This window comes from Pelagicoccus mobilis (genome assembly GCF_016595505.1).
Lineage (GTDB): Bacteria > Verrucomicrobiota > Verrucomicrobiia > Opitutales > Opitutaceae > Pelagicoccus > Pelagicoccus mobilis.
Genome location: NZ_JAENIL010000011.1, coordinates 57,672 through 115,342, shown reverse-complemented (window position 1 = coordinate 115,342; position 57,671 = coordinate 57,672). Strand labels below are relative to the sequence as shown.

General features: G+C 55.5%; 48 protein-coding genes and 2 tRNA genes (2 of these 50 cut by a window edge). 26 read left to right on the top strand and 24 right to left on the bottom strand.

The window, feature by feature from the left end; all coding sequences use genetic code 11:
• From rplJ to JIN87_RS07580, 13 genes are all read right to left on the bottom strand, one after another.
• A protein-coding gene (rplJ, locus tag JIN87_RS07640; RefSeq protein WP_200354950.1) for a 50S ribosomal protein L10 crosses the window boundary here: on the bottom strand, positions 1-149 show its 5' end (the start). It extends 370 nt beyond the left edge of the window; only the first 149 of its 519 coding nucleotides appear in the window; its start codon is at positions 147-149; its stop codon lies beyond the left edge, outside the window.
• 20 nt (positions 150-169) lie between these two features.
• Positions 170-862 (bottom strand): 50S ribosomal protein L1, encoded by a 693-nt coding sequence (gene rplA / locus JIN87_RS07635; protein ID WP_200354949.1) that lies wholly within the window; start codon positions 860-862, stop codon positions 170-172.
• Between the two features lie 66 nt (positions 863-928).
• A complete protein-coding gene (gene rplK, locus JIN87_RS07630; RefSeq protein ID WP_200354948.1) occupies positions 929-1,354 on the bottom strand; it encodes a 50S ribosomal protein L11 in 426 nt (141 codons plus the stop codon).
• A 4-nt stretch (positions 1,355-1,358) separates the two neighbouring features.
• Entirely contained in the window at positions 1,359-1,934 is a 576-nt protein-coding gene (nusG, locus tag JIN87_RS07625; RefSeq protein ID WP_200354947.1) for a transcription termination/antitermination protein NusG, read from the bottom strand.
• Positions 1,935-1,957: 23 nt separating this feature from the next.
• Positions 1,958-2,161 (bottom strand): preprotein translocase subunit SecE, encoded by a 204-nt coding sequence (secE, locus tag JIN87_RS07620; RefSeq protein WP_200354946.1) that lies wholly within the window; start codon positions 2,159-2,161, stop codon positions 1,958-1,960.
• Positions 2,162-2,174: 13 nt separating this feature from the next.
• A tRNA-Trp gene (locus JIN87_RS07615) sits at positions 2,175-2,250 on the bottom strand.
• Positions 2,251-2,326: 76 nt separating this feature from the next.
• Positions 2,327-3,517: an elongation factor Tu gene (gene tuf, locus JIN87_RS07610; protein WP_200354945.1), complete on the bottom strand. Its 1,191-nt coding sequence runs from the start codon at positions 3,515-3,517 to the stop codon at positions 2,327-2,329.
• Positions 3,518-3,596: 79 nt separating this feature from the next.
• Positions 3,597-3,672 (bottom strand) — tRNA-Thr (locus tag JIN87_RS07605).
• A 93-nt stretch (positions 3,673-3,765) separates the two neighbouring features.
• Complete coding sequence (locus JIN87_RS07600) at positions 3,766-4,491, bottom strand: hypothetical protein (protein ID WP_234033286.1); 726 nt, start codon at positions 4,489-4,491, stop codon at positions 3,766-3,768.
• Positions 4,492-4,523: 32 nt separating this feature from the next.
• On the bottom strand, positions 4,524-4,964 hold the full coding sequence (locus JIN87_RS07595) for an ExbD/TolR family protein (RefSeq protein ID WP_200354943.1): 441 nt from the start codon (positions 4,962-4,964) through the stop codon (positions 4,524-4,526).
• Positions 4,927-5,640: a MotA/TolQ/ExbB proton channel family protein gene (locus JIN87_RS07590; RefSeq protein ID WP_200354942.1), complete on the bottom strand. Its 714-nt coding sequence runs from the start codon at positions 5,638-5,640 to the stop codon at positions 4,927-4,929. Before JIN87_RS07590 ends, JIN87_RS07595 begins: the two co-directional genes overlap by 38 nt.
• 48 nt (positions 5,641-5,688) lie before the next feature.
• Positions 5,689-8,364: a tetratricopeptide repeat protein gene (locus JIN87_RS07585; protein ID WP_200354941.1), complete on the bottom strand. Its 2,676-nt coding sequence runs from the start codon at positions 8,362-8,364 to the stop codon at positions 5,689-5,691.
• Between the two features lie 64 nt (positions 8,365-8,428).
• Entirely contained in the window at positions 8,429-8,800 is a 372-nt protein-coding gene (locus JIN87_RS07580; protein ID WP_200354940.1) for a dUTPase, read from the bottom strand.
• A 202-nt stretch (positions 8,801-9,002) separates the two neighbouring features.
• Between JIN87_RS07580 and JIN87_RS07575 the strand changes: the two genes are divergently transcribed.
• The 5 genes from JIN87_RS07575 to JIN87_RS07555 all read left to right on the top strand — a co-directional run bounded on the left by JIN87_RS07575 (position 9,003) and on the right by JIN87_RS07555 (position 15,699).
• The gene (locus JIN87_RS07575; RefSeq protein ID WP_234033285.1) at positions 9,003-9,965 is read left to right on the top strand and encodes a hypothetical protein; all 963 of its coding nucleotides are present in this window, start codon (positions 9,003-9,005) and stop codon (positions 9,963-9,965) included.
• A gap of 304 nt (positions 9,966-10,269) precedes the next feature.
• Positions 10,270-10,860, top strand: coding sequence for a hypothetical protein (locus JIN87_RS07570; RefSeq protein ID WP_200354938.1), 591 nt, complete (start codon positions 10,270-10,272; stop codon positions 10,858-10,860).
• Between the two features lie 59 nt (positions 10,861-10,919).
• Positions 10,920-12,035, top strand: a complete 1,116-nt coding sequence (beeR, locus tag JIN87_RS07565; protein ID WP_200354937.1) for a BeeR family actin-like protein — start codon at positions 10,920-10,922, stop codon at positions 12,033-12,035.
• A gap of 464 nt (positions 12,036-12,499) precedes the next feature.
• Positions 12,500-13,138, top strand: coding sequence for a LuxR C-terminal-related transcriptional regulator (locus JIN87_RS07560; protein ID WP_200354936.1), 639 nt, complete (start codon positions 12,500-12,502; stop codon positions 13,136-13,138).
• A 176-nt stretch (positions 13,139-13,314) separates the two neighbouring features.
• Positions 13,315-15,699, top strand: a complete 2,385-nt coding sequence (locus JIN87_RS07555; protein ID WP_200354935.1) for a hybrid sensor histidine kinase/response regulator — start codon at positions 13,315-13,317, stop codon at positions 15,697-15,699.
• A 34-nt stretch (positions 15,700-15,733) separates the two neighbouring features.
• On the opposite strand, the gene JIN87_RS07550 is transcribed toward JIN87_RS07555, so the two are convergent.
• Both JIN87_RS07550 and JIN87_RS07545 read right to left on the bottom strand, forming a co-directional pair.
• On the bottom strand, positions 15,734-16,654 hold the full coding sequence (locus tag JIN87_RS07550) for a uracil-DNA glycosylase (RefSeq protein WP_200354934.1): 921 nt from the start codon (positions 16,652-16,654) through the stop codon (positions 15,734-15,736).
• A gap of 45 nt (positions 16,655-16,699) precedes the next feature.
• Positions 16,700-17,296 carry a riboflavin synthase gene (locus JIN87_RS07545; protein WP_200354933.1) on the bottom strand — a complete coding sequence of 199 codons (597 nt, stop codon included), beginning with the start codon at positions 17,294-17,296 and terminating at the stop codon, positions 16,700-16,702.
• Positions 17,297-17,460: 164 nt separating this feature from the next.
• Here JIN87_RS07545 and JIN87_RS07540 point away from each other — a divergent pair, with 164 nt between their 5' ends.
• Both JIN87_RS07540 and JIN87_RS07535 read left to right on the top strand, forming a co-directional pair.
• Positions 17,461-18,102: a hypothetical protein gene (locus tag JIN87_RS07540; protein WP_200354932.1), complete on the top strand. Its 642-nt coding sequence runs from the start codon at positions 17,461-17,463 to the stop codon at positions 18,100-18,102.
• Positions 18,103-18,135: 33 nt separating this feature from the next.
• The gene (locus tag JIN87_RS07535; protein WP_200354931.1) at positions 18,136-18,870 is read left to right on the top strand and encodes a DUF3307 domain-containing protein; all 735 of its coding nucleotides are present in this window, start codon (positions 18,136-18,138) and stop codon (positions 18,868-18,870) included.
• 62 nt (positions 18,871-18,932) lie between these two features.
• On the opposite strand, the gene JIN87_RS07530 is transcribed toward JIN87_RS07535, so the two are convergent.
• Entirely contained in the window at positions 18,933-20,144 is a 1,212-nt protein-coding gene (locus tag JIN87_RS07530) for an ROK family transcriptional regulator (protein ID WP_200354930.1), read from the bottom strand.
• 125 nt (positions 20,145-20,269) lie between these two features.
• On the opposite strand from JIN87_RS07530, the gene JIN87_RS07525 reads away from it, so the two are divergent.
• From JIN87_RS07525 to JIN87_RS07515, 3 genes are all read left to right on the top strand, one after another.
• A complete protein-coding gene (locus JIN87_RS07525) occupies positions 20,270-21,667 on the top strand; it encodes a Gfo/Idh/MocA family oxidoreductase (protein ID WP_378924075.1) in 1,398 nt (465 codons plus the stop codon).
• A 46-nt stretch (positions 21,668-21,713) separates the two neighbouring features.
• Complete coding sequence (locus JIN87_RS07520) at positions 21,714-23,036, top strand: 3-keto-disaccharide hydrolase (RefSeq protein ID WP_200354929.1); 1,323 nt, start codon at positions 21,714-21,716, stop codon at positions 23,034-23,036.
• A gap of 195 nt (positions 23,037-23,231) precedes the next feature.
• Positions 23,232-23,741 carry a hypothetical protein gene (locus JIN87_RS07515; RefSeq protein WP_200354928.1) on the top strand — a complete coding sequence of 170 codons (510 nt, stop codon included), beginning with the start codon at positions 23,232-23,234 and terminating at the stop codon, positions 23,739-23,741.
• A gap of 16 nt (positions 23,742-23,757) precedes the next feature.
• Here the strand turns inward: JIN87_RS07515 and JIN87_RS07510 are convergent, their stop codons facing one another.
• On the bottom strand, positions 23,758-24,306 hold the full coding sequence (locus JIN87_RS07510; RefSeq protein WP_200354927.1) for a pyridoxamine 5'-phosphate oxidase family protein: 549 nt from the start codon (positions 24,304-24,306) through the stop codon (positions 23,758-23,760).
• A gap of 5 nt (positions 24,307-24,311) precedes the next feature.
• Positions 24,312-24,686, bottom strand: a complete 375-nt coding sequence (locus JIN87_RS07505; protein ID WP_200354926.1) for a hypothetical protein — start codon at positions 24,684-24,686, stop codon at positions 24,312-24,314.
• 123 nt (positions 24,687-24,809) lie between these two features.
• Between JIN87_RS07505 and JIN87_RS07500 the strand changes: the two genes are divergently transcribed.
• From JIN87_RS07500 to JIN87_RS07435, 14 genes are all read left to right on the top strand, one after another.
• Positions 24,810-25,403, top strand: a complete 594-nt coding sequence (locus JIN87_RS07500) for a TetR/AcrR family transcriptional regulator (protein WP_200354925.1) — start codon at positions 24,810-24,812, stop codon at positions 25,401-25,403.
• A gap of 235 nt (positions 25,404-25,638) precedes the next feature.
• The gene (gene leuS, locus JIN87_RS07495) at positions 25,639-28,209 is read left to right on the top strand and encodes a leucine--tRNA ligase (protein WP_200354924.1); all 2,571 of its coding nucleotides are present in this window, start codon (positions 25,639-25,641) and stop codon (positions 28,207-28,209) included.
• A gap of 121 nt (positions 28,210-28,330) precedes the next feature.
• Entirely contained in the window at positions 28,331-29,167 is an 837-nt protein-coding gene (locus JIN87_RS07490; RefSeq protein WP_200354923.1) for an LpxI family protein, read from the top strand.
• Between the two features lie 41 nt (positions 29,168-29,208).
• Positions 29,209-29,667, top strand: a complete 459-nt coding sequence (locus JIN87_RS07485; RefSeq protein WP_200354922.1) for a GNAT family N-acetyltransferase — start codon at positions 29,209-29,211, stop codon at positions 29,665-29,667.
• A gap of 41 nt (positions 29,668-29,708) precedes the next feature.
• Entirely contained in the window at positions 29,709-30,623 is a 915-nt protein-coding gene (locus JIN87_RS07480; protein ID WP_200354921.1) for an AEC family transporter, read from the top strand.
• A gap of 185 nt (positions 30,624-30,808) precedes the next feature.
• On the top strand, positions 30,809-31,018 hold the full coding sequence (locus JIN87_RS07475; RefSeq protein WP_200354920.1) for an addiction module protein: 210 nt from the start codon (positions 30,809-30,811) through the stop codon (positions 31,016-31,018).
• Complete coding sequence (locus JIN87_RS07470; RefSeq protein WP_200354919.1) at positions 31,015-31,359, top strand: hypothetical protein; 345 nt, start codon at positions 31,015-31,017, stop codon at positions 31,357-31,359. The genes JIN87_RS07475 and JIN87_RS07470 overlap by 4 nt, the downstream gene beginning before the upstream one ends.
• 380 nt (positions 31,360-31,739) lie before the next feature.
• The gene (locus tag JIN87_RS07465; protein ID WP_200354918.1) at positions 31,740-32,255 is read left to right on the top strand and encodes a fasciclin domain-containing protein; all 516 of its coding nucleotides are present in this window, start codon (positions 31,740-31,742) and stop codon (positions 32,253-32,255) included.
• A 270-nt stretch (positions 32,256-32,525) separates the two neighbouring features.
• Positions 32,526-33,914, top strand: a complete 1,389-nt coding sequence (locus JIN87_RS07460) for an alpha-amylase family glycosyl hydrolase (RefSeq protein WP_200354917.1) — start codon at positions 32,526-32,528, stop codon at positions 33,912-33,914.
• A gap of 234 nt (positions 33,915-34,148) precedes the next feature.
• A complete protein-coding gene (locus JIN87_RS07455; RefSeq protein WP_200354916.1) occupies positions 34,149-36,002 on the top strand; it encodes a glycoside hydrolase family 13 protein in 1,854 nt (617 codons plus the stop codon).
• 479 nt (positions 36,003-36,481) lie between these two features.
• On the top strand, positions 36,482-39,217 hold the full coding sequence (locus tag JIN87_RS07450; RefSeq protein ID WP_200354915.1) for a TonB-dependent receptor: 2,736 nt from the start codon (positions 36,482-36,484) through the stop codon (positions 39,215-39,217).
• 261 nt (positions 39,218-39,478) lie between these two features.
• Positions 39,479-41,092: a 4-alpha-glucanotransferase gene (gene malQ / locus JIN87_RS07445; RefSeq protein ID WP_200354914.1), complete on the top strand. Its 1,614-nt coding sequence runs from the start codon at positions 39,479-39,481 to the stop codon at positions 41,090-41,092.
• A 20-nt stretch (positions 41,093-41,112) separates the two neighbouring features.
• A complete protein-coding gene (locus tag JIN87_RS07440) occupies positions 41,113-42,411 on the top strand; it encodes an MFS transporter (RefSeq protein WP_200354913.1) in 1,299 nt (432 codons plus the stop codon).
• A gap of 68 nt (positions 42,412-42,479) precedes the next feature.
• Positions 42,480-43,667: a XylR family transcriptional regulator gene (locus JIN87_RS07435; protein WP_200354912.1), complete on the top strand. Its 1,188-nt coding sequence runs from the start codon at positions 42,480-42,482 to the stop codon at positions 43,665-43,667.
• 135 nt (positions 43,668-43,802) lie between these two features.
• Here the strand turns inward: JIN87_RS07435 and JIN87_RS07430 are convergent, their stop codons facing one another.
• From JIN87_RS07430 to JIN87_RS28730, 6 genes are all read right to left on the bottom strand, one after another.
• Positions 43,803-45,347 carry a sulfatase gene (locus tag JIN87_RS07430; protein ID WP_200354911.1) on the bottom strand — a complete coding sequence of 515 codons (1,545 nt, stop codon included), beginning with the start codon at positions 45,345-45,347 and terminating at the stop codon, positions 43,803-43,805.
• 11 nt (positions 45,348-45,358) lie between these two features.
• On the bottom strand, positions 45,359-46,951 hold the full coding sequence (locus JIN87_RS07425; protein WP_200354910.1) for a sulfatase family protein: 1,593 nt from the start codon (positions 46,949-46,951) through the stop codon (positions 45,359-45,361).
• Between the two features lie 41 nt (positions 46,952-46,992).
• The gene (locus tag JIN87_RS07420; protein WP_200354909.1) at positions 46,993-49,227 is read right to left on the bottom strand and encodes an endo-1,4-beta-xylanase; all 2,235 of its coding nucleotides are present in this window, start codon (positions 49,225-49,227) and stop codon (positions 46,993-46,995) included.
• Positions 49,228-49,363: 136 nt separating this feature from the next.
• Positions 49,364-52,597 (bottom strand): VCBS repeat-containing protein, encoded by a 3,234-nt coding sequence (locus JIN87_RS07415; RefSeq protein ID WP_200354908.1) that lies wholly within the window; start codon positions 52,595-52,597, stop codon positions 49,364-49,366.
• Between the two features lie 86 nt (positions 52,598-52,683).
• Positions 52,684-54,672, bottom strand: coding sequence for an alpha-amylase family glycosyl hydrolase (locus tag JIN87_RS07410; RefSeq protein WP_200354907.1), 1,989 nt, complete (start codon positions 54,670-54,672; stop codon positions 52,684-52,686).
• Between the two features lie 109 nt (positions 54,673-54,781).
• A complete protein-coding gene (locus tag JIN87_RS28730; protein ID WP_200354906.1) occupies positions 54,782-55,783 on the bottom strand; it encodes a helix-turn-helix domain-containing protein in 1,002 nt (333 codons plus the stop codon).
• 255 nt (positions 55,784-56,038) lie between these two features.
• Between JIN87_RS28730 and nrfH the strand changes: the two genes are divergently transcribed.
• Positions 56,039-56,680, top strand: a complete 642-nt coding sequence (nrfH, locus tag JIN87_RS07400; protein ID WP_200354905.1) for a cytochrome c nitrite reductase small subunit — start codon at positions 56,039-56,041, stop codon at positions 56,678-56,680.
• A protein-coding gene (nrfA, locus tag JIN87_RS07395; protein WP_200354904.1) for an ammonia-forming cytochrome c nitrite reductase crosses the window boundary here: on the top strand, positions 56,664-57,671 show its 5' portion. 504 nt of this gene lie beyond the right edge of the window; 1,008 of the gene's 1,512 nt are visible here — the first part of the coding sequence; it begins with the start codon at positions 56,664-56,666; the stop codon falls past the right edge of the window. The genes nrfH and nrfA overlap by 17 nt, the downstream gene beginning before the upstream one ends.

The following is a 57,671-nucleotide window of genomic DNA, read 5'->3' as shown; positions in this document are numbered from 1 at the left end:
TGGAACTCTGCTTCTTCCTTGGTCAGCTCAGCGCGAAGCTCAGCGATGTCGATTACGGTCGAACGCTCGTAATCAGCGAGGAAGAGGTAGTCGGACTTGTCGAGGTGCGTGTTTACCTCGTCTACGAGAAATTTCTTTTCAGGTCTCATGGTATGTAAACCTCCTTAGTTTAGTACTTAGCGTACTCCGTGCTCGCGAGCTTGATACCCGGAGTTTGAGTTGCGGAGATGGATGCGCTCTTGATGTAGCGGCCCTTGAATACGGAAGGACGAGCCTTGCCGATCGCTTCCATGATAGCGGTGAGGTTTTCTACAACCTGCTCGCCAGTGAAGGAGCGCTTGCCAACGCCAACTCCGAGAGAAGCGTTCTTGTCGACCTTGTACTCAACACGACCCGCCATAACTTCAGTAATCGCCTTCGCGATGTCTGGAGAAACGGTACCAGCCTTCGGGTTTGGCATGAGGCCCTTTGGACCGAGAACGCGAGCGATCTTACGAACGTCCTTCATCGCGTCTGGAGTCGCAACCGCTACGTCGAAGTCGAACCAACCGCCTTGAACCTTGGCGATCATGTCCTCGAGACCAGCTTCTGTCGCACCCGCAGCCTTCGCAGCTTCAGGATCGTTTGTGAACGCGAGAACGCGAACAGTCTTACCACTACCGTGTGGCAGCATAACAGTTCCACGAACCATTTCGTCACCCTTACGAGGATCAACTCCAAGCTTGAGGGAGATTTCGATTGTTTCGTCGAAGTTCGCCTTTGGCAACTTGCCAAGGACCTCTACCGCTTCCGCGATAGTATATTCTTTGCTAAGATCGGCAGCTTCAGCAGCAGCACGAAACTTTTTGGATAGTTTTACCATTTAGCACTCCTTGCGGTACAGACGCCTCCCGGCTCCCGCGTTGAGGTTAGTTTGTTAGCTATTATATTAGCCTTCTACTTCGATACCCATGGAGCGAGCTGTACCCTCGATGATACGAGAAGCCGCTTCTGGGTCCGTAGCGTTGAGATCGGCCTTTTTCATTTCGACGATCTCGAGAATCTGAGCCTTAGTTACCTTACCAACCTTGTCGCGGTTAGGTACGCCTGAACCCTTAGCCAAGCCAGCTGCCTTCTTGAGAAGAACAGATGCCGGTGGGGACTTCAGTACGAAGGTGAAAGACTTGTCTTGGTAGACAGTGATTACGACTGGAAGGATGAGACCCGCCTTGTCCTGTGTCTTCGCGTTGTACTCCTTACAGAAGGCCATGATGTTGACGCCAGCTGCACCGAGAGCTGGACCAACAGGAGGCGCTGGATTTGCGCCGCCGGCAGGGAGTTGTAGGCGAATGGTTCCTGTAACTTTCTTTGCCATTTGTTTAGCTTGTTAAGCGTTCGACTTGCCAATACTCCAGCTCGACTGGAGTGAATCGTCCAAAGATAGATACCGACACCTTGAGCTTGCCCTTTTCCGGGTCGATCTCGTCGATGCGGCCATTGAGATTGAGGAATGGGCCATCCGTAATTTTGACCTCTTCTCCGATCTCGAACTGTACCTTTGGTGTTTCCTTGCCCGTGGCGGCTTCCACTTGGCTGAGGATCGTGTCGATCTCAGCTTTTTTGAGAGGCGTTGGACGGTCTCCGCCTACGAAATTGATTACGCCCGCAGTCTCGCGAACGAAGTACCAAGGCTTGTTGAGAAGCTTTCCATTCTCGTCGTAGAGACGCATATGAATGAAAGCGTAGCCTGGATAAAATTTACGCACGATCTGAGACTTCTTGCCGTTCTTAACTTCAGTAACGGTCTCAGTCGGCACGAGGACTTCGAAAACGAACTCCTCCATCTCCTCTTCCTTAATGAACTTGTCCAGATAGCGCTTAACCTTACCCTCTTGATTGGAGAGAGTTTGGATAACGTACCATGCGGCGCCTGTCTTTGCGCTGGTTTCAGACATTCGAATACGGGAAGAAGTTGGGTTTAGCGCATCCAGCTCGTGAACAGATTCACGACGTTCGCTATAGAAAAGTCCGCCACAGCCACGAAGAGACCCATGATTGCAATCGCGATGAGCACAACAAAGGTCGACTCGCGAAGCTCAGACAAGGAAGGCCAAGTCGCCTTCTTGAGCTCCGTGATCGTTTCACTGGTAAAGATGCGAATACTGCGGAACGGATTTTTCATTTTATAAAAAGAATGGCAGGGCAGGAGGGACTCGAACCCCCAACCCTCGGTTTTGGAGACCGATGCTCTACCAATTGAGCCACTACCCTATGCCAAAAAAGAGAAATACAATCGCCGGAACCCGAGGGACGGGCTCCGGCAAAGGATAAAAAGTTAAGTCAGAACTTACTCGACGATCGCAGTGATACGACCAGCACCGATCGTGCGGCCACCTTCACGGATCGCGAAACGCTGACCAGCTTCCATCGCGATTGGCTTAGTGAGGGAAACTTCGATAGAAACGTTGTCACCTGGCATAACCATTTCAACACCTTCTGGAAGTTCACATACACCAGTCACGTCAGTTGTACGGAAGTAGAACTGTGGACGGTAGCCATTGAAGAATGGAGTGTGACGTCCGCCTTCGTCCTTAGAGAGAACGTAGATTTCAGCCTTACCCTTCTTATGAGGAGTGATAGAACCTGGCTTCGCGAGAACTTGACCACGCTCGATAGCGTCCTTGTCGATACCGCGGAGAAGGATACCTACATTGTCACCAGCTTGACCTTGGTCGAGCATCTTGCGGAACATCTCAACACCAGTAACTGTAGACTTCTGAGTGTCCTTGAGACCAACGATTTCAATTTCTTCACCAACCTTGATCACACCACGCTCGATACGACCAGTAGCAACTGTACCACGACCAGTGATGGAGAACACGTCTTCTACAGACATGAGGAAAGGCTTGTCGATTTCGCGCTCTGGCTCAGCGATATCTGTGTCGATCGCGTCCATAAGCTCCTGGATGCACTGCTTGCCGAAGTCAGTACCTTCGAGAGCTTGAAGAGCAGAACCACGAACAACTGTTGCGTCGTCACCTGGGAACTCGTACTTGTCGAGAAGTTCGCGAACTTCCATTTCAACGAGCTCGAGAAGCTCTTCGTCGTCGATGAGGTCGCACTTGTTGAGGAATACAACGATTGTTGGAACACCTACCTGACGAGCGAGGAGGATGTGCTCGCGAGTCTGTGGCATAGGGCCATCAGAAGCAGAACATACGAGGATCGCGCCGTCCATCTGAGCAGCACCAGTGATCATGTTCTTAACGAAGTCCGCGTGACCTGGGCAGTCAACGTGAGCGTAGTGACGCTTGTCAGACTCGTACTCAACGTGAGCAACAGAGATTGTTACAACCTTAGTTTCGTCACGAACGGTACCACCCTTGGCGATGTCAGAGTAAGACTTGAGCTCTGCCAATCCCTTGCCCGCCTGTACGGCCAAGATAGAAGTTGTCAGCGTAGTCTTACCGTGGTCAACGTGTCCGATGGTGCCAACGTTTACGTGTGGTTTCGTTCTTTCGAAGGTTCCTTTAGCCATTTTTGATTCTGAGTTAGGTGTGTATTAAAGTGGTTTCTGGAAATTTTCGACCCATCGACGAAACCGATCGACCTCGAAATGGAGCCCTCGAGCGGACTTGAACCGCCGACCTCATCCTTACCAAGGATGCGCTCTACCGGCTGAGCTACAAGGGCCTTTCGAGAAGTGGATCTGGAAAAAAAGAAGTGAGAACATGCGCAGGCCATTTTTGGCCGTCAACTACAATATCAACAAATTTTCGGGGCATCTCACGGCACGATTTCCAGCAAGTAAATCCCATCATCCAAGGCCCCCAAACGAGCGAAATTCGCGTAGGCTATCCGACCGATATCGCGATCAGCCTCGTCGAAGCCTGAGCTAGCCAAAACCGCCAATCCCCCCACATGAAAACTATCCTCAACCGTCGCCATAAAAGTCGACGGTCCCCGCTCGGGCCAAGCCTCCTCCAAAGCCATCACCGCTTCATTATATATATAGGTGCGCGAAAGCTCGGATCCGGACAGCGGGTCGACCAATACGATCGACATCCCTTGCTCGTCCTCGAAGCCTACGCTCGACTCTCGTCTGCCCAACTCCCGAAACGGAGGAAACACAAACTCCACCTGAGCCGACGATAATCGGTCGTATTCAGCCGGCACATTCCCAAAATCGTCCACATAATTCCCGTCCTTCAACTCGAACATCTGCGGAAACGGAGGGAAAATCTCAGCCTCCTCCTGCCACGTCCCAAGCAAGTTCGCCACATTGGAAGCGTTCCACTCCGTCGGCAGCAACAACGGCCGCGGGTCAAATAGCGTCATCTGCTGTCCCAAAGCGATCGATCGCTCCGCAGTCTTCGCGTCAAAATACTGGATCTCAGTAAACTGCCTAGCCTGGCGCTTCAAAGCCTGGTCGCTACTACGAGTCAACGCCACCCCCCAATACAAAGAGATGTGTACCAGCACCGCCACAACCAGCGCCCAGGTCCAACGCATGGTTCGACCAAACCTGCGTTTCCCGCTCTTCATCAGTTCGCAAACGCCCCCTCGCCAGGCCGTCGATCATCCGTAGCAAGCTGCACCTTCAAATACCCCGCATCGATCGCCAGCTGACTAAGCGAACTCAAAGTCTTCATCGAGACCGCAATATCCGCCTTCACCAAAAGCGTAGCGCCCTCGGGAGCCCCGCCTCGCTTGACCAGCAACTTCTCCAACGAGTCGAGATTCAAAACGCTGTCCTGAAAGAAGATCATCTCCTCCCCCTTCACCTCAGTCACGGTCACGATCTCGTAGATCGGAGCGATCGCCACCTGCGAAGACTCCACCTTCGGCAAAGCCAGAGTCAGTCCAGGCGCCATCACGAACTTCGAGCTGAAAAGCACAAAGAACATCCCGATCACGCAAAGATCGAGAAACGGCCAAAAGCTCAGCCTAGCCCTCTTCGGTAGTTCCGCTTCCAGCTTCAACATCGCTCAAATCGCTCGCAAACGCGTCCGTCATCTCTGAGTCCGGACCATTTTTGACCCGTGTAAAAATTACGACCAACTCTTGAGCCAGCCATTCCATCTCCAGCACCACCGTACGAATACGCCCCACCAAAAAATGATGAGCCATGATCGCGACCGCCGCCAAAGCCAACCCCGTGGCCGTGCTGATCAAAGCCTGCCAACCTCCCGCCGCCAAGTGGCCGGCATGCACATACACGCCCTGCTGCTCGTACTGCATAAAACTATCTATCATCCCGATCACCGTTCCGAGCAGCCCAAAGATCGGGGCGACCTGGGCCACCGCATAAAGCACCCCCACCCGACGCTTCACAGGAGCAAGCTCGACCACCGCCGCCTCGCGAACCACCTCTCGAATCTCCGCATTGCTCTCGCGAAAACTCATCAAGCCCGCCTTCACCATCGAAGCCGCCGGACCCGGCGTGTCCTGACAAATCGTCAACGCCTCGATCAAGCGCCCCTTGCTCAGCGAATTCTCGATTCCAGAAAGAAACTCCTTCGAACGAATCTGGTTGCGGTGCAAAAACAGCAAACGCTCCACAAACACCACCAAAGCCACCAAACTCAAGGCGAACAGCGGCCACATAACCAGACCGCCTTGGCGGAAGGTATCAAACAACTCTATCTGCAGCGATTCCATCTAAATACAGGTACCTAAAAAACGAGCCAAGCCCCAAGGCTTAGCAACCTAATTCGCGACCGGATCCCCCTCCTCCGATCCACGGAACTCCAAACGCCTGCGAGCGAGCTCCACTCCATTGAGACGATGCTCGATCACCTTCTCGTAAAACAAATTCGCCTGGTCCACCTTCCCCTCTTCCTTCGAGATTTCCGCCAAGCCAAACAAACAACGAGAAATCCAATAGCGCCCCTTCGGCCCCAACTCACGAATCCGGAGCTCCTCGCTAAACATCCGATCGTAGAGCTGCCAAAACAAACGCTTCGCCCTCATACTCTCGCCTCGCGAACGCCAAGCCTGCGCGAGCTTATACCCCGCCTCCACTTGCAAATCCAACTCGTTCACCAACGGACCCAACGTCGTTTCCGGCAGATCCATGAGCAGCTCCAGGCGAGACACCGCGCCATCGAACTTGCTCTCATCCTCGTTCGCCTGCGCCAACAACGTATCCGCCATCGACATCTGCGCCAGAAAACGATCCGGCCGATCAGCGTACTCGTTCTCCAACAAATAATAGATCTGCTCCGCCGAGCCAAACTTGTTCAGGCGACGCAACAAGTCCGCCTGCATCAGACGAGCCTGAAACACGATCTCCGAATCCGGATAGTCCGTCGCGATCCGCTGCAACAGCTTCGTCGCCTCATCCAGATACGTATCCTGACCGCGACGCACCGCATTGAGAGCCGCCTCCAAAAGAGCAGATGGAGCCAAGCGATGATCACTGTATTCATCCGCTAACGACACCAGCAACTGCTGAGCCTCCACCGTACGATTCTCTCGCGACAGATAACGAGCATGCGAGATATACGACAACAAAGCCGACTCGTATCCAGGATACTCCTCACGCAAACGCTCGAGCAAAGCGACCGCCTCCTCCGGCTCTTCGAGAGCGAAATGCGACTCGGACAAGGACAGCAAACTACTCGCCAAAACCTTATTCAACAAATCAGGATCCGCATCCGACAAACTCTCCCGCTGCACGAAATCCTCAATCTCACGCACCCAATCGTAAGTGTATTCAGAATCGCCAGACACCACCGAAAGACGAGCAGTCAACCACAGCAAACGCAGCTTCAAGAGCGGGTCCTCCGACTCCCCCAACACCGCCTCCTGCGCCCTGTCATAAGCTTCATCAGCCCGGCCCACCCGGCGAAGCTCCTTCAAAACCAGCCACTGGGTCCGCCAAACCATCTCCGCCCCCGCCAAGCTCTGAAGATCCGAGTCGTCGATAGCCTCCAGAGCGAGATCAAGCTGCCCTGCCTGCAAACGAGCATCCACCATCTGGAAATACAAAGGAGCGCCTTGGGACTCGTCCGACACATTCGAGATCGCAGTCGCATACCCTTCCGCCGCATTCGCGAAATCCTCCCGCGTGTTCGACTGCAATCCAGCTCGCAAATAACAGTCCGCGATCAAAGCCGATAGCCGATAGTCCCTCTCCAAATCCGCAAACTCGGAACGCATCGTCTGCAAACGACTCGCCGCCGTCCGATACCGCTTGCGGTTCCAAGCCGACGAAGCCTGCAACGCAAGCATCCCGCGGCGGTAGGAAGAATTCGGAAACCTTCTCTGCAACTCAGAGGCATCCTCCTCCGCGCCCACGAAGTCTCCTTCGAGAAATTTAAAAACCGACCTGTAATAAAGCGCTTGGTCGAGCAAGAGATGCTCCGGCTCCCCTTCGATCATCCCATCCAATTGCGTCCACACAACCAGCTCCGCAGCTTCGTCTCCCGCGCGAGCCCTACGAAACGCCTGCTGCAAGGCGATGCTCATCAAATCAGGATATTGGTTAGCCTCCAGCAACTCCGCCAAAGCCTGGCGACCTTCCACCCGACCCAATCCGCCAGCCATCGAAGCCAGCAATTGAAACTGCGCCCGCACACGCCCCATTCCGTCAGGCAGCTCCGCCAAGCTCCGCCCTATCAGGCCAATCGCAGCATCCGCATTCCCCGCATCAAAAAGCAAAGCCGCCAACTGCTGGGCGTAAACGAATCGCACCTCTCGCCCCGCGTTCTCCAGCAAAGCGTTCTGCAACTGCGGGATCGTCGAGGCATTCGCCGTATTCGACTCCAGCAAACTACGAAAGATCAGATAATTGATCTGGGCCGCCAACGCCGGAGACGCATCCCCAGCCGCACTCCTCGCCGACTCGAACGAAGCAGCCGCACCGTCCCGATCGCCTAACCTCAATACAGTCCACCCACGCAAAAACCAAAACCACGCCAGATCGTCGCCCCCTAAAGCCCCGATCGAAAGGCCCAACAACCTCTCATCCACGGCATCCACATCCCCTTCCGCATACTCGACCATAGCCTCCCGCAAATCAAGCCGGGCAAGCGGCGCCCCATCCAAACTCGCCAACTCCCCTAAACGAGACCTAGCCTCCACCCACTCGGTCATCGCCAGCAACGAATCCACGATCACCAAAGCATTGTCGAAATCCACCCCGTCGGAGTCAGTCAAAGCAGCCGCATCGACCCCAAGCGAATAGCTCAAATCGTAGATTCCCGCCTCCAACGCTCGGCGAGCCTGCCCAGCAAGCAGATAGGCATCCCCCACATCACGCAGCTCGACCGCGTCAACCACCTCCGTCAAGGGAATCGCAGGCTGCTCCTCTTGAGCCTCCAAACTCCACCCGCACACGCACAGCAGTATAGAAAGCGATCTCCAAATCCTACCACGCATGCTACTGCTTCGTCCGCCTCTCGCCGCTAGGGTTCCTCAATCAAACCGACACCTCGCCGCCACCTCAGATGTGACGCGAATCGGCCTCGTCCTTCTCGGTGTAGCCACTCTCCTGACGCTGGTGGTTCACCTTGTTCTTAGCCACATAGGCATCGTAGACGTCGTCCGCCGACATGCCAAGTGTCTGAGCCAAGGAAATTAGGAAGTGGAAAAGGTCGATCACCTCCACCCGAGCGTTCTGCTTGTCAAAATCCTGATACTTCGCCCACCACTTCCAAGGTACCGAATCGATCAGCTCCGCCATCTCCTGCTGCATCGCGCGCGAATAGTTGAGCACCCATTTCGCCTGCTCCTCCTCGTCGATGTCCTTGAGGTTCACGCCGATACGCGCGTTGAGCTCTTCCTGCATTTCGAAAATCCGCTGAAGCTTATCCATAAGATCCGCTAGCTAGCCCGCTTCCCCCAACCCACGCAAGGCCCAAGGCGTTTAAGTTTGAACTTTTCAATCCAATCGTAAAGTACCTCTCCCGCGGTATCAAAAGGACCCCTCACGACGGCTCGCCCGGTCCACCGCGATTCTCACTGCGAGCCGCACGCTCAGTCGATGTCTAAATCCCGACTGACCAATGAGTAACAACATGTCACAAACTGAAGAAACACCCACTCCGTCCGAGCAGCCGGAGGCAAAAAACGATCCCGTCGCGGAATTCGCAGACGAACTCGAGATCGTTGACGCCATGAAGCCCGCCCCCGCTCCGACGTCGAACAACAAGCCGCTCAAGTACGGCAACCGAAAGAAAAAGGCCGGCGAATCCGCCCCAGCCATCCAAAACCTCAGCTCCATCAGTAGCTTCGAAGAAGAAGAGGAGATCGAAATGGACGACCTCCCGATCCGAGCCAACGTCTCGGAAGAACTGATCGACACGAGAAGCAACCCGAGCGAAAGACGCGAAGAGTCCGGCGAACGCCGTCCTCGCCGCGGAGATCGCTCGCGCGGAGAACGTCGCGAACGCAAACCTCGCGAACGCGCTCCGAAATCCGAAGAAGCAAGCGAATCGACCGAAACCGAAACAGAATCGGAAGAACGCCCAGAACGCTTCGGCACCGTCAACCGCGAACAAGGCAGCAACGTGCAAGAATTCCGTCCATCACGCGACGGCCGCACCGCTCCAAAACGCGAACGCAAGCCACGCTCCGAATCCAGCTCCCCTCGCTCCAAACCAGCACCGGTTAAGAAAAAGGGACTCCTCGCCAAAATCATCGCCTTCTTCACCGGCGGCGACAAGGAAGAGGAAAAGCAGCAGCAAGAACGCAGCAACCGAGGCGGACAACGCCGACGTGGCGGACGCGGACGCCGTGGTCCAAACAATCGCCAAAACCGTGAAGACGGTGAAGGCAACGGAGAAGGAGGCGAAAATCGCCGCCGTCGTCGCCGCCCACGCAATCGCAACCGCAAGCCACGCCCCGAGGGCGAAGAAGGCCAAAGCGGAGAGCGCCAAAACCGCGAAGGTGGACAACGCCGCCGCCGTCGTCCACGTCGCCCACGCCGTGACGGCGAAGGAGGCCAACGACGCGAGCGCCAAGAAAGCGCTTCCGAATAGAGCCTCCTCCAAACCAAAATCTCAATCCAAGCCCTGCAGCTCCCAAGCCGCAGGGCTTTTTCTTGCCCCAACCCGCAGCAGCCAGCCTCTTGCCCATAGCTCGTTCTCCAAAACCCCTCTAAGATCCGCTAGCGAACAAACCCTAGGCAAAAAGGGTTCGGCTTGCGGAAAAAACGGTCCCTTTCTGCCGACTTTCCACAGGTAGAAATTTACCTAGGAACAACTCATCGTTGCCAAACAACGACTTACATAAGTTGGCACGCACGAAGCTAAGTTGTGCGCCGTAAATCTTATGATCGCATCGATGAAAGTGACAGAACGTGCGCAAGAGCGCTGGGACGCCATCGTAGAGCGCTTCCGCTTCGCCTGCATCCTCCACCGTGACGGCAAGGAGTGGGAATCACGTCGCATCATCAAAGAGGAGCTCCCTCCACTCATCAAGCAGTGGATGCAAATGCTCCCCACCGGCCTCAAAGAGGATGCCAAGGCCGACCTGCGCGACATGTTCACACGCGAACAAAGCATCGTGGACCAAGGCCACAAGCTGCAGAGACTTTTCAAGGAGACCCTCGTCAAACGCATCATACCGCAAGTCGAGGAACGCATCGCCGCCAAGTACCGCTCCCTCTACGTCACCAAGATGGAGCAAAACAAAGCGAAACGCCAAGCCGAGCTCGAAGGCTCATGGGTCCGCCCCACTTATAGTGAAGAGGCCCCTAAAGCTCCCGAAGGCTTCAACACCGGCAACCGCAAAGTACGCATCGGCGACGTGAGCGACATGATCGACGCTCTCCAAGAAGTCGACAGCGAGGCCCTCGCCGACTCCATCCTCTCACTCGACGACATCGTGCAAGGCATGAACGACGCCAACATTGATCCTATTCTCAAAGGCTAGTTCACCACGATCCGTCATCCCTGCATCAACAAAAACAGAAATCTAACCGACCACAAAAAATGAGTACCACAACATCCAAGACCGCACCCAGAAAAACAAAGGCGAAGCAAACCAACGAAATGCTTCTTGTCGGGCTCGACCTCGGCACCAACACCACCTGCATCCAAGTCGCAAAACCAACCACAGGAAAGGTAGTCACCTCAGAGCTGATCCCTTCCATCGTCGGTTACACGACCGAAGGCATTCTCCCAGGCATCATCCCTGGCGACGCAACCACTCTCTACGGTCAGCTAGCCCTCAAGTACAAGCTGCACCTCAACCTAGTCCAACCGCTCCGTGATGGCATCATCGCCGACATGGACGCAGCCCGCGACTTCCTCGTACACCTCAAGGAAACCGCAGGCATCTCACCTGACGCGGAAGTACGCGCCGTCATCGGTATGCCAGCCAACGCTGACTCCGAAGCACGCGAAAACACCCGTCTCGCCGTTACAGGCATCTTCGACAAGGTCATCCTCATCCCCGAGCCATTCCTCGCTGCTCTCGGCAGCCGCCAGGAAGACCAGCTCGTCAAAGCCGACTACGTCGATCCGGTTTGCAACTCTCTCTTTGTGGACATCGGTGCTGGATCCACCGATGTCTGCTTGATCCAAGGCTACTATCCATCTGCCGAGGACCAAATCTCCTTCGCCTTCGCAGGCGACGCTGTCGACGAGTCCATCCAGGAGTCTCTCCTCAACAAGTACCCAGACAGCCAGATCTCCATCGCCAAGTGCCGCGAGATCAAGGAAAAGCACTCTTTCGTACAAGGAGCGACCTCTGAAGCCTCTCACTCCGTGATGATCAGCGGCAAGATCAAGCAACTCGAAGTGTCCGACGCTGTCGGCACCGCGTGCGACACTCTGCTCAACAAGATCTACGAAGCCGTTCGTGCTCTGATCGTAAAGGCAGACCCAGACAGCATCCCTGATCTCTTGCAAAACATCATCATCACCGGCGGCGGCAGCATGATCAAAGGCCTCGACGGAGCGCTCCAGAAGCTTCTCTCCGAAGAAGGCTTCGAAGGCTGCCAAGTCACCAGCGTTGGCGAGGACTACAAGACTCGCGTAGCCAGCGGCGCCATCAAGGCAGCCTTCCAGGCTAAGGAACGCCAGTGGCAGACCCTGCTCCGCTAACACAATTTAGGTAGTCAGTTCAGTATAGGTACAACACGTACCGTCACCCTCACTTTTTTGTGGTGCAGGAATAGGATGGCGGGCTCCGGGAAACCGGGGCCCGTCTTTTTGTTATCCCAGTCCCAATCTTCCCCTTAATCCTAATCTTCCTCTTAATCCCACTCCTCCATCGATCGGCCCATGATTCCCCTAATAAAAACCAGCCCACAGCCCCAAAACCGCAGACCCTTCCTAGACTCCACACCCCACCAAAACTTTTCAGGCAAAATTTACGGCGCGTTTTACCAATGGCGGAGAAATACACAAACTTGGGTAAATCAGAGGGGAAACAGCCAATTACCCTGCTGCTAGATCCGCAAATACCCACCGCAAATCAACCTACTAGACCAAGGATACTGCGCATTGCCGCTTAAGAAAAGTTTCCCCAGTCCGTAACTCAAGGGAGCAAAAGGAAATCTCTTATAATGAAAAGCGTCGTAATAATCGAAGATCAAACCGCAATCCGAGAAATGGTCTCAGAGTTCATCTCAATGCTACCCGGCTACGAGATCGTGGGCTCCTTCGGGACCGGAGAAGAAGGATTGCAAGGGTGTATTAAGCTAAAACCCGAAACCGTTATTCTCGACGTCGGCCTCCCCGAACTAAGCGGAACGGAAGTTCTGCGCGGCCTTACCCTGCATGTACCTGGTGTTAAAGTACTCGTCTTCTCCGGAAGAGCGAGCTCCGCGAACATCCGCGAACTGCTGTCGGCCGGAGCTCAGGGATACGTCGACAAGATGGACGGATTCGACGAGTTCAAGAAGGCTCTCGATATCATTTCAGGTGGCGGCACATTCATCGGACCGAAGATGGCAAGCGTCATGCGCTCTCTCATCCTCAACCCAGATGCCGCATCCAGCGAAATCCCCCTTTCCGACCGCGAGAAGCAAATCCTGCAACTCGTAGCCGAGTCGTTCTCCACCAAGGAGATCGCAGCCCGCTTGAACATCTCCGTTCGCACAGTGGACAACCACCGCACGAACATCATGCGCAAGCTCAACCTGCACGACGTAGCCGCCCTCACACGCTACGCTATCAAGCACGAGCTCATCTCGCTCACTTGATCCCCGAGCAGGCCAAACCATTCTATTCCACAATTTAGCATCACCGGACGAAGCGCCCACACGCTACGCTCGATGAAATCTTCAAAGGCCGCGCTCGGGTAATCATTCCCGAACGCGGCTCTGGGTTGAAAGGACTCGACCCATTTTCTACCAAGCACGACCCACGGACGGATCACATGCTTAGCGAAAGCCATAGCAACAATACTCAACGCCCTCTCGATTCACGCCTCCCCGCCGAATCCGAGCCAGCTGGCCGCACAAGACTTTCAGAGGACACGCAGCAAAACGAAAGCTGCCACGCCCCCGCCCTCGACTGGACCTTCTTCTCCCGACTCAGCACGCCGGGCGAAAACGCCGCCTACTCCCTGCACAACGGCACCCTCGCCTTTCTCGAGTCCGACGCCAATGTAGACCGCGTCTGGGGACTCGCCGCCGGCCAGTCCAAAGTCGTCAACCTTTCCCTCCTCGTTACCGACGGAGCCGCTCTCAAAAGCTGGCTCCTCAACCTCGATCCACAGGCAGAAGCCTCGGAATTCCGCACGACGCTTGCGGATCCCGCCTCCGCAGGCCAAGCCCTTTTGCTCAAGGCAATCCCACTCTTCATCGCTCCCGATCCGGAGCAAACCCGCGTAGTGCTCAAAGCCGTCCCAGCTACCGACGGCCCAAGCCAATCGAAGGCCTTTCCGGTCAATCTGAACCTGTCCTCCTCCCACGAGTTCGACGGCAGCTTCCTGACCGCCTCCGCCTCGTGGGCCGAACTGCTCGGACTCGAAATCGAACAGCTACGCGACCTCAAGCTGAAGGAAATCGTCGTCCCGTCCGACGCCGATCGCCTCGCCCAGCTCCTGCAGGACGCCAGCCAGGAAGACACCGTCAAATCCAGCATCGTCCGCTTCCAGGCCGAAACAAACCGGGTCAAGACCGTCCTCCTCTCCGCTCGCCGCGACAACGGCCAATCCAGGCTCGTCGTCGAAGGCAAGAACATGACAGTCGAAGGCAACAATCCAGCAATGGACCTGCTCAAGACGAGCGTCGAACTCGTCAAAGAGTCCGTCCTGCTGCTCATGCGAGTCGGCCCCAGCTTCCGCATCTGCTTCGCAAACCGAGCCTTCGAGCACATGACCGGCTACCGCTACTCCCGCGTCGCTGGCTCATCCCTCGCCTGCCTGCACGGTCCCAAGACCAACGCACGCGCCATCCTCGAAATCGAAGAAAGCCTGCAAAACCAAGCAGAGCACACCGCGAACCTTCTTCTGTATCGAAAAAGCGGAGACGCCTTCTGGGCCAATACCTATCTCACTCCGCTACGCGACGAATTTGGAGTCGCCAACTACTTCGCCGTCATCCTCGAAGACGCGACCGAAGTCCGCAACGTCTCCGACGAGCTCGCCAAGAAAAACCTCGAGCTCAACTCCGCCCTCTCCGATCTCAAGCAAACCCAAAAGACGCTTGTCCAACAAGAGAGCCTGCGCGCCCTCGGTCAGATGGCCTCCGGCATCGCCCACGATTTCAACAATTTGCTCGCTCCGATCCTCGGCTTCTCCGAGCTCCTCCTCACCGTCCCGCAAACCATGCAGGACAAATCGAAGCTCACTTCCTATCTCAAGAAGATCCAAGTCGCCGCCCAGGATGGCGCCGCCGTCGTAAGCCGACTTCGCGAATTCTACCGCTCCCAGAACAGCCCCGAAGAGTTCATCCAAATCCTCCCCGACGAACTCCTCTGGCAAGTCAAAGAGCTCACCCGCCACCGCTGGAAGAACCAAGCCGAAGCCAAAGGCCTCAACATCGACTTCCAAATGAGCATGGCATCCGCTCGCCCCATCATGGGCAACGAGCCGGAACTCCGCCAAGTCTTCACCAATCTCATCATCAACGCCGTCGACGCCATGAAAGACCATGGCGACATCACCGTCAGCGTAAGCGATCGCGGCGACAACGTCCGTATCGAGATCGCAGACTCCGGCTGCGGCATGAACGAAGAAACCCGACTCAAGTGCCTCGAGCCCTTCTACACAACCAAGGGAAAACTCGGCACCGGCCTCGGCCTCTCCATCGTGTTCGGCGTCGTCCAACGCCACCACGGCACCTTCGACATCGAATCCCAAGAAGGCGTCGGCACCCGCATCATCATGGAGTTCCCCGCCGTCAAACAGGCTTTTAAAGAGGAGATAGACGTGAACGAAACAGGAGAAACCAAATCCCTCCGCATCATGCTCGTCGACGACGAAGAGGTGCTGCTCGAAGTCATCTCCGAACTCCTCGCCAGCGGAGGCCACACTGTCGACGTCTTCGGCGACCCCAACCGAGCCATCGACGCGTTCAAGTCCAAGAACTACGACCTCGTCATCACCGATCGCGCCATGCCGCTCATGAGCGGAGACCAGCTCGCCGCAGCAGTAAAGCGTGCCGCGCCCGACACCCCGATCTACATGATCACCGGTTTCGGCGACATGATCAACGACTCCGGCGAGAAGCCAGAGCACATAGACGAAGTCCTCGGCAAACCCGTCCCTCTCGACGTCCTCAACCGCAAGCTCGCCGAAATCGCCGCCAAAAAATAGGAGGGCAACGCTCCGTCGTTGCCTCAGCACCAGACTACAAAAAGTAGCCCTGCTGCCTATCGCTAATCGGCAAGCCAGCCTTCTCCATCACCTTCAGCCAGTCTTCCCAAGCGCTCCGCTTGTCCCGCTTCGTGTCATTGCGAAGCAAATACGAAGGGTGATAAGTCGGCATCACAGGGATTCCCTCAAACTCCGCCCACTGCCCCTTTACCTCACGCAAGGTTCGAAAGCTATCCGCTCCCAGCAAACCCTTCACCGCAGTCGCTCCCAACGCCACAATCAACTTCGGCTGCACAACTTCGAGCTGCGCCTTCAAGTACGGCAGACAGTAGTTCATCTCCTCGATCGTCGGCGGACGATTACCGGTCAGCGTCGGCATCTCCGGACGCCAGTTCATGATGTTGCCAATATAGACGTCCTCACGCTTCAGCCCCATGGCGCCGATCATCTTCGTCAAAAGCTGTCCCGCTTTCCCCACAAACGGCTCGCCCTGAATCTCCTCATCCGCGCCCGGAGCCTCTCCACAGAAAAAGATATCCGCATCCACACTACCGACGCCAAACACCACCTTCTTCCCTGGCTTCACCCGAGCATTGCAAGTCGTGCAGCCCAGAACTATCTCCCGCAACGCCTCCCAACGCGTCTGCTTATCACCTTCCGGAAGTTGCACACGAGGCGGACGCGGCAGCTTCGGCCCGTAGCTCTTGCTAGCCGCCGCTTTCTTCGTCTCCGTCTTCGTTTCCGCAAAAACCTTGTCGAAATTCTTCACGTCCGCCGAGCGCACTTGATCAGGAATCGAATTCAGCACCGCCGCACGTGTCGAAGCATTCATCGACGGAGCCTTCGAAAACTTCTTCAACCCCTGTATCGCTGATTCAGATACAGAAATGCGAGTCACGCCTTCCTTGCGCAAACGCTTCAACTCATCAACCAGAGCCTCGACTTCAGCCTTCATATCCCAGTCCTAAAACGATCCGTTTCCACAATAGCTCAAGAAAGACTAAGCCTCTCGCTGAGCCACAATCTTCTCCGTGTACTTGGCGATCAAATCAAACTCTAGATTCACCGAATCTCCTACCCCCTTCTCGCCAATGGTAGTCACCTCAAGCGTATGCGGTATCAGCCAAATGGTGACAACGCTACCCTCTACATTCGCGATCGTGAGCGACATGCCATCGATCGCGATACAGCCCTTATACACCAAGTAGTGCTCAAAACCGGCCGGAGCTTCGATCTCCAAGATCACGTCCTTCCCTTCCGGCCGCAGCGTCTTGATCGTTCCCTCGCCATCGACGTGACCAGTTACAAAGTGACCGCCGACTCGACCATCGAAACGCAAACTGCGCTCCAGATTCACCGAGCCACCGACCTTCACATCCCGCAGATTCGTGACGCGTCGCGTCTCCTCCAATACGTCGAAACTCAAGACGCCATCGCCAATCTCTACAACCGTCAGGCAACACCCGTTTACCGCAACGCTGTCGCCGAGCGAAATCCCATCCGCCACCTTCTCGACCGCAACGCGATAACGCCACGATTGCTCCAGCTCTTCGCAAGCTAAGACCTTGCCCTTTTCCTCAACGATTCCGGTAAACATAACGCTCCGCCACCATGCCAAGCCGCCCCGCCGTGTCCAACCCCAAACCTAAGCAAATTCATACCATCCCCACAACACACACCGATAAACCCAAATAAGCTTATAAACCTAATAAAAACCATTTTTGGTTTACTTTCATCAAATAAACCTTTTTAGGTTTATATGTGATTGCAGTACTCACAGGCGACATCGTCGGTTCGCAAAGCCTGGCGGAAGCCGAGCGCGACCAGCTTCAAGCCTACCTGGAAGACGCTGTCGCGAGCACGGATGTCAGTGCGAGCATCGAAGTATTCGCCGGAGACAGCTGGCAATGCCACTGCCACCCAGCTCATTCAGCAATCAGACTCGCAGTCACCCTACGGTCCTACCTGCTCGGAAAACGCAATATCGACACCCGGGTCAGCATCGGCATCGGCAGCTACGAAAAGCTCCGCCCAGAGAAAATCTCCCTCTCCCAAGGCGAAGCCTTCGTTCTCTCAGGCCGTGGCTTGCAGGAAATGCCCGACGATCGGCGGCTCAACATCCGCCTCGGCAAACAAATCCCCCCTTCTAGCCAAGGCCTGATCTACGCCAGCCTCCTCCTCCTAAACGGCATCACGTCCGACTGGACAAACAAACAAGCCCAAGCCGTCGCCCTCGCCAGCAACAAGCGAAACCAGTACGAGCTCGCCGAAAAGTTCGATCCCCCCATCTCCGCCCAAGCCTTCGGCAAGCACCTTGCCAAAGCCCAATGGAAACTCATAAACGAATCCATCGGCTCCCTAGAATCCAGCCTCCAGCAACTCCTAGCCCCCCACGAAGAGTAAGCCCAACTCCCCGCCCACTCTTCATCATTCCCAATGCCCTCGTTCGATCTCGCCCTATTCGTCCCCCTGCTGGCCGCCCACCTCCTTTCGGATTTCGCTTTCCAGACAGACGTAATGGCACGCCAAAAAGGCCGACCGAAGACCCTATTCCTCCACCTCGTCATCACCGGTCTCTGCGCCTACCTCCTCCTCGGCGACTTCTCCCAGTGGAAAATCCCCCTTCTCCTCGTCGCAAGCCACGGCCTGATTGACCTCCTCAAAATCCGCCTCAGCCCGAAACTCATCCCCGAGCTCCCCGCCTTCCTCGCCGATCAAGCCGCCCACCTCGCCGTCATTTTCACGCTCAGCGCCATCGGCTGGTCACGCGTCGGCATTTTCCAGCCCTGGTGGCTCGACCACAACCCCGCGACCTACCTTCAAACCCTCGTCTTCCTCTCCGCTCTAATTGCCAATACCCTCCTAGCCGGACACCTCATCGCAAAGGCCCTGCCTAGCATGCTCTCCAGCGACCCCTCCGAGCTGCAAGCCGACACCGGCCTCCAGAAAGCTGGACGCTACATCGGGCACCTCGAGCGCCTCCTCCTTCTCATCTTCGTATACAGCGGACAACTCTCCGCCGCCGGATTCCTCATCGCCGCCAAATCCATCCTTCGCTTTCAAAAAGCCCAAGAAAACCGCTCGGAAACCGAATACATCCTCGTCGGCACCCTCCTAAGCTTCACTCTAGGCATCGCTTTCGCCTACGCCACCAAGCTCCTACTCAGCTAGCTCCCCCCACTGCACCCCAAGGTAGCGTCCGCTGTCCCAGCGGACACAGTCCTCGCCAAGCTCTACTCAGCTAGCTCCGGATTTCGCATCACCGCGTCGAACACCGTAGCAAGGCAGCCCCGCAGCTGATCCTCCCCAGAGACGCTCACCGACACCGTCAAAGCCTTGCCCATGGGGGCCAGCACCGCCTCCTCCAAGGTCTCGCGAATCTGCGTTTCGCAAAGAGCGATCAACTTCCGCAGATGCCCACCGAGCACCACTTGGGACGGATTGAACACTTGCACCAATCGGGCCAAACCTTGCCCGATTTGTCTCCCCTCTTCCCCCAACACAGCGAGCACCCTGGCATCACCCGTTTCGGCTAAGCGGCAAATCTCATCGATCCAAAGCAGACCTTCCTTCTGCGAAACTTCGACGCCGGCACGGTCCAACTTCCTCAACACTCCAGAGGCGCCTACTTCCGTCACCCAGCACCCGCGCCGTCCGCAGCCACAAAGCTCCCCCTCAGGCACAAAAGGCGAGTGCCCCACCTGTCCCGCGAACCCATCACGACCTCGCAACAGCCCGCCATCGACGTACACTCCAGCGCTCAGCCCCACTCCCAGACTGAGATAAATCAAATCCTCCACTCGCTTCGGCTCTCCCAAATGGTGAGCGGCGATCGCTCCCGCATGGGCCTCGTTCTCCACGTAAACGGGAACCTTAAAACGAGCCTCCCAAGCCACCTTCAAAGCAACCCCTTCCCAGCCCGAAATCGGTCCGTACGCCAATTCACCCGTCGATCGGCTGACCAGCCCCGCCCAGGCCACGCAAATTCCCAAACACTTTAGCCCCAGCTTATCCGCTTCCACCAGAGCATGTTCCACAAGCTCGAGGGCGCGTTGCACCCCATCCTCCGACGAGATCGGAGCCTTCAACTCAGCCTCGCCACGCCAAAGAAAGTCCATCCCAACATTCGCCAAAACGACTTGCACCCGGTCGATATCCAGCTCCACCGCAATCATCGACCCGCAGTCAGAGTCCAACTCCAAGAGCATACCCCGCCGGCCCACGCCCCCCGCCTCGAATTCACTCTCCTTAACCAGCGAGACCGATATCAGATCAGCCACGATATTGGAAACAGTCGCACGCGTAAGCCCCAGACGTTCAGCAATTTGAGCACGAGACAGTGGACCGTGGACTCGCAACTGATTCAAGGCGCTCACCGCATTGAGGCGGCGTATATCTGCTCTGTCGTATCGTTCCTGCACGTGTAAGGGAAAACCTGCCAGCATGCTTTTCCGTCATCCTTTCGATGGCGAGTTAATTTGTTTGTTTAGTTAATAAACTATTGATTCCACTCCTCAAAGCACTCAACTTCACCGGCATGCAAGACACCCCTCGCTCCCCCAGCAGCGCAATTTCCCCATCGGGAACATCTCGTCGCGACTTCCTGAAGCGGTCCGCCGCCTTCGGCGCTATCAGCTTCCTGCCAGCGCGTTTGCTCTTCGGCCAAAACAAGCCGAGCGACCAAGTGCGTCTCGCTTGCGTCGGAATCGGACACCGCGGCCATGCGAACATCAACAACATCGTCCAGTCCGGGGCTTGCGAGATCGTCGCCCTGTGCGACGTCGACTTGCAGGGCGCGCACACCCAAGATCACCAAGCCAAATTCCCCAAAGCGCGGAAATTCTCCGACTGGCGAAAGATGTTCGACGCTATGTCTGATCAGATCGACGCCGTCCTCATCTCCACACCAGACCACGCCCACTTCAGCGTGACCATGACCGCCATGTCGCTGGGCAAGCATGTCTATGTTGAGAAGCCGCTCGCCCACACCTTCGGCCAAGTCGAGCGTCTAATCGACCTCGCGAAACGCAGCGGCGTCGCCACCCAAATGGGGAACCAAGGTCATTCCGGAGCCAACTACTTCCAATTCAAGGAATGGACCAAAGCGGGCATCATTAAAGATGTCACACGAGTCACCGCCCATATGAACAATCCACGTCGTTGGCATGGTTGGGGCCAAGACGTCACCGAATACTTTAGCGAGCCGGTTCCTCCCGGCATGGATTGGGATCTCTGGATGGACTCAGCTGCCGTTCACCCGCACAGCGCTCGTCTCCATCCCGGCGAGTGGCGCAGCTGGTTCGACTACGGCTGCGGAGCGTTCGGAGACTGGGGTCCCCATATTCTGGATACCTGTCACGAATTCCTCGAGCTCGGGCTTCCTAAGAAGATTACGGCGGTGAAACGAGACGGACCGAACCCATTAGTGTTCCCCCAGGCATCCACTATCAATTTCGCATTCGGCAAGCGCGGCAAAATGCCAGCCTGCGACGTCACTTGGTACGACGGCACAGAAAACAAACCCGTCGTCGAAGAAGAGCTCGGCAAACTCGAAACCAATCCCGAAACCGGCAAGACAGCTCGAACACCAATCGAGATCAAACGTCCCGGCAAGATCATCTACAGCAAAGACCTCGTCTTCCAAGGCGGCTCCCACTCAAGCCACCTTCATCTGCTCCCGCACGAAGTCTACATGGACATGCGGAAAGATCTTCCACGCTTCCCTCAAAAGAATTCTAATCACTACGCAAACTTCCTTCTCGCTTGTAAGGGCGAGGAGGAAACGCGCTCGCCTTTCCACATCAGTGGTCCACTCACTCAGGTTTTCAACCTAGGCTGCATCGCCCAGAAACTCGGCGGCGACCTGAAATTCAACCCCAAGAAAAAACGCTTCACCAACAGCAAGGCCGCAAACGCCCTACTCGATCCCGCCCCACGAAAAGGCTGGGAACAATACTACGCCCTCTAAAATCAAAAGGAGGGCAACGCTCCGTCGTTGCCTCACCCCTCCCAAAATGAAAAAGACAGCTCTACTCACAACACTCGTATCCATTTTGTCGATCGCCTCTGCCGGCCAGATCTCCGAGCAACAGCAGAAATACATCGCCAAGTACGAGAAACAGACACTGAAGGTCGCGCCCGAGGACGCCCTCATCAATACCGACAAAGAGCCCAGCCTAAAAAAAGGCTTCGTCAGTCTCTACAATGGTAAAAACCTCGACGGTTGGACACCGCTCGGAGGGCACTGCACCTTCGAAGCAAATGGTGACAGCATTGTCGGCACCACCGTCAAAGGATCTCCCAGTACTTACCTTTCAACTACACGCGACGACTTCACCAACTTTATCTTCACCGCCGAACTAAAGTGGGAAGTCGATGGTAATAGCGGCATCATGTTCCGAGCTCAAAGCAAACCTGGAGACAAGGGTGAAGTCGTCTTCGGCCCGCAGGCAGAGATGGAAGGATTCAGCCAAGACCGCGGCTGGTCGGGCGGCATCTACGGCCAATCCGCCGGCGGCTGGCTCTACCCGCTCTGGCTCGACGACCACAAAGAAGTTCGCAAAGCCCTCAAAAAAGGAGAATGGAACCGCCTCACCATCAAAGCCGTCGGAAAGAATATCAAAACATGGGTCAACGGCATTCCAGCCGCCCACTACAGGACCGACAAGTACTTCAAAGGCTTCTTCAGCCTACAAGTTCACTCCGGCAAGCAAGGCACCATTCACTTCCGCAACATCAAGGTGAAGGAGATCGAAAAAGGTTTCACCAACCTCTTTGAAAGCGGCGACTTTTCCGCTTGGACCCAAACCGGCGGCGGCGAAGTTAGCGACGCTTGGACAGTCAAAAACGGCATCGTCCATCGTGCTGGCATCCGTCCTGGAAGCATCAATACCAAGAAAGACGACTACAAAAATTTCGACCTTCGCTTCCAATGGAAAATCTCTGAAGCTGGAAACAGCGGCATAAAGTACAGAGCCCACGGCGGACTCGGCCTTGAGTATCAAGTTCTTGATGACAAACTCCATAAGGACAACAAGAAGCCGTCCCACCGAGCAGCCTCCCTCTACGACCTACTGCCCGCCCCAGATGACAAACCCTACAAACCCGCTGGCCAATGGAATAGCGGACGCGTCGTCGCCAAAGACAACCACATCGAGCACTGGCTCAACGGAAAGAAGGTTCTAGAAATTGAATACGGCAGCGAAGACTGGAAAAAGCGCTTCGCAGCCAGCAAGTACGCCAAACACGAAGGCTTCGGCAGCTGGACCGGCAGCATCCACCTCCAAGACCACGGCGACCAAGTCTGGTACCGCAACGTCCGCATCAAGGAGCTCTAGCCCGCGGCCACACAAAAACAAATTTCAACGCCGCCCGTCTCCCCAGACCGGCGGCCTTTTTGTATCCAAACAACTAAAAGGTAGCAACTGCGTTGCTCGCCTCGCCGAAGCTTCACGCGAAGGCGGGTCCCCAACGGCCACAACGCTTCCACACACAAAGCAAATTCACCAGTCCAGACCAATCGTTTACCAAACATGGGAAAGTTGAAGCCAGTTCTCATCTCCACCACACTGTTCCTCCTGCTCACCTTGATAACTTCCTGTCGTTCCACCAACGATTGGAACCCCTTCATAGACCTCGCCCAACACGACACGATCGTGGTCAACAGCTTCGCCTCTACTGACCCAAAACTCGGAAAGGAGCTCGCCGACCAAACCGCCTCCGCCCTCATCAAAGAAGGATACTACGCAACAGTATCCCGCACTCCGCTCGCCCAACCATCCATCGTGGTCGATGGCACTGTAATCCGTTTCAACAAAGGCAACCTTCCTCTCAGGATAAAAACCAACGGACGCAGCGGACACGCCCAGCTCCAAGTCGAAATCCTCGTCACCGAACTTCCATCGGGCTACGAAGGAACCCAGTTCCGCATGTCTCTGGATACACGACTGACAAAGCCGGACGCCAGTCGCACCGGACGCGAAACCTTTAGCTGGCTCCAACAAGAAACCGCCAAACAGATCGCTCGCAAACTCTCGCCTTAGAGGTTTCGCCCAGCCCTTATCCCTGTTCGTTTTCCATGAACTCCATCACTTCCGCACGCGTAAAACGCTGCGTGATATGCTTCGGACAATTCCAATCAAAGCCCACAACATCGATCACGATCATTCGAGTTCTCTCATCGGAAACTCCCAGTTTTCGAGCAACCTCGGGCTCATCCACCGCTCTCACGACTCGAGCTCTTCCAAGTACTTTCAACCGCTCACGCGCCCGATAATCCATGAGAAAAAGCGAAACGCGATCTTCCTCCGCCAAGTTCCCAACGCTGATGAGCTGACGATTCCCATCCAGGTCCGCAAAAGCGAGACGCCGCGGCCCCACCGCTTTGAGAAAACCAGCCGGCCCACCGCGATGTTGCAGATAAGGCCAGCCGCTTGAACTGATACTCGCCATGTAGAAGCTGTCCCGCTCGGAAATGAAGCGAACCTCCGAATCTCCAAGAGCACCATCAGTTTGTGGAGCCGCCGTTCGCCCTACCCGGCCGTACTCAGTCATCTGAGCCCGTTCGACGGCTGCCGTCTGCAGAGTCCGAAGGTATTCGCCTCTCATTGGACCTAAAAGGTTACTACGTTCCAACCTTCGGCGAGGTAGCGACGGACGCTCAATACACCAGGAGTCCCCTCCACTGGATTGTCTCCAATCAAGGCCACGCCCGCTTCTTCGAGTCCCTCCACCGCTTCGTTGCGTACCGCGCACCCCCTCGAAGCGCCCACAACGTGCTCACGCAGAGCATCGTAGCGAGCGTTCGCCGGATGGCTCAGTTTGCTCAATTCCGCCGGCCAACGAGTTCCCGTCCCGGCAAATGCGATCGCGAGTTCGTCGCCCTCGCGGCGGCACTCGTCCGCCATCCCCAAGGCATTGAGCATGCGGGTCAAAGACTCGTCGGAGCCACTTTTTGGATCTGAGTAGATAACAATTGCAGTCTTCATAATTCTGTCAGGTTGAATTTGATTCGCCGCAAACAAGACAGATCTGTCTACTTTTCGTCAATAGAAAAATAGACAGACCTGTCTGTTCTTGATTTTTCATACGCCAGGATCCACAACCTCCACATGCCAGACGCCAGCCCATCGCCCGCCCGCAAGTCCCCCAAGCGAGAGCTCCTGCTCGACACCGCATTCAAACTCTTCTACGAGCGCGGCTTCCACGCGGTCGGCATCGATACCATTCTCGCCGAGTCAGGCGTGGCGAAGATGACGCTCTACAACCATTTCAAGTCGAAGGACGAACTCATCGTCGCCGCCCTAGAAAAACGCGCCGCCGAGATCCTCGACCACCGCACCGCCACAATCCAAGAGGCAGGCGATGCGCCCCTCGCGAAAATCGCCGCCATCTTCGATGCCTATCACCAGTGGTTTCATTCTGAGGGATTCAACGGCTGCGCCTTCATCCGAGCCATTGGCGAGTACCCAGACGAAACCTCGCCCATCAACCAGTCCGTCAAAAGGCAGAAGCAAATCCTGATCGACACCTTCGCTCAGATCGCCACCGAACTAAAAGCGAAATCCCCACAACTCCTCGCCCAGCAACTCTATCTCCTCGCCGAAGGCGCCATCATCCGAGCCCACACCTTCCAAGACCCCGACTCCGCCCTAGCCGCCAAGCAAGCCGCCCTCGATCTCGCCCAATCCACTCCCCAAACCTAGCACCCAGAACCTAGAACCAACTACCAAAAAGAAACCTTCACTCTTCCCCCAAAATCCCCAACATCCCTCCCTTTTCAAAACACATCCGCGTTAGCAAACCACACACTCACTCGGACCACACAGTCCATTACCACAAGATCCATCAGAAAAAATCTGAGCCATCTGTGGTAAGACAGCACAACCCGATCACACAACCCACAGCTTCGTGTCCTTCGTGGGCCAATCAATTTTCCTCATGGCAACAAAATCCGCAGACTACAACTTCAGCGAAATCGAGAAGACCTGGCAAAAGGTCTGGGACGAAGAAAAGACCTTCGCCTGCTCAAACGACTCCGACAAGGAGAAGTACTTCATTCTCGATATGTTCCCCTATCCATCGGGTGCCGGCCTCCACATCGGCCACCCGCTCGGCTACACCGGTTCCGACATCCTCGCCCGCTACCAACGCGCCAAGGGCAAGAACGTGCTCCACCCAATCGGCTGGGACGCCTTCGGTCTCGCCACCGAGCAATACGCCATCAAGACAGGCAAGCACCCGCGCACCACTTCCGTCGAGCGCATCGGACACTTCCGCAACCAGCTCAAGTCCGTCGGTTTCTCCTTCGACTACGACCGCGAAGTCGACACCACCGACTCCAAGTACTACCGCTGGACCCAGTGGATCTTCCTCCAACTCTTCAAACGCGGCCTCGCCTACGTCGACATGCGCCCCGTTTGGTGGTGCGATGAACTCAAGACCGTACTCGCCAACGAAGAAGTCATCGACGGCAAGTCCGAGCGCGGCAACCACCCAGTCGTCCGCCGCAACCTCCGCCAAGTCGTCCTTAAGATCACCAAGTACGCCGACCGTCTCATCGAAGACCTCGACCTCGTAGACTGGCCCGCATCCACCAAGAAGATGCAGCAAGAGTGGATCGGCAAGTCCACCGGAGCCACCGCACGCTTCGCCCTCGAAGGCATGGACGAGTCACTCGAGATCTACACCACTCGCCCAGACACCCTCATGGGCGTCACCTACATGGTGCTCTCACCCGAGCACCCGCTCGTCGACAAACTCACCGTCGCCGAGAAGAAGGACGAAGTCGCAGCCTACATCACCGCCGCTGCCGCCAAGTCCGACCTCGAGCGTACCGATCTCGCCAAGGAAAAATCCGGCGTCTTCACCGGCTCCTACGCCGTGCATCCAATTACTGGAGACAAGATCCCAGTCTGGATCGCCGACTACGTTCTCATTTCCTACGGCACCGGAGCCATCATGGCCGTACCCGCTCACGACACCCGCGACTTCGAGTTTGCTGAGCAATTCAATCTTCCCATCCCGCAGGTCATCAAGGGCAGCGACGAAGACGTGCTCCCATACACCGGCGATGGCGTCCTCGTAAACTCAGGCGAGTTCGACGGCCTCCATTGGAAGGAAGCCAAGGAAAAGATTACCGCAAAACTCAAAGCCGAAGGCACTGGCGAAGAATCCACCCAGTACAAGCTCCGCGACTGGCTCTTCTCCCGCCAACGCTACTGGGGCGAGCCATTCCCAATCGCTTGGGTAAGCGAGGAAGATTACCGCAAAGCCGAAGCCAGCGGCGCCATCTCCGAGTGGCTCCCAGAAGAGCCCGTCACCTACACCGACGAAGACGGAACCGTATTCGCGCTTCCAGTACCACCCTCCTCCCTCCCACTCGAACTCCCCTACGTCGAATCCTACGAGCCAGCTGGTACAGGTGAAAGCCCGCTGAAAAAGGCCGAAGACTGGATGGAGATCTGGTACAACTACGCCACCGGCGCCTTCGTCCCAGCTTCCGGCGACAAGCCAGAAGGCGAAGAATGGGTACGCGCCTCCCGCGAGACCAACACTATGCCACAATGGGCCGGCTCCTGCTGGTACTACCTCCGCTACATGGATCCTCACAACTCCGAAGAGCTCGCTTCCCAAGCAGCCCTCGAGTATTGGCAAACACCCGACATGTACGTCGGAGGAGCGGAACACGCCGTACTCCACCTCCTCTACGCCCGCTTCTGGCACAAGGTCCTCTACGATTGCGGCGTCGTCCCAACCAAGGAACCCTTCGGCAAGCTCTTCCACCAAGGCATGCTGCTCGGCGAAGACGGCAAGAAGATCTCCAAGTCCGCCGGCAATGGCGTCGATCCCGTCACCGTGGTCAACGAGTACGGAGCCGACACCCTCCGCACCTACCTCATGTTCCTCGGACCACTCGAAGCCCGCAAACCTTGGAATTCCAAGGGCATCGGTGGCGTATCCAGATTCCTCAACAAGATCTGGCGCGAGATCGTCGGCAAGGACGGCGAACTCAATCCAAAGGTCAAAGACGGCTACCAAGACGACAAGGAAACCGAAAAGGTCCTCCACGAGACGATCAAGAAGGTCAGCGCCGATATCGAAGCCCTCAGCTTCAATACCGCGATCTCCCAGCTCATGATCCTCGTCAACCACCTTCAAGGCCAAGAGACCATCAGCCTCTTCGCTGCTAAGGCGCTCGTACAGATGGTTTCACCAATGGCTCCGCACATCGGCGAAGAACTCTGGAGCCGACTCGGCGAAACCAAGTCCTCCGGTCACGGTCCATGGCCCGAGCACGACGAGTCCAAACTCGTCACCGACGAGGTCAACATCGTCTTCCAAGTCATGGGCAAGACCCGCGGTCAAGCCAAGGTATCCAAAACCGCAACACAAGACGAAGTCCTCGAAATCGCGAAACAGGATCCCAAGGTAGCCAGCCACATAGAAGGCAAAACCATCCGCAAAGTCATCTACGTCCCCGGCCGCATCCTAAACATCGTCGCCAACTAATTAGTCGCCCACGAAGACCACGAAGCCACACAAAGAACTCAATGTGGGAAGCGGCCTTGTGCCGCGATAAACACAACCCGATCACTTCGTGTCCCTTAGTGCCCTTCGTGGGCAGAAAACCATGTCCACCTTCCTCCCTCCAGACTTTGACCGCACCGCTCCCGTCGGCCTCATCGCCGGGCGCGGCGTCTACCCGCGTCTGATCGCGGAGAAAGCCCTCGCCGCGGGCATCGACATGCGGCTCATCGCTTTCGACGGCGAAGCCGCAGAGGAAACTATCGACACCTTCCCCGCCGACAAACGAGCAGTCATCAACGTCGGCAAAGTCGGAGCCTGGCTCAAAGCCCTGCGCAAGTTCGGCTGCAAGTACACCATCGCCGCTGGCCAAGTAAAACCTGGCAAACTCTTTCGCGATCTCAAACCCGACGTCAAAGCGGCCGCTCTGCTCGTTAAGCTCAAACGCAAGAACGCCCACACCATCTTCGGAGCGATTGCCGACGAGCTCGCTACAAACGGCCAAACCGCGCTCGACGCCCGTTGTTTCATCGACGACCAAATGGCCGAGGTCGGGCACATGACCAAAGTCTACGACAAGATCGAAGACACCTACATCCAGCACGGAATCGAGATCGCCCAAGAGATGGCTCGACTCGACGTCGGCCAAGGCACCGTCGTTCGCAAAGGTACAGTGCTTGCCGTCGAAGCCTTTGAAGGCACCGACCCGATGCTCAAGCGAGCAGGCACCTTCAAAACCGACCAACTCATCTTCGTCAAAACGGTAAAACGCGAACAAGACTACCGCTTCGACGTACCCGTTTTTGGACTACGCACCCTAGAAATCATGGCCGAGCACAACATCGGCACCGCCGTCCTTAAAGCCGGCTCCGTCATCATGATCGAAAAGGAAAAGATTCTCGCCGAAGCCAAACGCCACAAGATCCAGATCATCGGCTTTTAAACAACGCGACACGATCTTTCATTGCGATCGATCAGCCAATCATGCCAGTCACTATCCGACGAGCCACTCCCGAAGACGCGGCTATTATCGCCGAGTTCAACATCGCCATGGCTCTCGAGACGGAGGGCAAGGTCCTCGCCCCCGCCACGATTCGAAAAGGCGTACACTCCCTCTTCGAACATCCCGAGCTCGGGTTCTATCTCGTTGCCGAACTGGACGGAAAAATAGCCGCCAGCCTCATGATCACCACTGAATGGAGCGATTGGCGGAACGGTCTGTTCTGGTGGATACAAAGCGTCTACGTTGTCCCCGAAGCACGACGCCAAGGACTCTTCACCCAACTTTACCGTTACGTCGAATCACTCGCCGCAGATGACTCCCGTATTTGCGGTTTTCGTCTCTATGTCGAGAGAGAGAACAAGGGTGCTCAAGCGGTCTACCGATCACTCGGCATGAACGAAACGCACTACAAGCTCTTCGAAACAGAGCGTAACCAATAAACGCTAGCATCTCCTTTCGAAGCTGATAGACACGGTATTCCATGATCGTCCTCGAAAGTATTGTCCCAGTCCTGTTGCTCATCATCTTGGGCAAAGCCCTTTCGCAGGCACGCTTCTTTCAGGAAGGTTTCTTCAAAGAGCTCAATCGCCTCACCTACTTCTGGGGCCTGCCCATACTGATCTTCTACAAGGTCGCCGAGATCGATCTGGAGAGCGAAGCGGGATTTGGGTTGCTCTATACGATGCTCATCGTGATCGGAGCCTCAATCGTGCTGGCTTACCTGCTGGTGCTGGTGTTGAAAGTCCCACGCGATTCAATCGGTTCGTTCGTGCAAGGCAGCTACCGCGGCAACCTCGCCTTTGTCGGCTTTCCTGTCGTCTACTTTGCACTCGGCCAAGAAGGCCTCGACCTCGGCATGTTCACGAGCGGCATTTGTATTCTTTTCTACAATACATCGAGCGTCGCTCTGCTCATTCTCCACTCCAAAGAAAAGAGCGACAACCCGCTGCAAGCTGTCTGGAAGCATGGCTTCCGCAATCCACTCATCCTCGCCTGCATTCTTGGTTTCGCGGTCAACCTAGCCGGAGCGGAAATCCCTACCATGATTCGCCGGGCCTTCGTCGCTCTCGGGCAGATCGCGCTGCCTCTCGCTCTGATTGGACTTGGTGCCGGATTGAAATTCGATGAACTCAAAGGACGCATCGGGCTCTCAACAATCGCCGCCCTAATCAACGTAGCTTTCAGCCCACTACTTGGGTACTTTGTTGGAAGAGCTCTCGGGCTCGATCCAACCAGCCTGAAAGTCGCGGTAATCTTCCTCTCCTGCCCCACAGCCGTGTTCTCTTACGTACTCGCAGAGATGCTAAGCAATGACGGCGTGATGGCACGAAACATTGTGATACTCAGTACCCTTCTCTCTATCGTGTCTCTGGTGCTGGCGATAGCCTTGCTCTGATCGGCTGTCAGTCCTGTGTAGGGTCGGCGCTCACCGCCGTACCGCAGATAGTAGATCGAACCAAACACGGGGCGGCTGCAAACGCAGCCTCAGCGTTGCCTGATGGCAGCGTTGCAGGGCAACGTAACCTGTGAATCACCTAAAAAGATGAGCTTGAGCAAGCAAGCGAAGCGACTAGGATGAAAATGATGAGCATAACCGAAATCGAAAAGATGACTCCCCCAGAAAGACTTAGAGCGATGGAAGCTCTCTGGGATGCGTTATGCCACGAAAAGACAGAACCCGCTTCTCCAAATTGGCATGAAGATGTTCTGTCGCAAAGGAGAAGTAGAATAGAATCTGGGGAAGCAAAATTCTACTCTATCGAAGAAGCCAAACGTATGCTCGAGGAATGAAGCGATTCGAAGTCACTCTTCTTGATGAGTCGATTTCCGATATCAAAGCAGGTAAACGCTTTTACGAAAACATAGCAGAAGGTATAGGTGGATACTTCACTGATTCGACTATGGGTGACATTGCTTCATTGCGTCTGCACGCAGGCGTTCATCCCGTGCGATTCGGATACCATCGCATGCTCCTCAAGCGTTTTCCTTTCGCAGTCTACTACAGCACAGAATCAAACCTAGCTTGTGTCGTCGCGGTTCTTGACATGAGACAAAACCCAGCCGGCATTCGAGCGATTCTCGATGAGAGAGATGAGCGGCCAAATGCTCCCAGCGGAAGAGGCATAACCTGAACATGAAAGCTAAGCCACTCACCCGTTTTAAGCCTCAACCGGCTTTCTCCACCAGAGTTCGATCAGAATTATCTAAATAACCACTTCCAGCAGGAAGATACACCAAGATTCTGGATGGGGTACATAAAAGCAGCCAGGGCAACAGAGCCACGTTGGTGCAGCGGATCTGCGGTTGATTGAGCGATTGGAACGGATATCACGATATTTGATTGGTTCTCCTGATTAATGCCACAGCCACTCGAACAACTTTCGGATCAAACGAATGGGCTCTCAAGGTCGAATCGAGTCCAATCAGTTGTTCAGAAGTAGCGTTCCCTCCCCAAAGCGATGTTCAAATACAGTTCGTGCGACCGTCGCCACACACACAATCAGGAGGAAACATGTTCACAAAAACACCAATCAAATTCTTAGCAATCTGCCTCGCTGGAGTAATCGCAGCGAGTTTCGCAACAGCCGGCAACTACGGATACAAGTCGAAGAAGGCCAAACAGGATCTCGTCGGCGTAGCCGCCTCGGCCGAAAACTTCACAACTCTCGTAGCAGCAGTGAAAGCCGCTGACCTCGTTGACGTGCTTCAAGGCGAAGGTCCTTACACCGTCTTCGCACCGACGGACGAAGCCTTTGCGGCACTGCCAGAAGGAACCATCGAATCGCTCCTGAGGCCGGAGAACAAGGACAAGCTTGTATCCATTCTAACATACCACGTCGTCCCCGCGAAGGTCCTCGCGAAGGATGTCGCAGCCGGTAAGGTGGCGACAGCCAATGGTTCAAAAATCGAGATAGCGATCAACGACGGAACAGTTATGGTACAGGACGCGAACGTCGTTGCGACAGACATTATGGCGAGCAACGGGGTAATCCACGTCATCGACAAAGTCATCATTCCCGAAGCCTAACCTATTTCCAGGTCAACTATAAGTAATGAAGCCGAGCAGCCATGCTCGGCTTCTCTTGCCAACCCCACTCTTCAGACGTAGAGAGGGAGCGCCTCCTAGGGAAAATCAGTACCTATCACAGCTCCCACCTAGGCTCTGGTTATCCCTAAACTCCGCACTGCCAAGAACCTAACCCATGTTCATCATCCTAAGTTTTCTCCAAGGCTCCCCAGATTTTTCCTAGGCTTCGAGGTGTCATCTTTGCTGCAGCAATTGCATTCTAGCGGCACAATGACCTCACCCCGCCTACGACATTTGATCGCGGCTACAGCCGTCGTATCCGCTACAATCTGCACTTTCGGCAATCCAGCCAACGCCCACAAAATCCACTTCGGCGAAGAAACGCTGCCCGCTCCCCAGTGGATTCTCGACGATACGATTTACGAGCTGAACGTACGACAGTTCTCGGAAGAAGGCACATTTGCTGCGGCTGAAAAGCAGCTCGATCGTATCCAGGAATTGGGCATACAAACGGTCTGGCTGATGCCTATTCACCCAATAGGAAAAACCAACCGGAAGGGTACACTGGGCAGCTACTACTCGATCGCAGACTACAAAGGCATCAATCCGGAATTTGGCGACAAGGAGAGTTTCCGTTCTTTCGTGAAGGCTGCCCATAAACGTGGGCTCAAGATCGTGCTGGACTGGGTCGCCAACCATTCCGCTTGGGAAAATCCTTGGACAAAGAGTAATCCAGATTTCTACGCCAAAGACCCAGAGGGCAACTTCATGCCTCCACACGGCACAGACTGGACAGACGTCATTCAACTGGATTTCAACAACCAGGAACTTTGGACCACCATGATCGACGCCATGGCGTACTGGATCAACGAATACGATATTGACGGTTATCGTTGCGATTTCGCTGCCGGCGTTCCCACTGACTTTTGGAATGAAGCCTCCAAGCAACTTCGTAAAATCAAGCCGGATTTCTTCATGCTCGCGGAGTCCTACCAAGGTGACTTCAACCTAGAGGCCTTCCACGCATCATACGCCTGGGAACGTCACCACGCTTTCAACGCAATCGCCCAAGGAAAAGCCCCCGCCTCCCATCTCGACGACATTCTCGCTCGGGAAAAGCTCTACATGCCCAAAGGTACAGCCTTGCTGACCTTCACCTCCAACCACGACGAGAATTCGTGGGCCGGGACCACTGCTGAGCGCATGGGGCCAGCCAAGCGCGTATTTGACCTGCTCTCATTCACGATGCCAGGCATTCCACTTATCTACAACGGCCAAGAGGCTTCCTTGGACAAGCGACTAGAGTTTTTCGAACGCGATCCGATCGAGTGGAAGGATTTCTCGGAAAGCGAATACTACAGCCAACTCATCGAGCTGAAACGCAGCGTATCAGCCCTGCATGGCACAGGTGCGAAACTCGTCCGCATCCCAACTACTGCAAACGAAAAGGTCTTCGCTTTCCGCCGAGAGAATAAGGACTCGCAAGTCGTCGTATTCGCGAATCTTTCCAACGAATCCGTTCATTGCACCGCGGCCTGTTCGAAGATGGGCAACGTCTATCGATCCTTTTTCTCCGGACAAAAGAACCGTTTCAAAAATACCTGCGAGATCAGCCTCGAGCCCTGGGCGTTCGAAGTTTTCGTGCGTGAGAAAGAGTAGAGGCCGCAAGACGATACCGTAGCGCGGAGCTTTAGCCCGCGTCCACATCGCCAGGTTTACGCGGGCTAAAGCACCGTGCTACGACGGGTTTCTAAGAATTGTCCTACCCAGCTTAGCTTTGTCCAAGCTTTGAGTCGGGCCCTTAGCAACAGTTCCCTTAACTCTAAACCTATACCCCGCCTAAGCCCCCAAACGAGGCGCACACCCCTTTTCAGCGACCTACCCCCAAGAAGTATGAAACAATTACTCATCGCTCTCTCCGCCGTCGTAGCGACAACCCTCACCTTCGGTAAAAACATCGACCGCATCGACCCTCCATTCTGGTGGGCCAACATGCCTGTATCGGAACTGCAGATCCAACTCTACGCAGAAGATATCGGAAGCTACAGGGCCGAAATCGACGCTCCCGGAGTCTCCATCGCCCGACAGATCGCAGTCGATTCCCCCAACTATCTTTTCCTTTACCTAGAGCTATCGCCTGAGACTCAACCCGGCACTCTAGCGATCAATCTGAGCAACGGCGACGAATCCTTCACCTTAGACTACGAGCTCAAGCAGCGTGAAGCCACCGAAGGCCGCAACCAAGGCTTCGACTCCAGCGACCTGATCTACCTCATGATGCCAGACCGCTTCGCCAACGGAAACGTGGACAACGACAACATCGAAGGTCTCACCGAAAAGGTCGACCGTAGCGACCCAACAAAACGCCAAGGCGGTGATATCCAAGGCATCTCGGATCACCTCGGCTATATCGATGACCTCGGAATGACCGCCATCTGGTTCACCCCGATGTTCGAGAACAACTCGCCTCCAGAGTACGGTGGCTACCACGGCTACGCGGCCTCCAACATGTACAAAGTCGATGCTCGGATCGGAACCAACGAGGCCTACAAGCAACTCGTTTCCGACGTTCACGACCGAGGAATGAAAGTCATCATGGATATGATCCATAACCACATAGGCCTCGACCACTGGTGGATGGCGGATCTCCCAACTAAAGACTGGGTTCACGATGTTGAGGAATTTGGATACACGAATTTCAAAGGCACCATTCACGGCGATCCGCACGCTTCCGAGTACGACAAGAACCGCTTGGTAAAAGGCTGGTTCGTCCCCTACATGCCGGACCTCAACCAGCATAACGAGCTGCTAGCCGACTATTTGATCCAAAATTCCATCTGGTGGATCGAGTTTTCCGGAATCGACGGCATTCGCATGGACACTTACCTGTACCCTTACAAAGACTACATGGCACGCTGGGTCAGAGAAGTACTCGCCGCTTATCCGAGCTTCAACATCGTCGGCGAAGTCTGGGTTGAAACCGTCGCCCACGAATCCTACTGGCAAGATAATGCAGTTAAAACAGATGACGGGTACGACTCCGAGCTACCCAGCGTAACCGACTTCCCTCTCAGCTTCGCCATTCGCGACGGACTCAAAGAAGAGTTCGGTTGGACTACAGGACTCAGCCGAGTCTACTACACCTTCGCTCAGGATCGCCTCTATACAGATCCGAACAACAACGTGATTTTCATCGACAACCACGACATGTCGCGCGCCTTCGAACATCTCGGCAAAGACGAAAACCTCTTCAAAATTGCCTACTCCATCCTGCTCACAGCTCGCGGCATTCCACAGGTCTACTACGGAACAGAGTTAATGATGGAACACGAAAACCGCGGTGGAGATGACGAAGCATGGCGTCAAACAATGCCGGGCGGTTGGCCCGACGACGAGCGTAGCGTATTCACAAAAAAAGGACGTACGGATAAGGAAAACGAAATCCTCGCCTACATGAAAAAGCTCAACCACTGGCGCGGAGAAAACAAAGCTCTTCACGACGGAGAACTCCTCCAGTTCATGCCCGACGAAAACACCTTCGTTTATTTCCGCATTCTCGAAGATCAGGCCGTAATGATCGCCATCAACGGTCGAGACGAAGAAGCCCAACTTCCAGTGGATCGCTTCGCAGAAGTACTCGACAACTACAGCAGCGCCGAGATCGCTCCAGACGGAAAATCGATCGACCTTTCAGACACGATTCGCATCCCCGCCAAGACCGCGTTGCTCGTGGAGCTTTCGAATTAGAAATCCAAATACAAGACCCTTTTATAGATTAGTTTCGTTAACCAAACAACATCACTATATCGAAAGAAAAACGGTCCAAGTTCGATCCACTAATCAGTCCCACTTTTCTCTAAGATCAGACGGCCCCTAGTACCTTACGTAACTAGGGGTCGTCTTTTTATTTCTAACTATCAATGGCTTATAGCATCCAAATAAGGACTTTTACCCAGCCCCCAAATCCCAACAGAGGAAAACTCCCTAATCTAAGTTTTGTCCTACCGATATCAGTTTTATGCGACAGATACGGTTGGAAATAGAAACGATTTTGAGCGACATTATAAACACTCCAGAAAATACCCCGACCGGCCATCGATGGCGTTTTCTGCAATACCGCTAACCCAAACGTGCCCAACCGCTGACCTATATCAAACAGCATGGAACGGCTACCTTTATACCCCGCTCCGTAGGCACACTCTGTCAAACGTCTAGAATACACGGATATGAATAAATACACCAAAACCCGGGCTTCACGCGTCACCGCCTCCGCCCTGCTTTTGCTGGGCCTGGCCACAAGCCCGTTTGCCCATTCGCAAGATGACGACGAAGCCATCTTCGAACTCGACGCCTTCAAAGTAACTGGTGGATACGCTGGCAGTCTCGCTGCTGCGACCGAAGCGAAACGACTCGCTCCGGTGATCGTGGAAGCGATCTCAGCGGAAGACATCGGCAAGCTTCCTGATACTTCAATTGCGGAGTCTATCGCACGTCTCCCCGGTATCACTACACAGCGCGTCAACTCACGTGCACAGCGTATCGTCATTCGCGGCCTCGGCGGCGATTTCAGTACAGCGCTTCTCAACGGACGCCAGCAGGTATCCACAAGTGGAGACCGCTCAGTCGAGTTCGACCAATACCCTGCAGAACTCCTCAATGGAGTCGTAGTTTATAAGACAACCAACCCATCTCTTCTCGGCCAAGGCCTAGCAGGTACCGTCGACATGCGGACCGTTAGCCCGCTCAAGCACGGCAAGAAGACCGTCGCTGCCAACGTTTTCTACGAATGGGCAGACATGGGCAACCTAAACCCAGAGTCCGACGACTCCGGCCTTCGCTACTCACTCAACTACATCGACCAGCTCAATGAGGGGAAGGTCGGCATCGCTTTCGGCTACGTCAAAACAGACAAGCCAGGGCAAGGCGAGCAATGGAACGCTTGGGGGTATCCAACAACCGGAGACGGCGACTACGTTCTCGGTGGAGCTAAGCCATTCGTACGCTCTTCCAACCTAGAGCGCGAGAGTTTCCTCGGTGTCGCTGAATTCCAGCCGAACGAAAATGTCCACTCCATGATCGACATTTTCTACTCCGAGTTCACGGAAAACCAGTACCTCCGTGGCATCGAAATGCCGCTCCAGTGGTCCTCCGCGCAATTGCAGGACGGATACACCGTTGAAGACGGACTCGTGACAGAAGGTACATTCGACAACTTCTACGGTGTCATGCGTAACGACATCGTTTGGCGCGACGCCGACCTCTTCTCCGCAGGATGGAACATCCGCGTAGGCGACAACGGCGGCGACGGCTGGATCTTCGAAGCCGACCTCGCCATGTCAGAAGTCGACCGTAAGGACAACGTACTGGAAACCTACTCCGGCTACGCGTCCAACCAAAGCGGCACACCTGACTCCGTACACTACTCCCTCGAAGGAGGCACCGGAGCGATCTTCACTCCGACTCTCGACTACGCTGACCACGACGCGGTCAAACTCACCAGCCCGCAGGGCTGGGCCTCAGGCACCGTTCCTGGCGGCCAAGTCGGTTTCTTCAAGGGACCAAAGGCTGACGACAAACTCGAGCAGGTTCGCGTTTCCCTCGAGAAAGAACTCCCAAGCGTATTCAATCGCTTCGAAGGCGGCCTCGCTTACACCAGCCGTGACAAGAGCGAAATCGAAGCCGGTCCTGGCGGCACGGAAGGCTTCTTCCTCGCCCTGCCAAACGGAGCGACTAGCGCGGATCTGCCTCCTTCCATCGGCACCACCTCCCTCGCCTTCATCGGCATCCCAGGGATGGTCAGCTATGACGCCCGCGCTCTCTACGAAAGCGGATACTACGACGAGATTGCCAACGACAATCCAGCGTATGTAGCGAACAACTACGCCATCGGCGAAGACGTCTACACAGCCTACGCTCAGTTCGACATCCAAAGCCGTATCGCAGACATCCCCGTCACAGGTACCATCGGAGCTCAGTACGTACAGACAGACCAGTCCTCTCGCGGCCTCGCCACCAACGGTCAGACCACCTTCGAGAAGACCGGCGAGCACGACTACGACGACTTCGTTCCTAGCTTGAACCTCAACTTCGCAGTAGGCCAAAGCAGCAACGTCCGCTTCAGCGCGGCCCGCCAACTCGCCCGTCAAGAGATGGTCGATATGCGTGCCGGTTCCAACTACGGCTTCGATGAGCGTCTCGCGGATTCGACTGACCCGCAGCAAAGCCCATGGAGCGGCTCCGGCGGTAACCCAGCCCTCGAGCCATGGCGTTCGAACTCCCTCGACCTCACGTACGAAAAGTACTTCGAAAAGGGAATGGGCTTCTGGGCCATCAACGGCTTCTACAAGGACCTCCGCAGCTACACATACGACCAGCCGATCCTCTCCGACTTCACTGGATTCGAAACAGGTTCCGACCTCACTCCAGCGATCTACGAAGGCTACCTCACCGTTCCACAAAACGGTAGCGGCGGCAGCATCAAGGGTATCGAAGGTACCATCTCCGTTCCTGGCGAGTTCATGAGCGATTCCCTCAAGGGCTTCGGTCTCATCCTCAGCGGCGCTTACGTAGACAGCTCCATTCAGCCAGACCTCGGCAATCCTTCACAGCCGATCCCAGGTCTGTCCGACACAGTCATCAACGGAACAATCTACTACGAGAACGAGAACGGCTTCCAAGCTCGCCTCAGCTCCCGCTACCGTAGCGAGTTCCGCGGCGACATCGCCACCTTCGGCCCTCGCGGCGAAGTGTTCCGCAGCCTCCAGTCCGAAACCGTGGTCGACGCTCAGGTTAGCTACAACTTCAAGTCCGGAGCCCTCGAAGGCGCGAGCATCACGCTGCAAGGCTACAACCTCACCGACGAGCCGCTCTTCGCCACCCAAGGCGACAGCGACCCACGCCTGGTACAAGACTACCAGCTCTACGGAGCCCAGTACTCCGTTGGCTTCTCTTACAAATACTAAAAACTCTTAACCAGCTGCTCCGGGAGGCTCACTCCTCCCGGGCAGCGTCCTCCTCTACCTCGTAGAGAACCTGGCGGTTCGCACACAATCCCTCTTTGCACGGATCAAGCGGCCGTCATTTCACTTTCCAAATAGGACTGAGACCTGTCCGATCTGTAGTCGCCCCGCACGCTGGCGGGGCGGCCCGGACAGAGCGTCGAGCACCAGACTCCGCCACTCGTCCCAAAACCCTGTAATCATCACTCTCTACAAACTGCAACCATGTCGCTAGATTCCCCCAGTTGGCTCAAAGCCCGCCAATCCGGCGCTCTCATTCACGTGAGCTCGCTCCCGAGCGATACAGGCATCGGCAACCTCGGAGAAGGCGCCCGACGCTTCGTCGACTTTCTGGCAGCCGCCGGCTTCTCCCATTGGCAAGTGTGCCCCGTCGGACCTACCGGCTACGGAGATTCGCCCTACCAATCCTTTTCCGCCTTCGCTGGCAACCCCTACTTCATCGACCTAAACGAGCTCGTCGAGCAGGAGCTCCTCACCGAAGAGGAAATCTCAGGACTCCGCGAGCTCCCCACCGACCGCGTCGACTACGGCAAGATCTACTATACCCTCTGGGGCATCCTCGCCAAAGCCCATCGCCGCTTCGATCCCCAGACCTTCGCCCTAAACGGGGGGCAATCCTTCCACGAGTTTTACGAGTCCCAATCGTATTGGCTCGACCCCTACACAAGCTTCATGGCCCTCAAAGCCCGCTTCGGCCAACGCTCATGGGTCGAGTGGCCGCAAGAGTATCGCGATCCCCAGAAGGTCGCCAAGATCAAGCTCAGCCCAGCCGAACTCTCAGAACGCTCCCGACACGCCTTCTACCAATACGTCTTCTTCCATCAATGGAAGCGGCTCAAAGAGTACGCCAACGCCAAGGGAATCGAAATCGTCGGAGACATTCCGATCTACGTAGCCCTCGACAGCGCCGACGTCTGGAGCCGTCGCTCAAACTTCCTGGTACACGCCGACGGCGACCTCGATTCGGTGGCAGGCGTACCACCCGACTACTTTTCAGAAACAGGTCAGCTCTGGGGCAACCCGCTCTACGACTGGAAACACCTCGAGAAAAATGGATACAAATGGTGGATCGAACGCATCCGCTCCAGCCTCGAGCTTTTCGACGTCCTACGCTTCGACCACTTCCGTGGATTCGCAGATTTTTGGGTAGTACCTTCCCACGCTCCTGACGCATCAGAGGGGGCGTGGGAATTAGGCCCTGGCATCGGACTTTTCTACGCGATCGAACGCGCCATACCAAACGCAAAGTTCATCGCGGAAGATTTGGGCTACATCAACGAACGCGTCTTCAACCTCCGCAAGGAAACTGGATATCCAGGCATGAAAATCATGCAGTTCGGATACGGGCACGACGACAACAACGTCAACCTCCCTCACTTCTTCGAGAAAAACCAAGTCGTCTACACCGGTACCCACGACAACGATACAACCCAAGGCTGGCTCGACTCTCTCGAGGGAGAAAACCGAAAGTGCAATTTCGACTACTTCAACCTGCACGACAATCCAACCGCTGACCGGATCGTCGAAGCCGCTCTCGCCTCCGTCGCCCGACTCGTCATCACTCCCGTCCAGGACTTGCTCGGACTCGGTAGCTCGGCCCGCATGAACTGCCCAGGAACCTCCATCGGAAACTGGCAGTGGAGGCTCTCCCCGGAAACGTTCAAGCACATGACAGAGGATCTGCCCGCCCATTTCCGAGAGTTGAACAATCGCTACCACCGCATTGACGACAAAGTGCAGCGCGACTACAGTGCCCCGCCTGCTCCCGCCCCTCTCGACTTTCCTGAACCAAAGAAGCAGGAACACTCTACCCTATAAGTTTTACCAGTATCCCACTCATGAATACATCTCGCCTCTCTTTCTGGCAAATCTGGAACATGAGCTTCGGCTTCCTCGGCATCCAATTCGGATGGGGGCTGCAAATGGCGAACATGTCCGCCATCTACCAATTCCTAGGAGCGGAAGAGAGCGAGATCCCCCTTCTTTGGCTGGCCGCTCCCATAACCGGACTCGTGGTCCAGCCAATCATCGGTTACTACAGCGACCGTACCTGGACCCGCCTTGGCCGACGCCGCCCCTACTTCCTGGTCGGCGCTATCCTAGCCAGCCTCGCCCTCATCGCCATGCCGAACTCATCCACCCTGTGGATGGCTGCCGGCTTGCTCTGGATACTGGATGCCTCGGTCAATATTTCAATGGAGCCCTTCCGCGCGTTCGTCGGAGACAAGCTTCCTGAAGACCAGCGAAAGACAGGCTTCGCCATGCAGAGCTTGCTCATCGGCCTCGGAGCCGTAGCCGCGTCTTCCCTTCCCTGGGTATTCACCAACGTGTTCGGTATGGAAAGCGGCTCCGGAGCAGACGGAGCGATCCCGGACTCGGTAAAGATCTCCTTCTACATCGGTTCAGCCATCTTCTTCTTCGCAGTCCTCTACACCGTTCTCACCAGCACAGAAAGCCCGCCAGAAGACCTCGAAGCCTTCGAGAAGGAAAAGGCGGAATCCGCAGGGGTCGGCCACATGTTTGCCGAAATATTCGGCGGCATCAAAAACATGCCCACCGCCATGCGGCAACTCGCGGTGTCCCAGTTCTTCACCTGGTTCGGCCTCTTCTGCTTGTGGCTCTACTTCTCACCCGCCGTCGCCACCCAGATCTTTGGCGGCACCGCTGGCGAGCCGGAATACCAGAAAGGCGTGGAATGGGCAGGCGTCTGCCTCAGCGCCTACAACTTCGTAGCCTTCCTCTTCTCCTTCGCCCTCATCGCCCTCACAAAGCGATACTCCGCGAAAGCGATCCACACCGTCTGCCTCTTGTGCGGAGCTCTTGGACTGGTCTCGATCGCCTTTATCCCAACGCCACAGCCACTCATCGCTGCCATGGTCGGGATCGGAATCGCTTGGGCCAGTATCCTCTCCATGCCCTACGCCATGCTTTCGAACGTGATCCCGGCCAAGAAGATGGGATTCTACATGGGCGTCTTCAATTTCTTCATCGTGCTCCCTCAGATCGTAGCATCGCTCGGCCTCGGTCCCGTCGTGAAACACTTGCTCGGAAACAATGCCGCCATCGCGGTAGCCATGGGCGGAGTCTCCTTCCTCGTAGCCGCGTTCTCACTACGTTTCGTCGAAGAAAACAATTAGATTGCTTCAGCAACTAAGGGCCTTGCCGCTCCGTTCGCTTATCGCCAACTTGGGGATCCTAATCCTCCATGCCGGCAGTTAAGCAAATCATCATCATCACGTCCACGATCGCCGACGAAGCCCGACGCTTTCTACGCTCCATCGGAGCACAAAGCCGGCAAAAGACGCCATGGCGTATCCATTTGGACGAAAACCTCGAGGGACAGCCCAACGTCGATTGGATCTTCTCCAAACCTTGGGACGGGGTGATCACGAACTGCTTCGACCAGTCCATCGTCAAAGGATGCGTTGAACGTGGGATCCCATGCATCGACCTCAACGACGATACACCGATCGTTTCCGGAGTTCCCAAAATTCGTCCCGACAACGAGGCAATGGGTCACATGGTGGCTGAACATTTCAAGGAGAGAGGCTATACCAATTTCGCCTTCTGCGGATACCGAGGCGAGGTCTGGTCCGAAGAAAGGCGGAACGGATTCGAGGAAGCGGTGAAGCTTCTCGGCTCCGAGTGCAACTCATTCGAAACCTCCTTCCGCGACGAAGACAAAACAGTCCACCTCCTAAACGAACCCGACTGGGAGCAAAGCGAGCGGGAACGAATCAAGAAGTGGATCAGCACCCTACCGCAACCAGTCGCCATCATGGCCGCCAACGACCATCGGGCCACCCAAGTGATCGATGCCTGCCAGGAGCTCGACATCCAGGTCCCAAACGAGGCTGCCATTGTAGGGGCGAACGACAACACCGTACGCTGCGAGCTCCGTCACCCCAGCATTTCCAGCATTCCAGTCAACGCGAAGGCCAAGGCCAAGACGATCGCCGACACCCTCAACGCTCTCATGGCAGGAGGCGAAGCCCCCTTCGAAGAATACCGCGTCGAGCCCCTCGAAGTGGTTTGCCGCCAGTCATCCGACGCCCTCGCCATAGCCGATCCGATTATCGCAAGAGCCACTCAACTGATCCGTAAGCAGCATGGCATCGACATGGACGTCGCGAACCTGGCCCAGCAAGTAAGCAGCTCACGCAGCCAGCTTGAACGCGGCTTCCGCAAGCACCTTGGCCACTCCCCTCAAACCGAGATCCGCCAAGTCCAAGTCGCCTACGTCAAGCAACTCCTCCTAACCACCAACGTACCTGCAAACGAAATCGCGCTGCTAGCCGGCTTCAAGCACCCCGAATACATGAACGTCGTATTCAAGAAGGTCACCGGAGAAACCCCAGGCCAATTCCGTCACCGCATCTCGGATACAGCCTAGGAGGGCAACGCTCCGTCGTTGCCGTGGAGCCTAGATCCGAATTCCCCCCCCTCAGGTCAGCTTCGCCGTACCGAACCCTACGTCGAGCAATGCGAGACCCTGACAATCCCAAAGCCAAGGCAAAAAACTTAAAACCTAGTTCGCAAACAACGATCGCATCCGCTGCTTCATCTGCCGTACAACCGCTGCGTACTCCGGGTCGTCCACTACATTCACCGTCTCCATAGGATCCTTTTCGTAGTCATAGAGCTCGCGACTCACCACCGACTTCTTGTTGTACCGATCGTTCGTATTGCCAGCCCTAAACCATTCGACGTAGCGGTAACGTTCGTCCCTCACGGCATAGCCCATTCCGTTCTTCCCGTTCGGCCATTGGCTAACCGCGAAATCTTTCACCTGCCCCTTCGGATCCTCCATCATGGAAACGAGACTAAGCCCTTCCGGTGCGGCAGGAATCGTCACTCCCGCAAGGTCACAAAGCGTCGGAAACACATCTACAAACTCCACGGGACCTCCCGCTACCTGCCCCTTCGGCAAACCTGGAGCAGAAAAAATCAGCGGCACTCGAGTCGCCTGCTCGAAGTTCGAGTGCTTACACCAAAGCCCATGGTCTCCGAGATGCCAGCCATGATCGCCCCAAAGTACGATCACCGTATCCTCGCGAAGCCCCAATGAATCCAACTCCTCCAGCAGCCCGCCGATCAAGGCATCGATATACGAAACACAGGCATAGTATCCATGGATCAACTCCAACTGCTTTTCCTCAGGCATCCAATCGCTCGCATCATCCGAATAGCTATCGAATTTCGGAACACCATTGTAAGAAGTCAACTCGCCCGAACTATGGTACGCTTCCTTAACTCCATTTTGCGAACGCTTCTGATAAGGGTGAATCTCGAAATCCTCCCTGTCATACATTTCCCAATACTTTGTGGGAGCGATGAACGGCAAGTGAGGTTTCTTTAAACCGACCGCAAGAAAGAAGGGCTCTCCTGTCCTCTTGAACGCTCGCAAACTTCTCTTCCCTGCCTCGACAATCGCAGAATCGACATAGGCCTCATCGGGCACATCGGCAGACTCGACCACAGGCCAGGCTTCCCGCTCGAGAAGATATTCTTTCACCTCCCCATAAGCGGTCACTCCCTTCGCATTGGCCTCCTCGATCAGACGACGCGTTTCCGGATCTTGAAAAGCTGCCATCAACGGTCCTTCTACTCCCTCCGGATACGGCAGCTGGTAACCTAGCTTGAACGGCTGAGACCAGGATGGCTCATCGAGCTTCTTGTCCACGCAACGCGTATCAAAGATCTTCCCGTATCCAGCAGTCGTATACCCCAAATCCCGAAAATGCTGCGGCAAGGTCAACACATCGGGATTCCGGTCACGCATCCGCGTCTTCAAATCCCAGACCTGAGTCCGATCAGGTCGAAGCCCTGTCATGATGCTCGCTCGAGAAGGACCGCAAACCGCCTGCTGACAGTAAGCCCGAGAGAACAGGGTCCCCTGCGAGGCCAACGCATCAATGTTCGGAGTGATCGCCCGCTCGTCACCATAACAACCAAAACTCGGCTTCAGGTCATCGACCGCGATAAAGAGAACGTTTTTGCGCCCTTCAGCTTGTAGACAGGCCGCCAATACAAGACCAAGGGCAAAAGTCGAAAACCTGAGAACTCGAATCATCGATCAAAGAGCTAGAGATTGAAGTCGCCGGGCAGATCGTCGATATACGTCTGTAGCTCAGCCTTCAGAGCCTTGAGGCGACTCGCGTATTCTGGATTGTTCGCTAGGTTCACCGTTTCGCCAGGATCCGTATTAAGATCGTAGAGTTGGTCGATCTCGAAATAGGCAGGCTTCTTTCCGTAACTCCTGTTTTCGGCAGACTGCCCGCCTGGAACGATCGAGAAGTGACTGTAAGGAGCCGCTGGGTCATAATTAACAATCTCCATTTTCCTCATACGCCGTCCATCATTGTACTCCTTGAGAACAGCAGCCCGTTCTTCAGTTGAACGCGTTTCCGCGAACTCGGGATAGCGAATCGCATAGTACTTCAATCCATCCATCACAACGGCCCGTGCGTATCCTAGCTCATGATACGTCGACTTACGTGACTCCTTTGTCTTCGCATCGAGCACGCCTTTGAACGATCGCCCATCGAAGTCCTCAACCGGATAATCCGCTCCTGCAATATCGAGAATCGTTGGAGCGAAGTCGATATTCTGAATGTAAGCCTCACTCTCATTCCCCACTTCAAAACCACCACTTTTCCATACGATAAGCGGCGTTTCCGTGCCTCCTTGGTAGAGTGTGCCCTTCGCGTTCTGGCCATGGTCGTTGAAGAAAAAGATCACGGTATTATCGAGAATGTCTTTCTCCTCGAGCTTATCAAGCAAAGCGCCAATCGCGTCATCGAGCCATAAGACGATCTCCTTGTTGGGGCCTTTCACACCTGCCGCCTCAACTCGAGGGGTCAAGGTCTCGCGAGCCGGCAAAACATCAGGTTCGGAGGGAAGATACCCCATCGCGGTGATCAATGGGTCCGCTTTCCATGCGCGATCCGGCTCAGACGGAGCATGCGGAATGGTCGTCGCGAAATACAAAAAGAACGGGTCTTCCGCATTCTGATCGATGAACTCGACCCCTCCCTGAGCGATCCAATCCATGTTTTGGACCGCGAGCTGGCCCAATCCAATAAAGTTCGGGTTATCAAAGTAAATGCTCTCCGCATAGTCGAAACCTGCATCCAGAATCGATTGACGGGTCTTTTCGTAGTTTTCGATAACCTTCTCAGCAACGGCAGGCTCCTTAGGATCAGCCCAGTAGTCAGGGAATCGATACAGGTTCTTGACACCTATCACGTGGTTCTTGCCAACCATTCCCGTCTTGTAGCCAGCTTCCTTTAGATAATGTGGAAGTATCTTCTGGCCGGGCACCACAAAAGTATTCCACTGGATTACCGTTTGATTCCCTTGGTCCGCGGTCTTCTGCACGAATTCACGATTTGTCGCCCGGCTCGCATACTGCCCTGTCATACAGTTATAGCGACTCGGCGTGCACACCGGCGAAACCACATTCTGATTCACCATCACAGTCCCTTCCTCAGCAAGCCGATCAAGATTCGGAGTCAGGTAAAGGTCTTCCCCTTCGCCTAGGCAATTGAACATCTCCGGATACATGTCATCGGCGATGAAGAAGATGATGTTTGGCGGTCGCTCTTCCGCTTTTGCAAAAACGATCGCTGAAAACGCTACCAGTAGCGCAAGGATTTTGGATATGTTGTTTTTCATTCGGGTGCTAAATTTCGAAAGCGGGTAAAGGCGTTTAGACTCTATCTATCCTCCAAAACCCGAAAACGCAAAAACTGAACGGGTTCTTTTTCGGAAGGATGGGTGATTTTGCTATTTACTAAGAGATATTCCTCAAAACCAGTGACCTCGTCTTGAACCACCGCCGGATGCCAGGTAGTAAGGTCTGTCGAAGTTTCAAACTGGAGGGCAAGCGGAGAACCTGCATGCGGCCACTTGTGCTCAACGAAAAAGGCTCCCGACACTTCATCGAACGCGAGAGACTGAAAAGGCCCCGCTTCGCGCGTTCCACTATCGAGCTGGAACACGTATTCGATCTGGTTGGACAATCCGTCCCCGTCCACATCTCCGCTCGGGCCACTCAGTTCGGCGTCAGCCAGTTGATCCGCTGTAAACGTCGCCGTCGCCCAAGCATCGTAGCCACCGGACTCGCCAACAAGACTGACTGGCAAACTCAACACGATCTCCGCCCCATCCACGCTATGCTCAAAGCTGAGGGAATAGTCGACCCCGCCCACCGTAACAAGAGCCTCGTAGTCGCCATAAAAACCTCGATTCGCCATGCTCCCGGCACGAGACGTGTATCCAGTAAATGAAGTCCACCAATCATCGAAGACGAGTTTCCTGTAAGCCGCTCCACTCGGTTTCTCCCTCCATTCGTGGTCGTACATCGTCTTGGTCGCGTCAGGGCTGTTCGACCAAAATCCCCATTGCTGAATCCCGACCACCTGCGGATAGCTGAACAACAGGGTGTAATAGTCCCGCAAGTAGTCCGCCTGCAATTGCTCGTCCTTCGTATCCACGGTGAACTCAGTCACCCGCAGATCGAGCTCAGGAAAAGCGGTCGTGTATCGCTTCAAGGCATCCTCTACATCAGGGATTCCCGTTGGCGACGATCCATAGTGCCCCTGCATTCCCATGCCAGTGATCGGAGCGCCATTGTCCAACAGGTACCGAACAGTCTCTTCGTAGTGGTTTTGGTGAGCTGTATTCGTGGAGAGGATATTATAGTCGTTCAGATACAAAGCATGCTCTGGCAGATTCAGACGAGCGCGCTCAAACCAATCGACCATCACTTCTTTGCCAAAAGCATCCATCAGGACATGATTGTCGTATGGCTCGTTCAATACATCCCACTCCGTCACATAATCCTTGGTCGCCGTCGTAATCGCGTCGATGTGATCTATCGCAAGCTGCTTGATCGATGGATCCGCTCCCGCAGGATCTTCAGGAATCAAATCCTGGATGCTCTTCGGAAGGTGACTCCTTCCTGGCCAGACCAAAACATGCCCCCGCAAGCTCAAGCCCTGCCCCTTCGCCCACGATAAGGCTTCAATCAGTTTTTCCTCGGTCCAACTCGGACCAAAATCACCGGCCCAAGCTTTCCACTTCATGTGATTAAAAGGACCACCCGAGTTAAAGAGCTCCACCGTCTTTTGGCGAAGCATCTCCCCGTTCGACGAATCTTCCGTAATCGCGAACGTCGAAAACGCGCTCCCAAACTCAAAGGCATGCCGCGTCATTTCACTTTGGATACGGGCGAAAGGAATGCTCGCTCCGTCAGCATCGACGACCTTGAGCGTAAAGTCCCCTTTTCGGTGCTGCTCGATCCGCTCCGCAGCCGCAATCCGCCACGTCGCATCCAGTTCCCGTCCAGGATAAGTCAATGCAGTTTCCGGCAGGTCATCCACACTCAAGGACGTGCCGTAGTGGTACACCTCGAATCCCGCCAGCTCGTAGGTCTGGGCATGGCGTCCGGCCCCCATCCCGAAGTTGAGAGCGACCTCTCCAACGCCGTAATTCTCCGCAAACTCGAAGGGAATCAAAAACTCGGACCACTCCTTATCGGAAGTTACGGACCGCACCACAGACTTTTCATTCTGCGGCCCCTGAACAAAAACCGTGCTTACCGCAGTCCCAATTTCGGCGAGAGTCTTGATCGTACGAATATAGACTCGCACCAGGCCGACATCGCCCTTGGAGGCGCTAGCATTTATCGGCACTCGCCCCCCGCCCGTCCAAAAATTGCCAGACGGGTTATGCACCGTAATCCGAAGCGCTACATCAAAATCCGGGTGATCAGCCGCAACCTCCTCGTAGTCCCCCACCGGTTCCCCCTCGAACGAGCCCCTCCAGAAACCGATGTTCATGCCAGACTCGTACTTCGCCACCAGAGTCCCCCCTGCAGGCAATTCCGTGCGACCGCACACGCTAGCGGCCACGAAAAGCAGAAGTAAGGCTGATACGAAAGATCTCATTTTTGGGTAGAAAGCCGGATCGTGTGGGGGACTGATTCGGCTTGCAGGGAATCTACCTCAATCACGCTTAAATCATCAATTGAAACGCTTCCCTTTCAATTGAGTTATTTTTCGAAGACACGTTCTGCCCAAGCATTTACCCCTCTAGATCAAAGAGTAAGACCGGCCCGTCGCTCACCGAGACGAGCAACTCTTTCTTACCATCCCGATCCAGATCCACGAAATCCACCCGCTTTGGAGACCCAGTCTTCACATTCAATCCCGACTCCCAAGGCAGCACCGCCCGGAAATCACCTGCCCCTCCATTCTCGAGCAACAAAAGATGCCCCTTGTCAGGAGCGAGGGCGACCCATGGCTGAGGGGACAAGGGTTCCAAAACCACGACCGCATCGAGGTCTCCATCGCTATCCACATCCGCAAACGCAGCATCCAACATCCGCCCCGCCTGCGCCTCATGCGGAAGAGCTGTCGTCTCAAAGCCTCCCTTTTCATTTTGAAGCAACAACAACGAGCGCGTCTCCTCCAAGACCGCCTTCTCCAAGCCACCCATGACCTCTGGACCGAACGCCTCCTCCATGGTCAATCTCCCAAATTCCTCGTAACTCCCCGTCTTCCCCATCTCTACCGGCAGATACATCTGGTGCAGCGTTCTCGTTTCAGTCGGATAAGAGGACTCCCCTTCCCGCGTCGCTTCCAGAAACAGCCTTGGCGAAGCAAGCGGGTCCTTGCTGAAATAGAGCTCGCTCACCTCCCCTTCCTTCGCTCCCCAACGGGTATTCAAACCTAGGTTTCCCAAAATCAAGTCGTCTCGCCCATCTCCATTTACATCACCCGATTTCGCGCAGGACCAATACCCCGAACGCCGAGCCTCCTCCGGCAAACCTCCCGCAACAGCCACCGCTCCTCCCGCCGCCACCGACCAAAGATGCACCGGTCCAAATTGAGATGCTGCCACAAGCATTTCCCCAGCGCCCTTCTCGCCACCAACAACTTCGAGGTCCGCTATTTTCCCAGCCTGGGAAAACGCCTGAGCGAACCCGCTCCACTCCACTTCGAACCCCTGCTCTCCCTCAACCAACACCCGATTCAGCTCCGCCAACGGGTAGCTTCGAGCAATCGGTCCACCCGCTTGCAACAGCTCGTCCACGCCATCCCGATCGTAATCCCACCAAACGCTGTCCCCTGTTCCCAGAGCAATCTTCGACAACAAGGAATCATCCACTTGGCGAAAGCTGAACCCGTCAGCGTGCCGATACAATCGATCCTGCAAATCGGAGCTCCCTCGCTCCTGCTCTATCCCACCGCTAGTCACCAAGACCGATTCGCCAGCCAGCATCAGCCCCACTACCTCAGACTCAGACGTTTCGTCAAAAGAACTCGTATCCATCCGATCAAGACGCTCTCCTTCGACATTCCGAAACAATCTCAGCTCCTGCCCCGACGGACCTCCCAACATCAAGTCCAGCCATCCATCGCCATTCCAATCGCGCACCAGCAACGGAGCGCCTTCCCTGTCTTCGGAAAAAGGCAAAAGAGCTTGGTCACGGTCGACTTCCTTTTTTCTCTCCTGAACGAACGCCGTTCGATCCAACGCAATCTTCGAAGGCAAGAACCAGCGCGCTCCCTCGGAACGCCCCGTTCCAGATTTTCTTTCCTCAATGGAATAACGATGCCCGCACTCGAGACCTTCTAACACCTGCACAACTCCGCTCGGCCATTCGATGCGCAATTCATCCACCATTCGCGCCTCCGAAAACGAAAAGAAAACTGCCGGCTCATCCGTTGCCATGTATCCACGCATCGAGGTCAGCTCTCGCACCTGCACTTCCTCGCCCGCCTTAGCAGTCACTCTCGCGCCCAAACCAAACCGATTACTCTCAGTTCCCGATAGCTGAACCACCAGACGTTGCCCTTTGTCCGAGAGATTTCGATACACGCTCGGCTCCCCCTTCCAATTCCCCACCACGAGATCCAAATCCCCATCCTGATCCAAGTCGGCCGCTCCCGCCGCAAAGCTCACCCCCAACAGGTCCAGCCCCCAAGCCTTACCCACTTCCTCAAACTGGAATCCGCCCAAATTTCGGAACGCCAAATTTCGCTCCTCTAACGCAGCGCTCCGCGCGTACAACGCCACCTGCATTCGTCGACTCGTAGCATTCGCGACCTTCACCCCCAAATCGGCATCATGAAACGCTCGGGCCATCCCATTCGTGAAGAATGCGTCTAGCCACCCATCGCAATCGAGATCCAGCAACCGCGGAGCCCAAGTCCAGTCCGTAGCCTCCATGCCAGTCAGATGCCCAACATCAGCAAACGAGCCAGGCCCCACGTTCGCTACGATCGCGTTCTGCATGTATTGGCTGACACCGTTCTTATCGATCGAGAACAGCTTACTCGATAGAGGGCCGACCGTCTTCAAATAGTAAGTTCGATCCCGCGGCTTCATCTCCGCCACCACGAAGTCAACATGCCCATCGTTGTTCAAATCCCCCAAATCCGCCCCCATCGCCGAATAGGGAGCAAAGGGAAAGCTCTCCTTCAAAACATCCGTAAACGTCCCGTCTTGGCTGTTTCGATACAGGCGATCATCAGGAGTAAAGTCATTCGCCACGTATAGGTCTTGCCAGCCATCCTCATCGAAGTCCCACCAAATCGCAGCATGCCCCTGACCGAGGCCATGAATGCCTGCCTCTTCCGTTACATCCACAAAACGTCCCCCTCGGTTCTCAAAAAGAAAGTCCGGCATCCCCGCAGGATTCTCCGAGTCCTCCAAGTAATTGCACTGCAAATACAGATCCAAATCCCCGTCCCGATCGTAATCGCAAAACGACGGAGCGTTCGACCCCGTTTCAATCGCTAGACCAAGATTCGCTGCCTGCTCCTCAAATCGGCCTTCCCCATCATTCACAAACAACTGGTTCGGAGATCCGACATAACAAACATAGATATCCAAATCGCCATCGCTCTCGATATCCACCATCGCCACACCCGCCCCGATTCCCTTCGGTAAAGCGATCCCCGAACTATCGCTCGCTTCCTCGAAACGAAAGTCTCCACGATTTAGATACAGGGCATTCGGAGAGTCCTTCCCCACAAAAAAGATATCAGGCAACCCATCGCCATTCACATCCCCTAGAGCGATCCCCGATCCGATCGACCCGATAAAATACTGCCGCCACAATCTCCCCCACAGTTGCGGATTTTCAAAGCGACTCTCGAAGACGATGCCAGACTCCTTAGAATCAATTTTATCAAACAGCGTCGCCCCCTCTCGAAGCGGTTCAACCGGCGAGAGCCTTACAGCCTCCGCAAAGCTCGCAGCCGGAACGCACGCTAGAAGAAAACCGAAAACAAAACAGCGGAAAGCCATATCAAGAACACGAGCCTGTCGGGTCGGCGCTCGCGCCGCACCGCAAAGCCCCAATCTCCCGTCGCACCTTGCCAAGCACAACAGTCCTACAAGGACTCAACTCTCCAAAAAACAGTTTCATCAGGATCCCAATCAATCTCTATTGAACCAACTCCATTAGCCGGACCTGTCAACTCCCCCACCTTCTCCCACACAGCATCAGTCCCAAGCGTAGCGCTTGCCTCAACAGAATAGCCTTCCCCCTCGATCAAATTTCGAACGGTCAAAACAACCCTTTCTCCCGCCCTCGAAAAATCTCCAGCTCCCACCGTCGGGGCCGCCAAGTCCGCTGGCCCATAAACCGCATATCCACGGGCCGGAGCTCCCACCGAGACCGACCCATCTAAGCCGCACTCGACATCATCAGGCCGCACATTTTGACCAGTCGCATAAGAATACCAGGCATAGCACTTCAACCTCTTTCCGCGCAGCTGTAAGTTCTTGGTCACTACAGTGGCGCTCTTCGATTCGGTGGCATGGTCATTTATCGCCACCAGATAGCCCGGAGCGGAAGCGATCCCATGCACGCTACCGTAGATCAAAAGATCAGAGTCATCCCCCTTGAGCACTTCGATGTCCGGCTTCCCACCCGCCAAAGCGCCCCTAGCCCAAACCAGCGGCTTGATCCCATTGCCATCCTGACCGCCCAAGTCCGCCAGCCCACGATCAAAATAGTCCTTCCAGAAAATACAGGGATATCCCTCGAAGGTCAGGATGTACGCATACGCAAGTATTCGGTTCCGAACGATCTCGTCCGTATCATGATTCGCCGCAAACGTCACAGCGTATTCAGAATTCCTGACTGCAAGAACACGATCGCGATCTAGCAACGTAGAAATGTCCCCCGCTCCCGTCGCGCTGTTGAATACGTCCCTCATCGTGTAGTATCCAGGGAAGTCAAAAGCCGACGCCCCCGAGCACACGCGCAAATATGCCTCAATCATCGGTATCCCATCCCAGCACTCAATGATCCCGAAAGCGTTCCCCGTGCCCTCCCGAAAGTCACGAATCATAGCTGGCGAGAATCCTTTCACGTAGTCGAAACGCCACCCGCCATCGAAACCCGCATTATCCGGATCCATCAGCCAGTTGCCCCACTCGATCATGTCATAGCGAGGATTGCCGGGATCATTGTCCGTTCCGTAAGCGACATCCGGAAACCCAGCAAAAACGCCTTCATCGCTCCACTCGCGGCTCGACGGGTGGAAGTCGTCGTAGTCCCAAGTCATCTTGCCACTCGCGACCTTACTGAAATCCGTCCAGTAGCTGTCTCCAGAATTCGGATTCGCCTCCCAATCCCCACCACTGCGATGATTGAGAACGATGTCCGCCATACAGACGATTCCTTGCTCACGAAAAGCAGCAATCGCGGCCCTCAACTCCTCTTGCGTCCCGAAGCGCGTACGCACCGTGTTCTTTTGATCGTATTGGCCAAGGTCATAATAGTCGTAGGGATCGTAGCCCATCGAGTGCGGCCCTGATTCGCTCTTGCTCGGAGGCGGAAACCAGATCCGGTCGATCCCCTGCCCGCTTCCCATATTTCGCAGCTCCGCCGCCTTGCTCGCCAAAAGATTATACCAATTCCCAGCCGGAACATCCCAATAGAACCCCTGCAACATCACCCCTGCCCGACTCGCCGTTTCCGGCAACCGAGGAGCGTGCGGCAAGTCGTCAGGTCGCGCCGATAGAGCCACCTCCACATGCCAATCGTTGCTCGAGTTGTTATCCCAATTGTCGGCTCCATCACGAAATACGAAATCGAGCACGAAGGCCGCCTCCGGAACTTGATAGGTGAACGTGTAAGCCGATTCCTCCGCGTCCCAGGCCATCTTCTGGTCAGGCCCCGCGATCGCGGCCCAGCCATTGAAGCCTCGATACAAAAAGACCTCGCCCGAGCTCGCGAGAGGGCCGCCCGTCGGGTCATAGGATATCGTCACCATTTCCCCAGAAATGGGCTTTTCGGGAGCAACGGTGACAGTCGATGAAAACAGCGGGCACACCAGTGCCGCGGCGATGAAGAATGGGGCAATTCTCATGGGATGTAGGTCTGGCCACAGTATCCCATCTCCCCACAAAAACGCCCAAGCCCGCAGCCCAGCACAAAGCCGAAATCACTAAGACAAAGCTTAGATCCCCATCGCTTCGCTACTTCCGATACGACTCGCCCGCCGAATAATCCTCCCGATCGTAATAGATCGTCTTCGGCCGCGCCTCTTCCTTGCGTCGACGCTCTTCGCTCTGGGCTCGGTACTCCGCTGGCGACATATCCAGGAACTTCTTGAATACCCGCGCAAAATACGCCGGATCCGAGAACCCCGCCGACCAGGCGATCTCCGAAACGTACAAGGGAGTAGTCTGCAAGGCCAAGGCCGCTCCCTCTATTCGGATGCGCTGTATATAGTGAGTCAATTTCTCGCCTGTCTGCGTATTGAAAAGGTGCGACAAATAATCGGGCGAGCACTGCAAGCGTTCCGCCAGCATCTTCACGTTGAGCTCCGTATTCGAAATCTGCTCACGGATAATCCACTTCGCTTGGAACACCTTGCCGATGTCCTGATTGATTCCCTCGTTCCCATGCTCCACCAAATCGCGGATCATGGCAAAAAGAGCGATACTCAGCCCCTTCACGATGTGGTCACGCGTCGGACCCACCTTTTGATTGTTCTCCACCAAGCTGTTCGTCAGAGCCAAGAAGGTCTGCAGATTCGGAGCATCGTAGAACTCGATCACGTCGATCTCCGGCTTCCCCGACTCCACCTCGAATGCCAGATGCACGCTGATCGCATTACTGTAGAACCCGACCACCAAGTTCCTGAACGGATCCTTGGCCGATGAAATCTTCTCCTGATGCGGAACCCCCGCCGGCATGATACAGGCCTCGCCCGGCTTCACCGTAATCGTCTCGCTCGGCACCTTGAACTCCGTCCAGCCGCTGTTCTGCACGAAAATCTCCGGCTTGAAATGGTAGTGCATGCCCGGCCGCTTCTGCAGCCGCCCCTCCTCGTTAGGGATTTTCAGAGTGAACTGGTTGTACTCCGCCTCGCGAATACAACGGTCTAGCGTCTCGATGATCTCGATACGGTCAGATTTCGACAAAGGACTGCCAATGCTTTCCTTCGCCTGATTCGCTGGGGGGCGCTTCTGCACTTTTTGTAGTTTGGGGCAGAGCAGCCATAGGCAAACAACCTAAGATTTCGCCACTCTCATCCTCAAAAAGGACAATTTCTCCGCTTTTGCAATACTCTCTAAACGAAGAACTAATAACTCCGATTCAATTAAAGAGTAATTGGTCTTTTAATCTTGAAGTTTATAATTAGCTGAAATTCTCTTCTTCCAGTTGAAACTTAGTATTCGATGAACTAATTTTGCTGCCGATGTGAATTCGACCCCGGGCAATACGCCATGCAGTCAGATCCTCCCCCCTCTTCCTCCAACTCCCAATCTTCCCTCGCACGACTCTGCCCACCCGGCTGGCGACTGCCTATCCTCATCGGATTAGGCACCCTCTTCGGGCTAAGCATCGTGCTCCTGCGCGTCTCCAACGCCACGTCCTACCTTTCCGACGATCCCAAGGCCTGCGTCAACTGCCATATCATGACACCGCAGTTCGCCACTTGGGAACGAGGTAGCCACGCCCGCGTCGCCAGCTGCAACGACTGCCATGTCCCGCATGACACCCTGCTCAACAAATACTATTTCAAGGCCAAGGACGGCGCCCGCCACGCCTTCATGTTCACCTTCCACATGGAGCCGCAGGTCATCAAAGTCCACGAGCCGGGCATGGCCGTCATCCAAGACAATTGCATACGCTGCCACGAGCACCTGCTCGACGAAGGCGTCCACCTCGCCGTCTCGCTGCAGGAAGCCGAAACCGGCACCGGCAAGCTCTGCTGGGACTGCCACCGCGAAACCCCGCACGGCAAGGTCAACAGCCTCTCCTCCACCCAGTGGGCACGCACTCCAACCCTAGATCCAGTCATGCCAGAGTGGATGAACAAACAACTCTCCAAACAGAACGAATCCGAAAATGAACCAGCAGAATAAGACCTCCGGCCGCTCAACCTTGGGTTGGCTTATCTTCCTCTCCACCATCCTGGGAGTCGCAGTCGTTGGCTTCCTCATCACCTCCATCATGGAGCGTCGCGCCGAAGCCAAGCAGGCGAAGATGACCAACCCCATCGCCGATTGGGAACCGCGCAACGAAGTCTGGGGCGCCAACTTCCCGCGCGAATACGAAACCTGGAAGAAAACCAAGGAAATGAACTTCAAGTCGGCCCACGGCGGTTCCGCCCGTACCGACTACCTCGAGGAATTCCCAAATCTCGTCGTTCTCTGGGCTGGATACGGATTCTCTAAAGCTTACGAGCAAGGACGCGGACACGCCTACGCCGTCGAGGACGTGCGCAACACCTACCGTACCAACAAAGGCATGCCCGCCACCTGCTGGACCTGTAAGAGCACAGACGTGCCGCGCGTCATGCACGAAGAAGGTGTCGCCGAATACTACAACGCCTCCTGGTTCGACCGCGGCGACCAGATCGTCAACACCATCGGCTGTCAGGACTGCCATGATCCGGAGAACATGAACCTGCGCATCTCCCGCCCAGCCCTCGCCGAAGCCTTCGCGGCCCGCGGCGAAGACATCAACGAAGCCACCCACCAGGAAATGCGCTCCCTCGTCTGCGCCCAGTGCCACGTCGAGTACCACTTCCAGAAAGAGCCAGCCAAGTACCTCAAATTCCCATGGGACAAGGGCTTCTCAGCCGAAGACATGGAAGCCTACTACGACGAGATCGATTTCGTAGACTGGACCCACAAACTCTCCAAAGCCCCCATGCTGAAAGCCCAGCACCCGGACTACGAAATCTACATGACCGGCATCCACGGCCAACGCGGCGTCTCCTGCGCCGACTGCCATATGCCTTACAAAAACGAAGGCGGAACCAAGTTCACCGACCACCACGTACAAAGCCCGCTCAACAACATTTCCAATTCCTGCCAAGTCTGCCACCGCGAGTCTGAAGCGACGCTCCTC

What these genes read in the sequence shown, in the direction of transcription:
- JIN87_RS07510 (WP_200354927.1), bottom strand. Translation starts at nt 24,306, where the DNA reads ATGAGAGGCGAATACCTTCGGACTCTGCAGACGGCAGCCGTCGAACGG.
- JIN87_RS07575 (WP_234033285.1), top strand. Translation starts at nt 9,003, where the DNA reads ATGTCACAAACTGAAGAAACACCCACTCCGTCCGAGCAGCCGGAGGCA.
- nusG (WP_200354947.1), bottom strand. Translation starts at nt 1,934, where the DNA reads ATGTCTGAAACCAGCGCAAAGACAGGCGCCGCATGGTACGTTATCCAA.
- JIN87_RS07560 (WP_200354936.1), top strand. Translation starts at nt 12,500, where the DNA reads ATGAAAAGCGTCGTAATAATCGAAGATCAAACCGCAATCCGAGAAATG.
- beeR (WP_200354937.1), top strand. Translation starts at nt 10,920, where the DNA reads ATGAGTACCACAACATCCAAGACCGCACCCAGAAAAACAAAGGCGAAG.
- JIN87_RS07550 (WP_200354934.1), bottom strand. Translation starts at nt 16,654, where the DNA reads ATGAAGGCTGAAGTCGAGGCTCTGGTTGATGAGTTGAAGCGTTTGCGC.
- JIN87_RS07580 (WP_200354940.1), bottom strand. Translation starts at nt 8,800, where the DNA reads ATGGATAAGCTTCAGCGGATTTTCGAAATGCAGGAAGAGCTCAACGCG.
- JIN87_RS07485 (WP_200354922.1), top strand. Translation starts at nt 29,209, where the DNA reads ATGCCAGTCACTATCCGACGAGCCACTCCCGAAGACGCGGCTATTATC.
- JIN87_RS07500 (WP_200354925.1), top strand. Translation starts at nt 24,810, where the DNA reads ATGCCAGACGCCAGCCCATCGCCCGCCCGCAAGTCCCCCAAGCGAGAG.
- JIN87_RS07535 (WP_200354931.1), top strand. Translation starts at nt 18,136, where the DNA reads ATGCCCTCGTTCGATCTCGCCCTATTCGTCCCCCTGCTGGCCGCCCAC.
- JIN87_RS07455 (WP_200354916.1), top strand. Translation starts at nt 34,149, where the DNA reads ATGAAACAATTACTCATCGCTCTCTCCGCCGTCGTAGCGACAACCCTC.
- JIN87_RS07505 (WP_200354926.1), bottom strand. Translation starts at nt 24,686, where the DNA reads ATGAAGACTGCAATTGTTATCTACTCAGATCCAAAAAGTGGCTCCGAC.
- JIN87_RS07520 (WP_200354929.1), top strand. Translation starts at nt 21,714, where the DNA reads ATGAAAAAGACAGCTCTACTCACAACACTCGTATCCATTTTGTCGATC.
- JIN87_RS07430 (WP_200354911.1), bottom strand. Translation starts at nt 45,347, where the DNA reads ATGATTCGAGTTCTCAGGTTTTCGACTTTTGCCCTTGGTCTTGTATTG.
- tuf (WP_200354945.1), bottom strand. Translation starts at nt 3,517, where the DNA reads ATGGCTAAAGGAACCTTCGAAAGAACGAAACCACACGTAAACGTTGGC.
- malQ (WP_200354914.1), top strand. Translation starts at nt 39,479, where the DNA reads ATGTCGCTAGATTCCCCCAGTTGGCTCAAAGCCCGCCAATCCGGCGCT.
- JIN87_RS07425 (WP_200354910.1), bottom strand. Translation starts at nt 46,951, where the DNA reads ATGAAAAACAACATATCCAAAATCCTTGCGCTACTGGTAGCGTTTTCA.
- JIN87_RS07480 (WP_200354921.1), top strand. Translation starts at nt 29,709, where the DNA reads ATGATCGTCCTCGAAAGTATTGTCCCAGTCCTGTTGCTCATCATCTTG.
- JIN87_RS07420 (WP_200354909.1), bottom strand. Translation starts at nt 49,227, where the DNA reads ATGAGATCTTTCGTATCAGCCTTACTTCTGCTTTTCGTGGCCGCTAGC.
- secE (WP_200354946.1), bottom strand. Translation starts at nt 2,161, where the DNA reads ATGAAAAATCCGTTCCGCAGTATTCGCATCTTTACCAGTGAAACGATC.
- JIN87_RS07515 (WP_200354928.1), top strand. Translation starts at nt 23,232, where the DNA reads ATGGGAAAGTTGAAGCCAGTTCTCATCTCCACCACACTGTTCCTCCTG.
- JIN87_RS07590 (WP_200354942.1), bottom strand. Translation starts at nt 5,640, where the DNA reads ATGGAATCGCTGCAGATAGAGTTGTTTGATACCTTCCGCCAAGGCGGT.
- JIN87_RS07490 (WP_200354923.1), top strand. Translation starts at nt 28,331, where the DNA reads ATGTCCACCTTCCTCCCTCCAGACTTTGACCGCACCGCTCCCGTCGGC.
- JIN87_RS07435 (WP_200354912.1), top strand. Translation starts at nt 42,480, where the DNA reads ATGCCGGCAGTTAAGCAAATCATCATCATCACGTCCACGATCGCCGAC.
- rplK (WP_200354948.1), bottom strand. Translation starts at nt 1,354, where the DNA reads ATGGCAAAGAAAGTTACAGGAACCATTCGCCTACAACTCCCTGCCGGC.
- JIN87_RS07585 (WP_200354941.1), bottom strand. Translation starts at nt 8,364, where the DNA reads ATGCGTGGTAGGATTTGGAGATCGCTTTCTATACTGCTGTGCGTGTGC.
- JIN87_RS07470 (WP_200354919.1), top strand. Translation starts at nt 31,015, where the DNA reads ATGAAGCGATTCGAAGTCACTCTTCTTGATGAGTCGATTTCCGATATC.
- nrfH (WP_200354905.1), top strand. Translation starts at nt 56,039, where the DNA reads ATGCAGTCAGATCCTCCCCCCTCTTCCTCCAACTCCCAATCTTCCCTC.
- JIN87_RS07600 (WP_234033286.1), bottom strand. Translation starts at nt 4,491, where the DNA reads ATGCGTTGGACCTGGGCGCTGGTTGTGGCGGTGCTGGTACACATCTCT.
- JIN87_RS07460 (WP_200354917.1), top strand. Translation starts at nt 32,526, where the DNA reads ATGACCTCACCCCGCCTACGACATTTGATCGCGGCTACAGCCGTCGTA.
- leuS (WP_200354924.1), top strand. Translation starts at nt 25,639, where the DNA reads ATGGCAACAAAATCCGCAGACTACAACTTCAGCGAAATCGAGAAGACC.
- JIN87_RS07530 (WP_200354930.1), bottom strand. Translation starts at nt 20,144, where the DNA reads ATGCTGGCAGGTTTTCCCTTACACGTGCAGGAACGATACGACAGAGCA.
- JIN87_RS07465 (WP_200354918.1), top strand. Translation starts at nt 31,740, where the DNA reads ATGTTCACAAAAACACCAATCAAATTCTTAGCAATCTGCCTCGCTGGA.
- JIN87_RS07570 (WP_200354938.1), top strand. Translation starts at nt 10,270, where the DNA reads ATGAAAGTGACAGAACGTGCGCAAGAGCGCTGGGACGCCATCGTAGAG.
- JIN87_RS07545 (WP_200354933.1), bottom strand. Translation starts at nt 17,296, where the DNA reads ATGTTTACCGGAATCGTTGAGGAAAAGGGCAAGGTCTTAGCTTGCGAA.
- JIN87_RS07555 (WP_200354935.1), top strand. Translation starts at nt 13,315, where the DNA reads ATGCTTAGCGAAAGCCATAGCAACAATACTCAACGCCCTCTCGATTCA.
- JIN87_RS07410 (WP_200354907.1), bottom strand. Translation starts at nt 54,672, where the DNA reads ATGAGAATTGCCCCATTCTTCATCGCCGCGGCACTGGTGTGCCCGCTG.
- rplA (WP_200354949.1), bottom strand. Translation starts at nt 862, where the DNA reads ATGGTAAAACTATCCAAAAAGTTTCGTGCTGCTGCTGAAGCTGCCGAT.
- JIN87_RS07595 (WP_200354943.1), bottom strand. Translation starts at nt 4,964, where the DNA reads ATGTTGAAGCTGGAAGCGGAACTACCGAAGAGGGCTAGGCTGAGCTTT.
- JIN87_RS07475 (WP_200354920.1), top strand. Translation starts at nt 30,809, where the DNA reads ATGATGAGCATAACCGAAATCGAAAAGATGACTCCCCCAGAAAGACTT.
- JIN87_RS07415 (WP_200354908.1), bottom strand. Translation starts at nt 52,597, where the DNA reads ATGGCTTTCCGCTGTTTTGTTTTCGGTTTTCTTCTAGCGTGCGTTCCG.
- JIN87_RS07440 (WP_200354913.1), top strand. Translation starts at nt 41,113, where the DNA reads ATGAATACATCTCGCCTCTCTTTCTGGCAAATCTGGAACATGAGCTTC.
- JIN87_RS07450 (WP_200354915.1), top strand. Translation starts at nt 36,482, where the DNA reads ATGAATAAATACACCAAAACCCGGGCTTCACGCGTCACCGCCTCCGCC.